The sequence below is a fragment of the Rhodanobacter sp. OR92 genome (assembly GCF_000427545.1).
GTDB lineage: Bacteria > Pseudomonadota > Gammaproteobacteria > Xanthomonadales > Rhodanobacteraceae > Rhodanobacter > Rhodanobacter denitrificans.
The window spans coordinates 1-51,847 of the sequence record NZ_ATYF01000019.1 but is presented as its reverse complement, the minus strand read 5'-3'; the positions used below and the strand labels follow the sequence as shown (position 1 = coordinate 51,847).

At 66.8% G+C, this 51,847-nt stretch carries 49 protein-coding genes; 22 read left to right on the top strand and 27 right to left on the bottom strand.

Going from position 1 to position 51,847, the window contains the following annotated elements; translation table 11 throughout:
• Nucleotides 1-724: 724 nt before the first annotated feature.
• Both RHOOR92_RS0111275 and RHOOR92_RS0111270 read right to left on the bottom strand, forming a co-directional pair.
• On the bottom strand, nucleotides 725-1,879 hold the full coding sequence (locus tag RHOOR92_RS0111275; protein WP_015448133.1) for a GGDEF domain-containing protein: 1,155 nt from the start codon (nucleotides 1,877-1,879) through the stop codon (nucleotides 725-727).
• Between the two features lie 141 nt (nucleotides 1,880-2,020).
• Entirely contained in the window at nucleotides 2,021-2,827 is an 807-nt protein-coding gene (locus RHOOR92_RS0111270) for a helix-turn-helix domain-containing protein (protein ID WP_015448134.1), read from the bottom strand.
• Between the two features lie 191 nt (nucleotides 2,828-3,018).
• Between RHOOR92_RS0111270 and RHOOR92_RS0111265 the strand changes: the two genes are divergently transcribed.
• Nucleotides 3,019-3,426 (top strand): DUF3224 domain-containing protein, encoded by a 408-nt coding sequence (locus tag RHOOR92_RS0111265; RefSeq protein WP_015448135.1) that lies wholly within the window; start codon nucleotides 3,019-3,021, stop codon nucleotides 3,424-3,426.
• A 25-nt stretch (nucleotides 3,427-3,451) separates the two neighbouring features.
• Nucleotides 3,452-4,696 carry an MFS transporter gene (locus tag RHOOR92_RS0111260; RefSeq protein ID WP_015448136.1) on the top strand — a complete coding sequence of 415 codons (1,245 nt, stop codon included), beginning with the start codon at nucleotides 3,452-3,454 and terminating at the stop codon, nucleotides 4,694-4,696.
• Between the two features lie 21 nt (nucleotides 4,697-4,717).
• Here the strand turns inward: RHOOR92_RS0111260 and RHOOR92_RS0111255 are convergent, their stop codons facing one another.
• Nucleotides 4,718-5,440 carry a glutathione S-transferase family protein gene (locus RHOOR92_RS0111255; RefSeq protein WP_015448137.1) on the bottom strand — a complete coding sequence of 241 codons (723 nt, stop codon included), beginning with the start codon at nucleotides 5,438-5,440 and terminating at the stop codon, nucleotides 4,718-4,720.
• Between the two features lie 138 nt (nucleotides 5,441-5,578).
• Here RHOOR92_RS0111255 and RHOOR92_RS0111250 point away from each other — a divergent pair, with 138 nt between their 5' ends.
• Nucleotides 5,579-6,295 (top strand): DUF899 family protein, encoded by a 717-nt coding sequence (locus RHOOR92_RS0111250; RefSeq protein WP_027490265.1) that lies wholly within the window; start codon nucleotides 5,579-5,581, stop codon nucleotides 6,293-6,295.
• Between the two features lie 87 nt (nucleotides 6,296-6,382).
• On the opposite strand, the gene RHOOR92_RS0111245 is transcribed toward RHOOR92_RS0111250, so the two are convergent.
• The 3 genes from RHOOR92_RS0111245 to RHOOR92_RS0111235 form a co-directional block, all read right to left on the bottom strand.
• The gene (locus RHOOR92_RS0111245; protein WP_015448139.1) at nucleotides 6,383-6,739 is read right to left on the bottom strand and encodes a YciI family protein; all 357 of its coding nucleotides are present in this window, start codon (nucleotides 6,737-6,739) and stop codon (nucleotides 6,383-6,385) included.
• Between the two features lie 139 nt (nucleotides 6,740-6,878).
• Nucleotides 6,879-7,454, bottom strand: a complete 576-nt coding sequence (locus RHOOR92_RS0111240) for an alkyl hydroperoxide reductase (RefSeq protein ID WP_027490264.1) — start codon at nucleotides 7,452-7,454, stop codon at nucleotides 6,879-6,881.
• Nucleotides 7,454-8,050, bottom strand: coding sequence for a protoglobin domain-containing protein (locus RHOOR92_RS0111235; RefSeq protein WP_007511802.1), 597 nt, complete (start codon nucleotides 8,048-8,050; stop codon nucleotides 7,454-7,456). Before RHOOR92_RS0111235 ends, RHOOR92_RS0111240 begins: the two co-directional genes overlap by 1 nt.
• A 118-nt stretch (nucleotides 8,051-8,168) precedes the next feature.
• On the opposite strand from RHOOR92_RS0111235, the gene RHOOR92_RS0111230 reads away from it, so the two are divergent.
• Nucleotides 8,169-8,582 (top strand): helix-turn-helix domain-containing protein, encoded by a 414-nt coding sequence (locus RHOOR92_RS0111230; protein ID WP_007511804.1) that lies wholly within the window; start codon nucleotides 8,169-8,171, stop codon nucleotides 8,580-8,582.
• A gap of 33 nt (nucleotides 8,583-8,615) precedes the next feature.
• Here RHOOR92_RS0111230 and RHOOR92_RS0111225 read toward each other — a convergent pair whose 3' ends face one another.
• The 5 genes from RHOOR92_RS0111225 to RHOOR92_RS0111205 all read right to left on the bottom strand — a co-directional run bounded on the left by RHOOR92_RS0111225 (nucleotide 8,616) and on the right by RHOOR92_RS0111205 (nucleotide 13,148).
• On the bottom strand, nucleotides 8,616-9,866 hold the full coding sequence (locus RHOOR92_RS0111225; RefSeq protein WP_027490263.1) for a DUF6596 domain-containing protein: 1,251 nt from the start codon (nucleotides 9,864-9,866) through the stop codon (nucleotides 8,616-8,618).
• Nucleotide 9,867: 1 nt separating this feature from the next.
• The gene (locus RHOOR92_RS0111220) at nucleotides 9,868-10,215 is read right to left on the bottom strand and encodes a YciI family protein (protein ID WP_027490262.1); all 348 of its coding nucleotides are present in this window, start codon (nucleotides 10,213-10,215) and stop codon (nucleotides 9,868-9,870) included.
• Between the two features lie 123 nt (nucleotides 10,216-10,338).
• Nucleotides 10,339-11,709 (bottom strand): FAD-containing oxidoreductase, encoded by a 1,371-nt coding sequence (locus RHOOR92_RS0111215; protein WP_027490261.1) that lies wholly within the window; start codon nucleotides 11,707-11,709, stop codon nucleotides 10,339-10,341.
• Nucleotides 11,710-11,868: 159 nt separating this feature from the next.
• Entirely contained in the window at nucleotides 11,869-12,540 is a 672-nt protein-coding gene (locus RHOOR92_RS0111210) for a glutathione S-transferase N-terminal domain-containing protein (RefSeq protein WP_027490260.1), read from the bottom strand.
• A 38-nt stretch (nucleotides 12,541-12,578) separates the two neighbouring features.
• Nucleotides 12,579-13,148 (bottom strand): NADPH-dependent FMN reductase, encoded by a 570-nt coding sequence (locus RHOOR92_RS0111205; protein WP_027490259.1) that lies wholly within the window; start codon nucleotides 13,146-13,148, stop codon nucleotides 12,579-12,581.
• Nucleotides 13,149-13,300: 152 nt separating this feature from the next.
• Between RHOOR92_RS0111205 and RHOOR92_RS0111200 the strand changes: the two genes are divergently transcribed.
• Nucleotides 13,301-14,143, top strand: coding sequence for an MnmC family methyltransferase (locus RHOOR92_RS0111200; protein WP_007511815.1), 843 nt, complete (start codon nucleotides 13,301-13,303; stop codon nucleotides 14,141-14,143).
• 52 nt (nucleotides 14,144-14,195) lie between these two features.
• Here the strand turns inward: RHOOR92_RS0111200 and RHOOR92_RS0111195 are convergent, their stop codons facing one another.
• On the bottom strand, nucleotides 14,196-16,148 hold the full coding sequence (locus tag RHOOR92_RS0111195; RefSeq protein WP_037115330.1) for a M61 family metallopeptidase: 1,953 nt from the start codon (nucleotides 16,146-16,148) through the stop codon (nucleotides 14,196-14,198).
• A 58-nt stretch (nucleotides 16,149-16,206) separates the two neighbouring features.
• Here RHOOR92_RS0111195 and RHOOR92_RS19990 point away from each other — a divergent pair, with 58 nt between their 5' ends.
• The 3 genes from RHOOR92_RS19990 (at nucleotide 16,207) to RHOOR92_RS0111180 (ending at nucleotide 19,218) form a co-directional block, all read left to right on the top strand.
• Nucleotides 16,207-16,758: a hypothetical protein gene (locus RHOOR92_RS19990; protein WP_007511820.1), complete on the top strand. Its 552-nt coding sequence runs from the start codon at nucleotides 16,207-16,209 to the stop codon at nucleotides 16,756-16,758.
• An 11-nt stretch (nucleotides 16,759-16,769) separates the two neighbouring features.
• Nucleotides 16,770-18,545: a GGDEF domain-containing protein gene (locus RHOOR92_RS0111185; RefSeq protein WP_007511822.1), complete on the top strand. Its 1,776-nt coding sequence runs from the start codon at nucleotides 16,770-16,772 to the stop codon at nucleotides 18,543-18,545.
• Nucleotides 18,546-18,843: 298 nt separating this feature from the next.
• Nucleotides 18,844-19,218, top strand: a complete 375-nt coding sequence (locus RHOOR92_RS0111180) for a hypothetical protein (RefSeq protein ID WP_007511824.1) — start codon at nucleotides 18,844-18,846, stop codon at nucleotides 19,216-19,218.
• A 75-nt stretch (nucleotides 19,219-19,293) separates the two neighbouring features.
• Here the strand turns inward: RHOOR92_RS0111180 and RHOOR92_RS0111175 are convergent, their stop codons facing one another.
• Nucleotides 19,294-19,716, bottom strand: a complete 423-nt coding sequence (locus tag RHOOR92_RS0111175; RefSeq protein WP_231378374.1) for a hypothetical protein — start codon at nucleotides 19,714-19,716, stop codon at nucleotides 19,294-19,296.
• A gap of 187 nt (nucleotides 19,717-19,903) precedes the next feature.
• On the opposite strand from RHOOR92_RS0111175, the gene RHOOR92_RS0111170 reads away from it, so the two are divergent.
• Entirely contained in the window at nucleotides 19,904-20,449 is a 546-nt protein-coding gene (locus RHOOR92_RS0111170) for a peroxiredoxin (RefSeq protein ID WP_007511828.1), read from the top strand.
• A 219-nt stretch (nucleotides 20,450-20,668) separates the two neighbouring features.
• Here RHOOR92_RS0111170 and RHOOR92_RS0111165 read toward each other — a convergent pair whose 3' ends face one another.
• The gene (locus tag RHOOR92_RS0111165; protein WP_027490256.1) at nucleotides 20,669-22,528 is read right to left on the bottom strand and encodes a hypothetical protein; all 1,860 of its coding nucleotides are present in this window, start codon (nucleotides 22,526-22,528) and stop codon (nucleotides 20,669-20,671) included.
• A 237-nt stretch (nucleotides 22,529-22,765) separates the two neighbouring features.
• Between RHOOR92_RS0111165 and RHOOR92_RS19985 the strand changes: the two genes are divergently transcribed.
• From RHOOR92_RS19985 to RHOOR92_RS0111140, 5 genes are all read left to right on the top strand, one after another.
• Complete coding sequence (locus tag RHOOR92_RS19985; RefSeq protein WP_037115328.1) at nucleotides 22,766-23,086, top strand: hypothetical protein; 321 nt, start codon at nucleotides 22,766-22,768, stop codon at nucleotides 23,084-23,086.
• 623 nt (nucleotides 23,087-23,709) lie between these two features.
• Entirely contained in the window at nucleotides 23,710-24,660 is a 951-nt protein-coding gene (hemH, locus tag RHOOR92_RS0111155) for a ferrochelatase (RefSeq protein ID WP_027490254.1), read from the top strand.
• Nucleotides 24,657-26,108, top strand: a complete 1,452-nt coding sequence (hemY, locus tag RHOOR92_RS0111150; RefSeq protein WP_027490253.1) for a protoporphyrinogen oxidase — start codon at nucleotides 24,657-24,659, stop codon at nucleotides 26,106-26,108. The genes hemH and hemY overlap by 4 nt, the downstream gene beginning before the upstream one ends.
• The gene (locus tag RHOOR92_RS0111145; protein WP_027490252.1) at nucleotides 26,098-26,580 is read left to right on the top strand and encodes a DinB family protein; all 483 of its coding nucleotides are present in this window, start codon (nucleotides 26,098-26,100) and stop codon (nucleotides 26,578-26,580) included. Before hemY ends, RHOOR92_RS0111145 begins: the two co-directional genes overlap by 11 nt.
• Before the next feature lie 32 nt (nucleotides 26,581-26,612).
• Nucleotides 26,613-27,281: a chlorite dismutase family protein gene (locus RHOOR92_RS0111140; protein WP_027490251.1), complete on the top strand. Its 669-nt coding sequence runs from the start codon at nucleotides 26,613-26,615 to the stop codon at nucleotides 27,279-27,281.
• 149 nt (nucleotides 27,282-27,430) lie between these two features.
• On the opposite strand, the gene RHOOR92_RS0111135 is transcribed toward RHOOR92_RS0111140, so the two are convergent.
• Nucleotides 27,431-28,234: a hypothetical protein gene (locus RHOOR92_RS0111135; protein ID WP_015448157.1), complete on the bottom strand. Its 804-nt coding sequence runs from the start codon at nucleotides 28,232-28,234 to the stop codon at nucleotides 27,431-27,433.
• A 454-nt stretch (nucleotides 28,235-28,688) separates the two neighbouring features.
• Here RHOOR92_RS0111135 and RHOOR92_RS0111130 point away from each other — a divergent pair, with 454 nt between their 5' ends.
• On the top strand, nucleotides 28,689-30,356 hold the full coding sequence (locus tag RHOOR92_RS0111130; RefSeq protein ID WP_027490250.1) for a tetratricopeptide repeat protein: 1,668 nt from the start codon (nucleotides 28,689-28,691) through the stop codon (nucleotides 30,354-30,356).
• Between the two features lie 593 nt (nucleotides 30,357-30,949).
• On the opposite strand, the gene RHOOR92_RS18710 is transcribed toward RHOOR92_RS0111130, so the two are convergent.
• On the bottom strand, nucleotides 30,950-31,882 hold the full coding sequence (locus tag RHOOR92_RS18710) for a LysR substrate-binding domain-containing protein (protein ID WP_231378373.1): 933 nt from the start codon (nucleotides 31,880-31,882) through the stop codon (nucleotides 30,950-30,952).
• Nucleotides 31,883-31,999: 117 nt separating this feature from the next.
• Between RHOOR92_RS18710 and RHOOR92_RS0111120 the strand changes: the two genes are divergently transcribed.
• Together RHOOR92_RS0111120 and RHOOR92_RS0111115 are read left to right on the top strand one after the other, a co-directional pair.
• A complete protein-coding gene (locus RHOOR92_RS0111120; protein ID WP_027490249.1) occupies nucleotides 32,000-32,521 on the top strand; it encodes a lipocalin-like domain-containing protein in 522 nt (173 codons plus the stop codon).
• Between the two features lie 186 nt (nucleotides 32,522-32,707).
• Complete coding sequence (locus tag RHOOR92_RS0111115; protein WP_231378372.1) at nucleotides 32,708-33,067, top strand: DUF6404 family protein; 360 nt, start codon at nucleotides 32,708-32,710, stop codon at nucleotides 33,065-33,067.
• A 71-nt stretch (nucleotides 33,068-33,138) separates the two neighbouring features.
• Here RHOOR92_RS0111115 and RHOOR92_RS0111110 read toward each other — a convergent pair whose 3' ends face one another.
• The 5 genes from RHOOR92_RS0111110 to RHOOR92_RS0111090 all read right to left on the bottom strand — a co-directional run bounded on the left by RHOOR92_RS0111110 (nucleotide 33,139) and on the right by RHOOR92_RS0111090 (nucleotide 40,052).
• On the bottom strand, nucleotides 33,139-33,768 hold the full coding sequence (locus RHOOR92_RS0111110; RefSeq protein WP_027490247.1) for a DUF6448 family protein: 630 nt from the start codon (nucleotides 33,766-33,768) through the stop codon (nucleotides 33,139-33,141).
• A gap of 316 nt (nucleotides 33,769-34,084) precedes the next feature.
• Nucleotides 34,085-35,260, bottom strand: a complete 1,176-nt coding sequence (locus tag RHOOR92_RS0111105) for a helix-turn-helix domain-containing protein (protein WP_027490246.1) — start codon at nucleotides 35,258-35,260, stop codon at nucleotides 34,085-34,087.
• A gap of 18 nt (nucleotides 35,261-35,278) precedes the next feature.
• Entirely contained in the window at nucleotides 35,279-36,838 is a 1,560-nt protein-coding gene (locus RHOOR92_RS0111100; protein ID WP_027490245.1) for an FGGY-family carbohydrate kinase, read from the bottom strand.
• Nucleotides 36,835-38,457, bottom strand: coding sequence for a glycerol-3-phosphate dehydrogenase/oxidase (locus tag RHOOR92_RS0111095; RefSeq protein ID WP_027490244.1), 1,623 nt, complete (start codon nucleotides 38,455-38,457; stop codon nucleotides 36,835-36,837). Before RHOOR92_RS0111095 ends, RHOOR92_RS0111100 begins: the two co-directional genes overlap by 4 nt.
• A complete protein-coding gene (locus RHOOR92_RS0111090; RefSeq protein WP_015448166.1) occupies nucleotides 38,454-40,052 on the bottom strand; it encodes an FAD-binding oxidoreductase in 1,599 nt (532 codons plus the stop codon). Before RHOOR92_RS0111090 ends, RHOOR92_RS0111095 begins: the two co-directional genes overlap by 4 nt.
• A gap of 536 nt (nucleotides 40,053-40,588) precedes the next feature.
• On the opposite strand from RHOOR92_RS0111090, the gene RHOOR92_RS0111085 reads away from it, so the two are divergent.
• The 3 genes from RHOOR92_RS0111085 to RHOOR92_RS0111075 all read left to right on the top strand — a co-directional run bounded on the left by RHOOR92_RS0111085 (nucleotide 40,589) and on the right by RHOOR92_RS0111075 (nucleotide 43,825).
• Complete coding sequence (locus tag RHOOR92_RS0111085) at nucleotides 40,589-41,296, top strand: transposase (RefSeq protein WP_015448168.1); 708 nt, start codon at nucleotides 40,589-40,591, stop codon at nucleotides 41,294-41,296.
• Between the two features lie 269 nt (nucleotides 41,297-41,565).
• The gene (locus RHOOR92_RS0111080) at nucleotides 41,566-42,954 is read left to right on the top strand and encodes an MmgE/PrpD family protein (protein ID WP_027490243.1); all 1,389 of its coding nucleotides are present in this window, start codon (nucleotides 41,566-41,568) and stop codon (nucleotides 42,952-42,954) included.
• A 37-nt stretch (nucleotides 42,955-42,991) separates the two neighbouring features.
• Nucleotides 42,992-43,825 (top strand): phosphosulfolactate synthase, encoded by an 834-nt coding sequence (locus RHOOR92_RS0111075; protein ID WP_027490242.1) that lies wholly within the window; start codon nucleotides 42,992-42,994, stop codon nucleotides 43,823-43,825.
• Between the two features lie 302 nt (nucleotides 43,826-44,127).
• Here the strand turns inward: RHOOR92_RS0111075 and RHOOR92_RS20095 are convergent, their stop codons facing one another.
• Together RHOOR92_RS20095 and RHOOR92_RS20090 are read right to left on the bottom strand one after the other, a co-directional pair.
• Complete coding sequence (locus RHOOR92_RS20095; protein WP_338053097.1) at nucleotides 44,128-44,562, bottom strand: hypothetical protein; 435 nt, start codon at nucleotides 44,560-44,562, stop codon at nucleotides 44,128-44,130.
• Entirely contained in the window at nucleotides 44,507-44,860 is a 354-nt protein-coding gene (locus tag RHOOR92_RS20090; protein WP_338053098.1) for a transposase, read from the bottom strand. The genes RHOOR92_RS20095 and RHOOR92_RS20090 overlap by 56 nt, the downstream gene beginning before the upstream one ends.
• 294 nt (nucleotides 44,861-45,154) lie before the next feature.
• Here RHOOR92_RS20090 and RHOOR92_RS0111065 point away from each other — a divergent pair, with 294 nt between their 5' ends.
• Nucleotides 45,155-47,530, top strand: a complete 2,376-nt coding sequence (locus tag RHOOR92_RS0111065; protein WP_027490241.1) for a TonB-dependent receptor — start codon at nucleotides 45,155-45,157, stop codon at nucleotides 47,528-47,530.
• 19 nt (nucleotides 47,531-47,549) lie between these two features.
• Here the strand turns inward: RHOOR92_RS0111065 and RHOOR92_RS18705 are convergent, their stop codons facing one another.
• Nucleotides 47,550-47,993: a transposase gene (locus RHOOR92_RS18705; protein ID WP_231378371.1), complete on the bottom strand. Its 444-nt coding sequence runs from the start codon at nucleotides 47,991-47,993 to the stop codon at nucleotides 47,550-47,552.
• Between RHOOR92_RS18705 and RHOOR92_RS19625 the strand changes: the two genes are divergently transcribed.
• Nucleotides 47,992-48,150, top strand: coding sequence for a hypothetical protein (locus RHOOR92_RS19625; protein ID WP_155950226.1), 159 nt, complete (start codon nucleotides 47,992-47,994; stop codon nucleotides 48,148-48,150). The two genes, RHOOR92_RS18705 and RHOOR92_RS19625, sit on opposite strands and share 2 nt — an antisense overlap.
• Nucleotides 48,151-48,376: 226 nt before the next feature.
• Here RHOOR92_RS19625 and RHOOR92_RS0111055 read toward each other — a convergent pair whose 3' ends face one another.
• From RHOOR92_RS0111055 to RHOOR92_RS0111045, 3 genes are all read right to left on the bottom strand, one after another.
• Nucleotides 48,377-49,192 carry an arginase family protein gene (locus tag RHOOR92_RS0111055; RefSeq protein WP_027484657.1) on the bottom strand — a complete coding sequence of 272 codons (816 nt, stop codon included), beginning with the start codon at nucleotides 49,190-49,192 and terminating at the stop codon, nucleotides 48,377-48,379.
• A gap of 43 nt (nucleotides 49,193-49,235) precedes the next feature.
• Entirely contained in the window at nucleotides 49,236-49,955 is a 720-nt protein-coding gene (locus RHOOR92_RS18700; protein WP_037115325.1) for a transposase, read from the bottom strand.
• A 418-nt stretch (nucleotides 49,956-50,373) separates the two neighbouring features.
• Nucleotides 50,374-51,732: an IS701 family transposase gene (locus RHOOR92_RS0111045; protein WP_155950204.1), complete on the bottom strand. Its 1,359-nt coding sequence runs from the start codon at nucleotides 51,730-51,732 to the stop codon at nucleotides 50,374-50,376.
• Nucleotides 51,733-51,847 lie beyond the last annotated feature (115 nt).

Below are 51,847 nucleotides of genomic sequence, written 5' to 3'. Positions count from 1 at the left end.
TAACGCTGGAATTGAGCGGCGGCGAAGCCGTCCGCCTCGAATGAATAGTTAGGGCGTGATCGTTGACCACGAATCTGCCAATGATTCCCGCTTCTTGGGAGGTTGCCACTGGTTTTTAGTATCAAGATACAGACGAACGGCGACAAAGGTGCCGAGTGGGAAGGCGAGAATATAGAGCGGTGCGGTAGCAAGACTCCATGGGCGAGCCCAAGGTTTTGCGGAAGATGCGCCCAACGCCAACAGTACATGGCCGCTCAGTCCTACCAAGTAAACGATGCTGAGGGCGGCCCATTCCCATCTGGACTGGCCAACGTTTGGTGAAAAAATTCTGTATATCGAGCAGAGCCAAGTTATGCCCCACAGCACAGCCAGGATTCGATGTATGACGGCGACGCGTTCGTAGTCTTTCACTAGTTTCCCCTAACGCTTAGTAGACCCCAAAAGTGGGGTGTTGCACCGAGTATGCGGCTCCGATCCTGACCGCACAAGCCGACGATTCCTAAAACGGATCAGGATCTTGCGCGGCAGCACCGTCATCGATGCGGGTACAAGCAGCCGTGTTATCCGACACTTTTGAGGCTGTATCAGTTACACAGGCAAAAGTGCGGGTGTAACGGGTGCGAAAATGCCGTGGCTGCCGGATCGGGTGCAGGCACATGGGGAGAGAGGGAGGCGGTTTTGCGTTTCCGGGGTGGGAAGCCGCCCCATCCATGCCCGGCTCTCTTTACGCCTCGGAATTCCACGCCACCTGATTGCGGCCCTGGTGCTTGGCCCGATACAGCGCGACATCGGCGGCATTCACCAATTGCTCGACGTTCGCGTCGACGGCAGTGGCCCCGCCCACACTGGTGGTGATGTCGATGCGGCTGCCTTCGAACACCGCCGGTGCCGCCGCCACGGCGGTGCGCATGCGCTCGGCGAGCGCGGCGGCACGCGCAGGCTCGATGGCGGGCAGCAACAGCATGAACTCCTCGCCTCCGTAGCGCGCGAACAGGGTGCCGCGCGGCAGTCCCACGCTGCGGATCACCGCGACGAAATGGATGAGCACCGCGTCGCCCGCGGCGTGGCCCCAGTTGTCGTTGATTGACTTGAAGTGGTCCAGGTCGAACATCAGCACGCTGCAGCCCTGCCCGCGCGCGCGACAGGCGTCCACCAGGCGGGCGCCCGCCTCGATCAGCGCGCTGCGATTGAGCAGGCCGGTGAGCCCGTCGGTACGCGCCAGCCGGCGCAGGTCCAGGGTCAGCCGCTCGGCCAGCATCAGGGTGAACCCGGTGCTCAGCAGGAACGAGGACAGGATGCCGAACAGGTAATTCCAGGTAGTGAGCAGTTCGTCGAGCGGCGAGTGCGCGAGCAGTTGCGGAAACAGCACCACCACCGAACGCAGCAGGTAGAACAGCGCGTCGATGATGAAGATCAGCGCGGTGAAGCTGCAGGTGCTGCGCATGTCCCGCGGCGAGCGCCACAGCAGCACCCAGACCATCCACGCGTCCCAGACCACGCTGTAGCCGCCGAACATCAGCGCCGAGACCGTCTGCGTCGGCGGCGACAGGTAAACGTCGACCTGGCAGGCGACGAACAGACCCACCACCGCCAGCGGCCAGCGCCAGCGCAGCGGGTAGCGCAGGTGGATGGCGATGCCCATCAGCATCAGCGCGTTGGCCAGCGCGATCAGGCCGCCGCCCACGACCGTGGAGAGCAGGCTGCCGTTTTCGTTCAGCCCCTGGGTAAGCGCGGCGGCGGTTATGACCCAGAACGCGGTGGCCCAGATGCGCAGCGCCGGCAGGCCGCGCAGCACCAGCCCGAGCAGGGTGAAACTTATCGAGATGGCGATGCCGATGGCCGCGCCGATGACGCCGAGCGTAAAGAGGTCGAAGTGCATGCCGGTTCCCGTATGCCGACCGAAAGCCGGGGTCGGCGTGCCGCTTCCGTGATGCGCACGCGGGACCTTCGGACCGCCACGCCCCGCAAGGTAGCACGGCAGGAAACCGGCATCCCCGGCCGATACCGCGTCGCGCCAGCCTCAGCCCGCCCGCCCCCGCCGTGCATATTCCGCCGGCGGACACCCCACCAGCGCCCTGAAGTCGCGGATGAAATGCGCCTGGTCGAAGTAGCCCAGCTCCAGCGCCAGCCGCAACCAGTCCACCGCGTCACCGGCATCGACACGCTGCAGCGCTTCGTGCATGCGGTAGCGGTTGATCACCCACTTCGGGCCGATGCCTACGTACTGGTTGAACCATCGCTGCAGCGTGCGCGGAGTCAGCGGCCAGCGCGAGGTCACGTCGTCGAGGGTACGGATGCTGCGATCCGTGGCGATGGCGTCCACCACTTCGCCCACGCGCAGCGCCTGCGCATCGGGCGGCGGCAGGCGGGCGGCGAGGAAGTCGCTGGCCAGCGTCACCATGCGTTCGTCGTGCGGCTGCGCGTGCAGGATCGCCTCCAGCCGCGCCGCATTCTCGCCGAACACCTGTTGCGGCGGGATCGATCGGTTGCGCAATGCGGACACCGGCTGCCGCAGGAAGCCGCGGAACCCGCCGGGACGGAACTTCACGCCGAACACGCCGCCGCGCCCTTCCAGCGTGGTGCTGAAACGGTCGGTGTGAATGCCGTGGATGCGGCTGCCGCCGGCTTCGCACACCAGGTGTACGTTCGGGTGCGGCAGGGTTTCGCGCAGCTGCGGCGGGCCGTCCTGCAGGTCCCAGCGCACGATCCAGTAGTGCTGCACCACGCCGGCCAGTGCGGGCGGTGGCGCGATACGCGCATGATGGAACACGCCCGCCACCGGCGCATGGCGCAGCACGCCGCGAGCCTCGCCGACGCCCTCGTTCATTGGCGCCACCCGCGGCAGATGGCACCGGCCTGTCGCGTTTTTACAATCATCGATGCTCCAGCCGTGCTCTCATGTCGGCACGCGACACCACGCAGGAGTTTCCCACGAAGGACACGATGCTGTTCCTGCTCGCCGTCGCGGCTTCCCTGCCTTCGGCAGCCCTTGCACGAACCCCCACGGAGCCCGTTCCCATGCACGCCGCCGGCAACTTCAACGTCAAGATACAACCGCAGACCCCCGACAACCCCCAGGCCAGGGCCTCCGGCCTCGGCCGCCTGTCGCTGGACAAGCAGTTCCATGGCGACCTCGACGCCACCAGCCAGGGCGAGATGCTGGCGGCGGGCGACGGCACCATTTCCGGCGCCTACGTGGCGCTGGAAAAAGTCAGCGGCAAGCTGCACGGCCGCAGCGGCAGTTTCGTGCTGGTGCACCGCGCGCTGATGGTCGACGGCACGCCGCAGGAGTGGAGCGTGGCGGTGGTGCCCGGCTCCGGCACGGGCGAGCTGGCCGGCCTGGACGGCGCGATGACGATCACCCTCGCCGGCGCCAAGCACAGTTACAATCTGAGCTACACCCTGCCAGGCCACTGCACGGCCTGACCGCGCCACCCCGGAAAGCGCCGCCATGAACCAGCCCACGGAAGCATCCGGCAGCGCCACGGCGAAAACGCCTTCCGTGCTGCGCCGGATCCCGGCCGGCATCTGGGCACTCGGCCTGGTCTCGATGCTGATGGACACCTCCTCGGAGATGATCCACGCGCTGCTGCCGGTGTACCTGGTCGACGTGCTCGGCGCCTCGGCGCTCGCGGTCGGCTTCATCGAAGGCATCGCCGAAGCCACCGCGGCGATCACCAAGGTGTTCTCCGGCGCGCTGTCGGACTGGCTGGGCCGACGCAAGCTGCTGGTGGCGATCGGCTACGGCCTGGCCGCATTCACCAAGCCGGTCTTTCCACTGGCGGGCACGCTCGACTGGGTGGTCGCCGCACGTTTCGTGGACCGCATCGGCAAGGGCATTCGCGGTGCGCCACGCGATGCGCTGATCGCCGACCTGGCACCGGCCGAACTGCGCGGCGCCTCGTTCGGCCTGCGCCAGTCGCTCGACACGACCGGTGCGTTCCTCGGCCCCGCGCTGGCGATCATGCTGATGTGGCTGACCGCCGACAACATTCCGCTGGTGTTCTGGTTCGCGGTGCTGCCGGGCTTCGCCGCGTTCGCGCTGGTGGTGTTCGGCGTACGCGACGCGCGGGGCGACAAGGAGGGAAAACCCGCGCGCGCGCCATGGTCGCGCGCCGAGCTGGCACGCCTGCCGCCGCTGTACTGGGGCGTGGTGGCGATCGCCGCGGTGTTCACCCTGGCCCGTTTCAGCGAGGCCTTCCTGGTGTTGCGCGCGCAGGAACTGGGGCTGGGGCTGGTGCTGATCCCGCTGGTGCTGGTGGTGATGAACGTGGTGTACGCGCTGTCGTCCTACCCGGTCGGCGTGCTGGCTGACCGCTTCGACCGCGGGGCGCTGCTCGGGCTGGGCGTGCTGGTACTGGTGGCGTCGGACCTGGCGCTGGCCTTTGTCGGCGGGCTGGCCGGGCTGGCGCTGGGCGTGACGCTGTGGGGCCTGCACATGGGCATGACCCAGGGCCTGCTGGCCGCGCTGGTCGCCGACGCCGCGCCGGCCAACCTGCGCGGCACCGCGTACGGCGTGTTCAATCTGGTGAGCGGACTGGCCCTGCTGGCGGCCAGCGTGGTGGCCGGCGAGTTGTGGGATGCGTTCGGCTCGCACGCCACCTTCCTCGCCGGCGCCTGTTTCGCAGTCGTGGCGCTGCTCGCACTGGTGCCGGTGGCGCAGCGGGTGCGCCGGAACCGGCCCGCGCCGGGCTGAGCGCCGCGCCGCAGGCCACGCTCAGCCCCAGGCATGTTCGGGGTAGAAGCGCTGCATCATCCGCGCGACATAGGCCACCAGGTTCGGCTGCGCTTCCACCGCCCGGCGCAGCGGCGTGTCGAAGAACGGCGTGGCGGTGCAGGCGAGCATGCCGAAGGCGGTGGCGTCCACGGCACTGGCCGATGCCCCCATGAAGTACGGCCTGTTGCCGAGCAGTTCGGCCAGCGCGTCGATCGAGCGCGTGCCCAGTTCGGCGATCTTTCCCGGTGCATGCCGACCCAGCCCCTGCGCGTGCAGTTCGGCGAACTTGCGTGCCTGCATGTCGCGGCGCAATGGCGCTCGCTGCGCCTCGGGCGCATCGTCGACGAAGTGCGCCGGCCCCTTGGCGAAGCTGTCCGGATCGATCCAGCGGAACCAGACCATCGCGAAGTACAGGTGATCCTCCAGCAGGCGCTCGATCGCCCAGGCCTGCGCCCGCTGCCGCGCGTCCAGCCCGGCATCCAGGTCCACGCCGTACCTGCGCTCGATGTGCGCACGGATGAAAGTGGAATCGCCGACCACCTCGCCATGGTCGTCGATGAAGGGCAGCTTGCCGTTCGGCGCCTGCGGCGGAATCGTCGAGACGCAGCCGTAGGCCAACCCGGCCATCTTCAGCTGCACCTCGGTCTTGAGCACGAACGGGCTGGTGTCGGGCAGGCCGAAGCCGGCGCGGCTGGCGTACAGGGTGAGGCCGGTGGACGACATGGCGAACTCGATGACGGAAGGTGCGCGCACTCTGGCGTGGTGCTGCTGACAGCTTTGTGTCAGCAGCGCCGCCACGCGATGTCGATGTCACCGGCGCCCGTTCGTCATCCAGGTAGTCCCGAGCCCAGGAGAACCGTGATGAGCCCTGCCCCCACCCTCGTGCCCGCCGCCGAGCTCGCTGCGCGCAACCCCATGCGCTTCCCCAACGAAGGCGATGGCTACCGCCGCGCGCGCACCGCCTTGCTGGCCGAGGAGATCGCGCTGCGCCGGCACATCGAGCGTGTCGCCGAGCTGCGCCGCGCACTGCCACCCGGCGGCGAGGTGACCGGCGACTACCGCTTCCGCGGCGAACACGGGCCGGTCGATTTCGCCGGCCTGTTCGGCGACAGGCAGACCCTGGTGGTCTACAGCTACATGTTCGGCCCGCAGCGCGCGCGGCCCTGCCCGATGTGCACCTCGCTGCTGGGCGCGTGGGACGGCGAGGCGCGCGACGTGGCCCAGCGCGTGGCGCTGGCCGTGGTGGCGCGTTCGCCGATCGAGCGCCTGGTCGCGTTCAAGAACGAACGCGGCTGGCGCGACCTGCGGCTGTACTCGGATGTCGACGGCGCCTACAGCCGCGACTACTTCGCCATCGACCCGGACGGCGGCGACGGCGACCAGGCTGCCTTCAACGTGTTTACCCGCCGTGACGGCACGATCCGCCACTTCTGGAGCGGCGAGATGGGCTTCGAGAGCGCCGACCCCGGCCAGGACCCGCGCGGCGCGCCGGACCTGATGCCGCTGTGGACCATCCTGGACTGCACGCCGGAAGGCCGCGGCACGGACTGGTACCCGAAGCTCGACTACCCGACCTGATGCTTGCGTCGGGTCGGCAGCAGATTTCTGCCGACCCGGACGCGTGACGCTTGATGTGCCGGGCAATCCGCCAGACGAGCCGCGTCTTCAACTCGAGGGATGTGTCTCCAGCTGACGTACTTCGCACGTGATGTCCCACTCGTCGCCGTGGACTTTCAGAAAGCGCTCGGTCCAGTGGATCGCCTCTTCCATCGACTTCGTCTCCATCACCGCGTAACCGCCGATCACTTCCTTCGCCTCGGTGAACGGACCATCGACTACGCTGATCTTGCCGTGCGAAAGCCGCACGCGGACGCCTTCCGAAGTCGGCCTGAGCCCAGCGGTGTCGAGCATGACCCCGGCTTGGGTCACTTCTTCCAGCAGCTTGCCCATATCGCTCATCAGCTGCTCGCTGGGCTGCAGTCCGCAGTTCTCGTTGATCCTGATCATTGAAAGGAATCGCATCGTCCTCACTCTCCTGTGGGTTTACGGCGGAGCCACGCGGCAGGGCCGCGCCGGCCCGCCCAACGTGCTCCTGCCATGGCGACGAACGGCTCCGCGCCGGATCGACACCTGCCGCCGCAGGAGCGCATCCGGCGCATTCCTACGAAAGCGGGTTCTGCCCTGGTGCCTCGGCATCCGCCTCGCGACGGCCATCGGCGCAATGCCCCGCCGCCGACGCAACGCCCGTAGCCTCGAGGCGTTGCTGCCCCGCCTCGACCAGCAGCGCGCCGATCTCCGCGCCGAGCAGCAGGTCGTCGTACTGGCCGAACACCTGGTTGCGCAGGCGTCCCTGCGCGTCGATCAGGATCGCGGTCGGCGTGCCCTGCATGGCGTAGGCGCGCATGGTGCGCGGAATCGGATCGCCGTCCGGGCCGGGCGCGTCGATGCCGACCGGGAAGCCCACGCGATACTCGTGCAGGAACGCGCGCAACGACTCCGGCCCCATCGCCGCATGATGCTCGAACACCGTGTGCAGGCCGACCACCGCCAGCGGCGCGCCCTCGAACAGCGTCGCCACGCGCTGCGCCTGCGGGATGCCGTGCGCCACGCAGCCCGGGCAGAGCATCTGGAAGGCGTGCAGCAGAACCACGCGCCCGCGAAAGTGGGCCACGCTCAGCGGCTCGGGAGTGTTCAGCCAGGCGCTGGTGCGCCACTCGGGAGCCGCTTCGGGTTTCATCAGAAATCTCCGTCCTTGACGTACGGGTAGGTCCACAGCGTCATCTGCAGCAGACACGACTTCAGCCATGCGGCGTACATCTTCTCCACTTCGTCGGCGGTGTGTCCCTTGCTGGCGAGGAACGGCCGGAGCGTGAAGGTCACCGGGTAGATCAGCGCAAACAGGTCGCGGAACGGCACGATGGCGGTGGAGGCGGCGCCGTCGGTGCGGTTCTTCTTTGCGCGGTGGTGGCGCAGGCCGATCTCGTGCTGGTAGTCGAGCCAGCGCTGGTCATACTCGGCGGCGGCCGTGTCGAGGATCCATTGGCCGAAGCGCTTGCGCACGGCGCCGAGATAATCGCCCAGCGGCTTGCCGTCGGCCCGGCCGGTGAAGGACGCCAGCAGGTGCGGCTGCGAACCGACGAAGCCGTACCAGACGTCGAGGATCGCCTCGACCTGATCCGCCACGATGCCGCGCGAAAGGCGCAGATACTTGACGTCCTCGTCGTCGAACAGGATGCTCTTCTTCATCAGCTCGAAGTCGCCGAGCGTCACCGGTGAACGCGCGATCGCACCGGTGCCGAAGGTGTATCCGGGAATGGCATGGGTTTCTTTCATGTCTTGGCTCCTCTGGTTGCGCCGGGTTCGGGGCGCGGGCCTGCGCTCCGTGGCCACGGACTCTAGCGACGGCACCGGCGCGCGTCAGGAAGGCACTTTTCGGTAAGGTGGTTACGACATGGGCGAACACGAACCCGCGACCAGCAAGCGGCCGGACACGGCGAACGCCGCTCCCCCGCCTGTTCCCGTCGCATCGATGGTCGAAAGCATCATCGGCTGCAAATGGTCGATCCGGCTGCTGCAGCTCTGCGCGGAAGGAAACCATCGCCCCAGCGCGCTGCTGCGCGCCTGCACGGGGCTCTCCGCCAAGGTGATGAACGAGCGCCTGCGCAAGATGACCCGCTTCGGCATCATGCACCGCACCGTGCACGGCGAGAAGCCGCCGGTCGAGGTGGAATACCGGCTGACGCCGTTCGGCCGCCGCTTCATGGGCATACTCGAAGAGGTGCAGCGGCTGCAGCAGGCGGTCGAGTGCGGCGCGATCGGAAAAACCGGCGAAGCCGCGGAAAAGACGCGGCGGGGAAACGCCTGACCTCCCTCGCGCTCTCTTCGCAGCGCACCAGGCTCAGCGCGGCAACGCGGCCTGGCGATCCTGCAGGAAACGGCGCACGGCGGGATCGCCGGCAAGACCGATCGCGACGTCGAAGGCGTGCCGCGCGTCGCGGTAGGCGTGCGTCCTGGCCAGCAACGCCGCCCGTGCCGCCCAGTAAGGCTGGTAATCGACGAGCCGGCCATCGGCGGCGAGCGCGTCCATGATCTCGAGCGCAGCCTCCGAACCCTTCAGCTCCGCGATGGCCAGCGCGCGGTTGAGCGCGACCACCGGCGAGTCGCACAGCGCCAGCAGCGCGTCGTAGAGCTGCACCTCCGGCGCCCAGTCGGTGCGGCCGCTGCGGCAACGCTCGACATGCGCCGACTGCAGCGCGGCTTCGAGCTGGTAGCGGCCGATACGGCCCAGCCGGCTGGCGCGCAGCAGCAGCGCCTCGGCTTCGTCGATCATCGCCGCATCCCACCGCGCGACATCCTGTTCGGCCAGCGGCACGTAGTCGCCCGCCGCCGTGCGGCGCGCGGCACGGCGCGCTTCCGCGTGCAGCATGCAGGCCAGCAGGCCCAGCGCCTCCGGCTCCTGCGGCAGCAGCTCGACCACCAGCCGGGCGAGGAACAGCGCCTCCGCGGTGAGGTCGCGGCGGATCGCATCGGTGCCGCCGGGATCGCTCCAGCCTTCGGCGAAGGCGGCGTAGACGGCTTCCAGCACGCCGTCCAGCCGCCCGGCCAGTTCGTCGCGCGTCGGCACGACAAAGGGGATGCCGGCCTGCCGGATCTTCTGCTTGGCCCGCCCCAGCCGCTTGCCCATGGCCTCGGGCGAGGCGAGGAACGCCGCGGCGATCGCCTTCGCATCCAGCCCAAGCACCACCTGCAGCATCAGCGGCGCGCGGATGCCGGTATCGATGGCCGGATGCGCACAGGCGAACAGCAGCGCGAGGCGCCGATCCGGGATGGCCGCATCGTCCCCTTCCGTCACCGCGCTCTCCTCGATCTCGGCGAGGATGCGCAACTGCACGGCCGCCACCTCGCCGTTGCGATGCTGCCGGAACCGGTCGATCCCCTTGCGCCTGGCGACGGTCAGCAGCCAGGCTTCCGGATTCGCGGGGCAGCCGGTGCGCGGCCAGTCCGCCAGAGCCGTGGCAAACGCCTCGGACAAGGCATCCTCGGCCGCCGCCACGTCGTGCATGGCGGCGGCCAGGAAGGCGACGAGCTTGCCGTAGCTGCGGCGGGCCACCGCATCCGCCGCACGGCGTGCCTGCGCGGTGCGATCCAAGCTACATGCCCCAGACCGGCCGCACTTCGACAATGCCGTGACTCGCGGCCGGACAGCGCGCCGCCCAGGCGAGCGCGGCGTCCAGGTCGGCGACGTCGATCAGGTAGTAGCCGGCCAGTTGCTCCTTGGAGTCCGCATAGGGGCCGTCCAGCACCTGCGACTTGCCGTTCGCCACGCGCACGGTGGTCGCGGTCGTCGTGCCCTGCAGGCGGTTCGAGCCGACCAGCGCGCCCGCCGTCTTCAACGCCTGCGTATAGGCCCCGTAAGCCGCGACACCTTGCTCCTGTTCGGCCGGCGACATGCGCGCCCAGCCGCCTTCCTCCGCATACAGCATCAGTAGATATTGCATCGTGATTCTCCGTTCCGGGTGATCGGCGGGCAGCATGCTCCACCTTGCCTATGACGCGTGGGGTCCCGCGATTTGGACAAGACCGATCTTGCAGGGCGATGGCGGTGCATCCGGCCCGTCGCCCTACCCGCCCGGCGCATGCACTTCCGCGATCAGCGTGGGAAGGAGTTCCGACACGGTCGGGTGGATCGGCACCGTGTGCTGCAGCTGGGTGGCGGTGGCGCCCACGCTCATCATGTCGATGATGCCGTGGATCGCCTCGTCGCCCTCGATGCCGAGGATCGCGGCGCCGAGGATCGCCTTCGTGTCGGCGTCGATGATCACCTTCATGAAACCCTGCGTCTCGTCCCTCTCAACCGCGCGGCCGACCCGGCCCATCGGCCGCTTGCCGACCAGGAACGGACGCCCGCGCTCGCGCGCCTGCGCCTCGTTGATGCCGACGCGGCCCAGCGGCGGGTCGATGTACAGCGCGTAGCCGCTGACGCGCTCGCTGAGCTTGCGGCGCTCGCCGTCGAGCAGGTTCGCCGCGACCATCTCGAAGTCGTTGTACGCGGTATGCGTGAACGCGCCGCGGCCGTTGCAGTCGCCCAGCGCCCAGATGCCGGGCACGTTGGTGCGCAGCTCGTCGTCGACGGTGATGTAGCCGCGCGCATCCGTCGCCACGCCAGCCTGGTCGAGGCCGAGGTCGTCGGTGTTCGGCACGCGCCCCACCGCCACCAGCACGTGGCTGCAGGCGAGCCGCTCGCCGTCGAGCGTCACCGCGAGCGTTTCGCCGGCGCCCGCGAACGCGAGCTCGGCGACGCCGGTGCGGATGTCGATGCCTTCGCCTTCCAGGATTCCGCGTACCGCCGTCGACACGTCGGCGTCCTCGCGCCCGATCAGCTGCGGGCCTTTTTCCAGCACGGTGACGCGGGCGCCGAAGCGCCGGTACATCTGCGCGTACTCCAGCCCGATGTAGCTGCCGCCGACGATCAGCAGGTGCGCCGGCACGCGGTCCAGGCCCAGGATCGAGGTGTTGGTGAGGTATGGGATGCCGTGCAGGCCGGGCATGTCCGGCACCGCCGCGCGGCCGCCGACATTCAGGAAGATCTGCGGCGCGGCGAGCCGTTCGTCGCCCGCGCGCAGGGTGTGCGCGTCCTCGAACTGCGCATGGCCTTCGATCACCGTGCAGCCGTCCATGCCGTCCAGCCAGGTGCGCACGCCGTGCCGCGCGTTCGCGATGACGGTATCGGCACGCGCCTTGACCCTGGCCATGTCGATGCCCACCGCGCCCGTCAGCACCACGCCGAAATCGGCCGCGCGACGGGCCATGTGCGCGGCGCGCGCGCTGGCCACCAGAGTCTTGGTCGGCATGCAGCCGGTGTTGACGCAGGTGCCGCCGAACAGCTTGCGCTCGATCAGCGCCACCGACCGGCCGGCCCGGGTCAGCCGGTTCGCCAGCGGCGGGCCGGCCTGGCCGGCGCCGACGATGATGGCGTCGAAGCGGCGGCTCATGGCGCTGTCGCCGCGAACCGCGACGCGCCTCGCGGCGGCAATCCGGAACGGTGGAGAAGCATGCCGTCACTCCCTGCACGAAAACGGTTGTTGTATCGCGAAGCACCGAACGGAGCCGGCAAATTTCCGTGAAGCAGCCGTCCATCGGAACGTGGCCGTTCACTCCCCCGCGGAGGGCGGCGCATCGAAGCGGTACGCCGTGCTGCGCGCCGACGCCCGCTGGCCGAACTCGCGGGCGAAAGCCGTGAGCTGGCCGTAAGGCGCCAGCGGGACGGTGGTGCGGAAGGCCAGATGCTCGACCAGGCAGAACAGCGACGCCTCCAGCAGGCTGAGGTCGCGCGGCGGCAGCGCCTCGATGACCGCCACCAGCCTCTCGTCGAGCCACGCCAAGGTGTTGCGCAATCCCGCGGCGGCCTTGGCGAAGTAGATGCTGTCCGCCGGCAGGTGTGCGATCTGCGTGCCGAAGCTGAGCTGCACCTGCGCCTGCATGGCGTGCCAGACGAGCTCCTGCACATTGCGCGCCTGCAGCTCGCGCACGTCCTCGGGCCAGACGACGCGCCGGCGCTCGGGCGCGGATTCCGCCAGCACGCGGCAGATGTTCTCGGCGCCGAACACCGTCACCCCATCGATGGTGAGTACCGGCAGCTTGAGCGCGGGATTCCCCGCGTAGTCGCGCGCCTCGAGCGACGCCAGGTCGTAGACCGGGGCGAACTCGCAGGCCACGCCCAGCTCCTGCGCGAACACGCGTACCAGGCGAGTGAAATGCGAACTGCTGCGGCCGGTGATCCGCGGCGCCGGACTCACACGGGTTGTGTCATTTGCATCAGACAAGGCACCACCTCCTGCGTTTGGTCAATCAACCGCGACTTTCACGGATTCCCCGCCGATCCGCCCTGCGCGAACGCGACGAAGCCTTGCATGAACTGGCGCAGCTGCTCGCCGGTACGCGCATCGGCGATGGCGCCGTCGGCATCGAACACGCTGCCCGCGCGCGACACCAGCAGGCGGCCGCCGCTCCACAGCTCCGCACCGATGGTGCGCAGCACCGGAAGCCAGGCGTTCTGCGACAGGATGGTGCCGAAGCCGCCGGGTGAGGCGCCCATCAGCGCCACCGGCTTGCCGGCGAACACGCGCGGGATGTCGGCCGGCGGCCGCGTCAGCCAGTCCAGCGCGTTCTTGGTCACGCCGGGAATGCTGTTGTTGTATTCGGGCGTGGCGATCAGCAGGCCATCGGCGGCGGCAATCGCCTCCTTGAGCGCGGCGACCTCGGCCGGAATGCCGTGCGCGGCTTCGTCGTCGGCGTTGTACAGCGGGAAGGCGGCGATCGACATGACCCGCAGCCGGCTGCCGGCCGGCATCGCCGCGACCGCGGCACGCAGCAGCGCGGCGTTGAACGAGCCTTTGCGCAGGCTGCCGGAAAAGCCGACCAGTACGGCCATGTTCCACCTCGGAGCGGCGACGGGAGCGGCAAGGGTAGCGCGGAAACGACGGCAGGCAGGGCGGCCGGACCAGCCCGCCTGCGTCACGCCGGGCAGCGGCCGGGTTACGATGCCGCTCCTTCGCTGCGCCGTCGTTTTCAGGAAAGCCCGCCGTGCCGCACTACTCCGGTCCCCTGCTCACCCGCCCCGTCGCCGCCTCGCTGCTGGCCGCGCGCGACGCCGGCGCGGATGCATGGCGCGGCTCGCTGGATCTGGGGGCATCGACCGGCGAAGCCTCGCTGCAGGCCGACGCCTGGCTGTGGCGGCAGCGGCGCTACCCGTACCCGTCCGCGCTGAAGGACCGCACGATCTACTACTGGGACGGCGACGCATTCGCGCCGGTGGCGCGCTACGCCGGCTCGCTGATCAAGCTGGTGCCCACCGAATGGGGCGCACCCACGTTCGAGATCGACGGCATCAAGATGCTGCCCACGGCGAAAGCGTCGCCGCTGGACGACGCGCGCCGCAAGGTGGCGCTGGTCGAGCCACGCGGCAAGGTGGTGCTGGATACCTGCGGCGGGCTGGGCTACTTCGCCGCCTGCTGCCTGGTGGCCGGCGCGACGCGCATCCACTCGTTCGAGAAGAACGCCGACGTGCTGTGGCTGCGCACGCTCAACCCGTGGTCGCCCGATCCCGAGTCACCTGCCAGCGGCGGCCGCCTGCAGCTCGCCCATGCCGACGTGTCGCAGGCGATCGCACAGCTCGCCGATGCCTCGGTGGACGCGCTCTTGCACGACCCGCCGCGCTTCGGCATCGCCGGCGAACTGTACGCGCAGGCGTTCTACGACCAGCTGGCCCGCGTGCTGCGCAAGGGCGGCCGGCTGTTCCACTACACCGGCAGCCCGAACAAGCTCACCAGCGGCCGCGACGTGCCGCGCGAGGTGGCCAGGCGGCTGGAGCAAGCCGGCTTCAAGGCGCAGCCGGCGCTGGATGGCGTGCTGGCGACGCGGCGCTGAGCCGGCGTCCGGACAGATACAGAGTCGGTCCCCGCGCCGTTCCGGCCCTCGCCTACTTCCGCGCCGCAATGATCTCGCCGAGGTAATCCGGCGTACCCTCGATGCGCACCAGGTGCGGGTACTGCAGGCCGTCGTGGTAATCCACCGGCAGCGTGCGATAGGCGCCCTGGTATTTCAGCAGCAGCTGGATCGGCGCCTTGCTGCCTTTCGCCGCCGTGATCGCATCTTTCAGCACATCGTCGCTGTAGTCATGGCCGTTCACCGCGACGAGGGTGGCGCCGGCGCTGACCCCGGCCTTGAACGCCGGACCCTCCCAGCGCACGTCGTTGATCTTGCCACCCTTGGCCATGGTCAGGCCAATCGACCAGGCGAAGTTGTACAGGTGGCGCGACGATTGCGGCCGGCTGTTGTACTGCTTCTCGTAGGCGCTCTCCTTGTCGGTGTAGACCAGCTTCCAGCCGGTGCCCTCGATGCCGTCCAGCAGCGGCGGCATGCGCGTATCCACGTGCGCATGCAGGAAGCTCGCCCAGTCGTACTTCGCCACGCCGTTCAACGCGGCCACCACGTCGTCGAAGGTGTAGGTTTTCGTCACGTAGCTGCCGTTGTCGACGCCGAAGAACGCGCGCGCGAAATCGTCCAGCGACTTGCGGTCGTGGGTCAGCGCGCGGAGCCTGGCGTCCACCTCCAGCCACATCATCTGCCCGGCGCTGTAGTACTCCTCGCTCATCTGCCAGCTGCGATACGGCAGGCCCGAGCGGCGTGCGGCGGTCGGGTCGTTGGTGGTGTCCTCGAGCGTGCGCCACTGGAAGCCCTCGCGGTTGCGGTCGTAGTTGGCCGCCACCATCGCCAGCGCGTCGCGGAACTGTTCGGGCGTCCACAGGCCGGCGCGCGCGGTCAGCACGTAGCCCCAGTACTGCGTCTGCCCCTCGTACACCCACAGCAGCGAATCGCCCATCGGCACGTTGAAGTTGGGCGTCCACAGGTCGGCCGGACGGCGGAACTTGCCGTTCCACGAATGGGTGTATTCATGCGCCAGCAGGTCGCGGCCGGGCGCGTTGTCGTCCCAGGCGGTGAAGTAGTCGGCACCCAGGCCGTCCTCGCTGGACTGGTGGTGCTCCGTGCCGTTGCCGCCCAGTTGGTCCGACAGCGAGAACAGGAAATCGTAGTGGTCGTAATGGTGCGAGCCGAACAGTCTGGTCGCCTGCACCGCCAGTGCGCGATGCGCCTGCACCTGTTCGGGCGTCATAGCCAGGTACTTCGGTGCGTCGGCGACGACGTCCAGGTGCACCGGCGCCCCGCCGGGCGGCGTGAGATCGACGCGCTTGAAGTACTGGCCAGCGTAGACCGGCGAGTCGACCAGGTTGTTGAAGGTCACCGGCCTGAACGTGGTGGTATCGCCCGACTGCGAGGCCGGCTCCAGTGCACTGCCGAGCTGCCAGCCGTGCGGCAGCGTCAGGCTGGGCGCGAAGGTGATGCCGCGGGTGAAATGGCCGGCCGGATACAGCGCCAGCTTGCTCCATTCCATGTCCATCATGCGGTCGGTCATCTCGAATCCGCCATCGCGGGGCGACAGGTACTGGAACTCCACGTCGATGCTGGCGACCCCCGCGGGGACGTCGAGGTGGAACGCGTACACGTCGTACTCGTCACGCTTCCACGCCAGCGGCTTGCCGTTCGCACTCAGCGCGAGGCCGGCAAGCATGGCGATCGGGCCGGTCGGCGAGTGGTCGCCGGGAATCCACTGCGGATACAGCAGGGTCAAGGCGCCGGGCTGCACCGGAATCGTCTCGTGCACGCGGAAGATGCCTCGCGCGGTGTCGCCGGCATCGACATGGATGGCGATCGTGCCGGGGTACGGCACGTCCTGCGGCGGCGGCACTCCGGCACCCGGAACTTGCCGCGCTCCCAGGGGAGCCACCGCGAGCGCAATCAATACGGCCACGACCCCGCACGCCACCCGGCGGGACACGGCAGCCGGCAACCCGGCGAAAAAGGCAACGGACATGACGACTCCAATGGGCGGGAGAAGGACTCGCGCCAACTTAGCACTGCTCGACCACGAGGTGAGCGTCTACCGCGGCGCCACCTTGCCGATCCAGCACCCGCTGGTTCGCCGCATGGCGCTGCGCAACCAGCCCGGCTCCGAACTGACCGCCGGGGAAACGGTGGTGCTACCGCTCGCCGCGCCCTTGAAGCAGAATCGGGCCATGCGCGAGCGGCTGGCGGCGCTGGACCAAGGAAGTCCTGCATCGCCCGACACGCTGTGGCCATCCGCGGCGTTTGCAGAACGCATGCCCGGGGAATCCGAAAAAGGGGGAAACATGCCGGATACGATCGAACTGCTGGAAACCATCGGCCAGAACGCGGCGCTGCGCCACGCATCCGCCGACGAACTTGAACCGATGCTCGAACAAGCGAATGCATCCGAAGCTCTCAGATCTGCCGTTGCCGCCGGCGACAGCTCGCTACTGTCCAGAGAGTTCGGGCACAAGCTGAACAAGGCACCGCAGATCTCCAATGCCCCGGGACACGAGGAAGACGAACCCGACCACGACGGCGGCGACGAACCGCGTCATCCACCCGAACCTGATCGCCACGAGCCGCGCAAACGATAGCCTCGCGCGCCATGCCCGTCGGCCGGCAAGGAAGAGGAAGGGGGACCGCCCTGGCCGCCCTGCTTCTTTGCGCCCTGGCGCTGGCAGGTCGCGCTACTGATCCCCCCCGGATTACCGACGCAAGCGCCTTCCTCGACCGGACCGAGGAGCTGCGCATCAAGGACCACCGGCAGTTCATCGAACGACTGGCGCAGATCCATCGCGAATCGCCCGCGCTGACGACGGCCGAGCAATGGCATCTGCGCTATCTCGACGCGCTCGAGTCTTCGCTGGAGGGCAGCTACGCCACAGCGGAGCAGCCGCTGCGCGATGTGGTCGGCCATTCAGGCGATCCGACGCTTGCCACCAAGGCATCGGCGCTGCTCATGAACAACCTGGCGGTCGGTCGCCGCTATGAAGACGCCTTCCAACTGGCCCAGCAGCTCACGATCGACCTGCCCCGAATCCGGGACAAAGAGGCCCGCCTCCAGGTCCTCAGCTACCTGTCCCAGACGTTGAACCTGGCCGGGCAGACCAATCTGGCGATCAAGTACGCCCACATGATGGAGGACATCGATCCTTCGAAGACGACCTCGTGCTACTCGCGTACCAAGCTGGTGGCCGCGCTCTACAACGCCAAGCGGCTCACCTCCGCGAGTCCGGAACTGCAGCAGGCCATCGAGACATGCGAAGCGGCTGGACAGCCCATCATGGCGACGACCATGCAGCTCATCCTCGGCACGCTCCACCTGGAAGAACACCAGCCGGCCAAGACCTTGGCGCTGCTCGACCGGATAGCGCCCGTCATCCGGATCAACCATTACTACCCGCACACGCTGTCCGCGCAGGTGCAACGAGCTCAGGCGTATGCACAGCTGGGTAAAGACGATGACGCCCAAAAGGCGGCACTCGCCGCCTTGGCGATGGCCGGCCCGGACGACGTCAACGACTACCTCAAAGATGCGTATGAAGTGCTCTATCTGGTCACCAAGCGGCACGGCAACACAGCCGCCGCGCTTGCCTACTACGAACGCTATGTCGCCCAGGACAAGGGCTCGCTCAATGATGCCTCCGCACAGGCATTGGCTTACCAGACGGTCCAGCAGCAGATTCTGACCCGCAAGCTGGAAACCGAAGAGCTTGGCAGGCAAAACAGTGTCCTCAAGCTGCAGCAAGCATTGGACGCCAAGGCCGCGGAGACCGACCGGCTCTACATCACGCTGCTGATCATCCTGCTGGCGGCCATCGCGCTCTGGCTGCTCCGCACCATGCGCTCGCAGAGGCGCTTCAAGCGCATGGCGATCCGCGACGGGCTCACCGGCATCCTGAACCACCAGCACTTCATCAACGAGGCCGATCGCATCTTGCGCCTGCTGGAGAAGAAGCTCGGCCACGCCTGCCTGATCTCCATCGACCTGGACCACTTCAAGCAGATCAACGACACCCACGGCCACGCCATGGGCGACGCCGTGCTGAAGCGGGCCGTGGCGATCTGCCAGCAGCACCTGCGCCCCAGCGACCTGTTCGGCCGCCTGGGCGGCGAGGAATTCGGCATCCTGCTGCACGAGTGTTCCCGCAACCAGGGCCTGGACATCGCCGAGCGCATCCGGATCGCGATCGGCACGACGCCGATCGAGAAGGACGGGCAGCACATAGCGATTTCCGCCAGCGTCGGACTGGCCTCCACCGATACCTCCGGCTACGGGCTGCAGCGGCTGTGCAAGGAGGCAGACGTCGCGCTGTACCGCGCCAAGCGCGCCGGGCGCAACCGGGTCGTCGCCGACGCCGGCAACCTGGCCGAAGCCTGAAGCCCCGCGCCGGAGCAGCGGCATCGACGTGCGTGAAAGCCTGCCGCCGGGCGGGCCGCTCGCGTTCCGGCCCCGCACCCCTTCAGGAAACCGGCGCCGTGCCGATGACCGTAGCAAACCCGAAGGATCCATCGATGCCACGCCACATCCGGATGCTCTTTAGCGCAACGACGCCACCCGCGGGAAACGGGGGCCGCCGGCCACGTCGGCCATGCCTGCCGGGCGCGTGCCAGCGGCGCACGGACGCACATGGCGAGCTCGGCCGCGCCAGCACCGCCCACCGCAGCGAATGGCCAGCATGATGGTCGACCGCAGCAACCCCACCCGCGCAGGCAATCGCGTCGACTGGAGCGATCCCCAGCTGCAGAAGCTGCTGAGCAAGATCGAGGACTGGGACCTGGACAACCGCGATAACTTCCCGCGGGAAGAAGTGCAGGTGCAGATCGGCTGGAGCGCCGGCGGCGGACGGACGGCGGTGCTGGTGTGGAAGCGCGACAAGGTCATGGTGCTGGAAGCCAGCTTCCCGATTCCCACCGCCGAATATGTACGCGTGGACCGCTTCTACGGCGACGGCATGCGCAGCGTATGGGGCGTGGTGGTCGAAGGCCGCGCCGGCAGGCGCGCGGAAGACTGCAGCAACGGCGTGAGCATCTACTGGCTGCACGAGTGCTGACCGCCGGCGCCGCTCGCGCCATGGCGCCAGACCGGGTACCGCCAGCGAGCGCGAATGGCGCGTGCCGCCCTGCCTTCAGCCGATGCGCAACTTGTTCAGGAACAGGCCGTGCTCGCGGTCCTCGATGCGGTAGCCCTCGCGTCCTTCGATAATCCAGCCCCACACGCTGCGCGTGCCACCCGCCTGCTGGTTGTCCACGCGCACATGGTCGCCCTGTGGCAGCGGAAACCGGGTCACCAGCACCATGGTCTGCTCGTCGATCGAAATCAGCTGGGCCGGCTTGCTCACGACGGAGTTGGCCGTCCACCCGGAGCTGACGTGAATCTGCACTTCCTGCGGCGGCTGGTCGCTGCGGTTGTCGACCTTCCAGCCGTCGACTTTCTGCAGCAGCGCATCCAGATGCGGATCATTCCAGTCGACCGCGCCGACTGAAACGCTCGATCGTGACTTGTCGTGGCCCATGTGGCTGACCTCCGCCGGGTGAGTGCGAATGGACATGCAGACCGGTTCCCCGCAGCCAACATACCAGAACTCCGGCCCGGCGACGGGCTGCGGAGAAAGCAGCCATGGCCATGATCCGTGCCACCGAGGCAACGAGGCGAAGCCCGCGCCGCGAGCAGCCGCGGCATCCGCCCGGGCGCTTCTGGCGTATAAGCTGTCTGACCCCTTGGCCCGAGGAATCGCCATGAACGCCTTGTTGAAATTCGCCGCGCTCGCCCTCGTCGGCAGCGCCACCCTCGCCGCACCGGCCCTGGCGGCACTGAAGGAAGGCGCCAGGGCGCCCGACTTTTCTGCGCCGGCCTATCTTGCCGGCCAGCCGTTCACGTTCAAGCTCGCCGATGCCCTGAAGAAGGGGCCGGTGGTGGTGTATTTCTTCCCCGCCGCGCACACCCCGGGCTGCAACCTGGAAGCGCACCTGTTCTCAGAGGCCATCGACCAGTTCAAGGCGCAGCACGCCACCGTGATCGGCGTCACCGCCGGCAATACCGCGGAACTGGCGGCGTTCTCGCAGGAAACCGAGCATTGCGGCGGCAAGTTCGCGGTCGCCGCCGACAACGGCGCGAAGATCGCCAGGGAATACGATGCACTGCTGCCGCTGCGGCCCGGCTGGTCGGACCGCACATCCTACGTGATCGCCCCGTCCGGGCAGATCGTGCACGTCTATTCGAACCTGAGCCCGAAGAAGCATGTGCAGGAGACGCTGGACGCGGTGAAGGCGCTCGGCAAATAGCGCGGCGCGAAGGCCGGCTCGCCCCGGGGCGAGCCGGCCGGTCCTGCCTGTCCGGCAGGTGGTCGAAAAGAGCGACCCTGCCCTCTCCAGCGCACCCGCCCGGTTGTCCGTCGCTGGCTGCGCCGGATCAGGTGCCTGGCGTGCCTGACTGGCGGCACGCCTTGTGTGGCCCGCCCCCGCCCACGCGCTTTTCGACGCCGCGGCGGGGACGCAGCCGGCTCACGGACCGATCGCCGAGATGCGGGTGGCCCAGTTGCCCAGCGCACCGCGCGTACCGCCGCACTGGAACCGCGGGGCAGTCAGGTACTGGCTGAGGGTGCAGGTCTGGGCGATGTATTCGGAGGCAGTCCAGATCGTGTTGCCGTCGGCCGCCGCCGCGCCGTAATCGCCCCAGCGCGGACGATCGCCGGCGAGGTAGGGGATGCCGGTGAAGCCGTCCCACGGCCCCGCACCCGCCGCGGCGATATGCACCTCGCCGGCGCCGAGCTTCGCGTCCAGCCCGGCATAGCCGGCGCCCGGATGATCGTTCGGGCCGACCACGGTGAACGCGATGACGCCGCGCCCGCTTTGCGTGACGGCCGCCGCACCGTAGGTCAGGTTCGCGTCAGGCAAGGCCAGCGTACCGTTGGCGGAGAGACCGCCGGACGCCGGATTGATGACGAAGTAGTTGATGCCCGAGCCGTGGCTGCCATCGGCCAGCAGCACGTCGGTATCCAGCGTGCCCCAGAGCTTGCCGTTGGCGTAGCTCACCTGCTGCATGCGCGAGTCGTTCACCGCCATCGGGCGCGGCGCCGGATAGACGATGTTCGGGTAGCCGAGATAGGTCGGCGCGCAGCCGGTCAGGGCAAAGCAGTCGCGCAGCGGCGCACTGCCCGGCTTCTGCCGCGCCAGGCTGCTCGGCACGGCATAGGTCTGCACGGTCAGCGGCGACACGTTCAGCGTCAGCGCCGCCGGCGCGCTGTCGATGGCCTGCGTGTTCGACACCGACCACAGCCACAGCGTGTTCGAGACGCCCGAGTCGTAGAACACCGCGTCCGAGCTCAGCAGGTACTCGGTGCCGCCGCGCGTGTCGACATACTGCCCGCCGGAGGAGATGGCCGGCCAGACCGTGAATGCGGGCGCGGGGATGCTCGGGTCGCCAGCGTTGAACAGCGCCACGTTCGGCGCAGCGGCACCGGTTGCCAGCGCCTGCTTGGAGATGGCGTAGATCTGCGCGCCGTAGAAGCCGTTGTCGAACAGCGCGAACTCGTTGGTGGTCAGGAAGATCGCATGGGCATCGGCGCCGATGTGCGGGTAATCGCCCAGGCAGAAGCCGCCCGCGCAGCTGTGGTCCGGCGTGCCGTCGGTGCCGTTGTTCTGCACCGGCAGCCGGTAGATGGTCCAGGCCCCAGTGGGGTCGGCACTCTGGCTGACGGCGATGTCCAGATGGTTGGTGCCGGCCAGCGACGAGGTGGTGCCGACGCGGTCCAGCGTGAGCACGACCTGGAACCAGCGCTGCGTGCCGGCATCGTAGTAACAGGACGGGTCGGTGATGCTCGGCCCGTACGCCCCGGTCGTGCGGTTGATCGCCGCGGGGTAGCCGTAGAAGGTGTTGAGATCGACCGGACCGACGAGCTCGTTGCCGGCCTTGTCATAGATCGCCAGCACGTCGTTGACGCTTTCCATGACGAAGCCGTTGCCGGCGCACAGGCCCTGGTCGGGCGGCTCCACCGAGAACTGGTTGCCGCCGTTGGCATAACGCTGGTCATGGAAATCGAGGCCATCGAAACCGCCCAGCAACTGCGGGTTCGCCTTCGCGCGGCGGGCCGTTCCCATCCGGTTGCTGCCGGCGTGACCGCGGGCAATGCTGCGGTTCACCACTGGCTGCGGCCCGAGTTCGCCGCCGGCGCCCGAATCGGCCTCTCCCGCGGTCATGGCCGGATCCAGTTCCAGGTTCGTCAGCGCCTGCCCGCCCACGGGCGTGGTCGTGGGCGTGGTGGTACCTGCCTTGTGCAGCTTGAGGGTGGTTGGCGTCGCCGCCAGCGCGCCGGTGGCAAACGCCACGGCCGCCACTGCGACGAGCAGTCGAGTCTTCATCATGTCGGTCTCCCGTTCGTGAGTAGGTGACCGCGTCCCCTGGGACGCCGGGGTCGGTCGTGCCGACGGGCGTCCACGCAAGTACGCATATTGGACATATGCGCCCGGCCACGATACGCGCGCCCGAGGGAAGTCACCATCCCCCTCTGGAACCAGCCGGTTCGCGCCGGCATGCCGGCGCCGAAGCCGCCGATCCGCGGGCGCGGGGTTGCTGCACACCGCGTGCAGACGGAAGGCCGGATGGGTTTGCGCCAGCGCCGCCAGCCGCTGGCCGAACACCTGTTCCCGCGCACTGCGCACACCGTAGTAGAGGTATACGCGACGCCCGGGCTGCGCGGCGAGACACCCGCGCAGCATGCACAGCGGGGGCGTGATCCCGATGCCGCCGGCGATCAGCACCACCGGCACGTCGGGGTCGGGATCGAGCACGAAGCGGCCGGTCGGCGCCTTCACCTTGAGCACGTCGCCGACGTGCACCGCGTCATGGAAATGGTTCGCGACCTTTCCCGCCGGAAGCTCCGGCCAGCCGGTGCCGGCGTGCGCTTGACCGTGATGCGATAGTGCGTCGGATCGGGCGGCGCGGACAGCGAACAGCAGCGGACGAGCGGGCTGGCCTGGTCGTCCCCGGCGACGGCGGCGAAGGTCAGGAACTGGCCGGGCAGGAACGCGGGCAACGCCGCGCCATCCAGCGGGGCCAGGTAGAACGAACAACGGATGGAAGCTTGGGCATGGGCCGAAATCGCCCGTCAGGACGAGCTCAAGCTACGCCACGCGCCGATACCCATATTGACCATGATGAAAAGAGCCCGAAGGCGCTGCGGACCCTGCGAGCGGCGGCGCGGCGGCGCGCCGACTTCCGCCTCTCGCGCCAAGCCGAGGGGCACCGCACGAAAATCACCGGCTGATCTGTATCAGTGCGGCCCACAGGGCCGGGTCGTATAAAAGCGACAACTCTCCGGGAAGGAGAGTATCGATGCGATTTCGAGCTGCCATCGCATTCACGCTGCACGGCATCCCGCCATGCATCGAGTGCATGGCCACAAGAGTGCATCCCATACGCGACCGGGCTTTTGCGACAACGGTCGTACCACTCGACCTCGACCCGCCAGGACAGACCCCGGGAAGGATTATTTCCGGGATTACCCATGAATGTCGGAAGACCCATACAGAGGGAACGCGACGCCATGTCGCAACAAACCACCGGGCTGCTGCTCATGGCGTACGGCACGCCGCACGGTCCCGACTCCATCGATTCCTTCTACACCCACATCCGTCACGGACAGCGTCCATCCGACGCGCTATTGCAGGAGCTCAGGAACCGCTACCAGGCCATTGGCGGCACCTCGCCGCTCGCCCGCATCACGAAAGCGCAGGCAGACGCGCTGGCGATACGGCTGAATGCCCGCCATGCCGATCAGCGATTCAAGCTGTACATCGGTCTGAAACACGCGGAGCCGTTCATTGAAGATGCCGTCGAAGCCATGCACCACGATGGCATCACGCAGGCCGTTGCCCTGGCGCTGGCACCTTACGATGCCAACGCCAGCGTCCACGGTTACGGCGAGCGCGCACAGGGTGCAGCTGCGTGGCTGGGCGGACCTGCGATAACGGTCGTGTCCGACTGGTGCCGGCAAGGAAAATTCGTACGTTACTGGGCCGAGCAGATCCGGACTGCCCTCGCGGTCATCCCCGAGGATGACCTGCGCACGACCGTCGTCATTTTCTCCGCGCACAGCTTGCCCGCGGCGATGCTGGGTCCCCCCGACCGCTACCCGCGCCAGCTGGAAGAAAGCGCACGATCAATTGCCCAGGCGGCACACCTGAAACACTACGCAACCGGATGGCAGAGCGCAGGAAGAACCGCCGATTCGTGGCTGGGCCCGGACATCCGCGAGTTGACCCGTGATCTGTGGAGCAGCGGCGGCTACCGCACCTTCGTCTACTGTGCGACCGGATTCGTCGCCGACCATCTCGAGGTTCTCTACGACCTGGACGTCGAATGCCGGGCGGTCGTAACGGCCCTGGGAGGGCGTTATATCCGCCCCGCCATGCCAAACACCGCCCCCCTGTTCATTGACTGCCTGGCCGATGCGGCAAGCGACGCTTTGGCGCACCAGGCGGGGGTGCCCGCATGACCGGGCAGCCGCTGCACGCCGCCATTATCGGTGGCGGCATCACCGGGCTCACCGCGGCCTTCTATCTGCAACGCCGACTGGAGGACATGGGCTCGGCGCCGAGGCTTGCGTTACTGGAGTCGGAGCCTCGGCTCGGCGGGAAGATCAGGACGACGATCCGCGACGGCTTCCTGATGGAACACGGCCCCGACTCCTTCGTGGCGAGCAAGAAGAGCGCCTACCAGCTCGTGCAGGACATCGGCCTGGAAAACGAGCTGGTACGCAACCACACGGGGCAGGCCTTCATCGCGCGAGGCGATCGGCTCTATCCGATCCCTGCCGGCACGATGATGGGCATTCCCGTCAGGCTGTGGCCGCTCCTGAGGTCGCCGCTGCTCTCCCCGCTAGGCAAGATGCGGGTAGTCCAGGATCTGTTCTGGCCGCGGAAGGAAACCGGCGGCGACCAGCCGGTCGGCGATTTTTTCCGAAGGCATCTGGGGAATCACATCGTCGATCGCCTGATCGAGCCGCTGCTGTCGGGCATCTACGCCGGCGACATCGACCACTACAGCCTGCAGGCCCTGTTCCCGCAGATCCATCAACTGAGCAAAAACCGCCGCAGCCTGATCCGCGCGATGAGCGGAGCATACGCCCATGTCAGGCAGGCGCCCGCCGGCAAAGCCCAGGGGCAATTCCTCAGCTTCAAGACGGGGCTGCAGTCACTGACCGCGCGGATCGAAAGTCGCCTGAAGTCGTGCACGATCATGAAAGGCAGCCCCGCAAGAGCCATCCGCAGGCAGGGCGGGCACTATCGCGTGGAGTTGGACGATGGGCGCACGCTGGACGCCTGCTCGATCATCCTGGCCGTACCGGGCTCTGCCGCCGTGAAGCTGTTTCCTGCCGCAGGAAATGCCATCTCGCCCGTGCTGCTGACTCCGCCGACGTCCGTCGCCAATGTCGTGATGGCGTTCCCGCAGGGAACCGCAGGCATGTCGCTGAACGGCACCGGCTTCGTAGTGCCACGCGGGTCGGGGCATGCGATCACGGCGTGCACCTGGGCGCACCTCAAATGGCCTCACGTGGCCCCGAACGGCGCGGCGTTACTGCGCTGCTACATCGGTGGCCCGCATGATGCGCAACTTGTCGACGAGTCCGACGCCACCATCGTCGACACCGTCATGGCCGATTTGCGGCACCTCATGGCGCTTCGCGAAACACCGGCCTTTTACCAGGTGACCCGCTGGAAGCACGCGATGCCGCAGTACTCGGTAGGCCATCTCGAGCGCCTCGGGGACACCCGCAAGACCATCGCCACGCAGTTCCCTGGCGTCTTCCTGGCCGGCGCCACCTACGGAGGCGTGGGCCTGCCGGACTGCATTCGACAGGGGGAGCAGGTCGCGCACGACCTGGTCGACCATCTGGCGCAAAGAAACCTGTTGAACTCACGAGAGGCATCACATGTTGATTGAAAACCTTGGCACGACTCGCGAGAAGCTCCTGGACAGCCTCGAAGGCCTGACGGAAGAGCAGTTGAATGCGAAGCCGCATACCGGCGGGCCCTCGATCGGCCAGATCGTTCACCACCTTTACGCGAGCGAGCGGGAAACCGCGGCCATGGTGCTCGATGCACTGCAGTCCCGCAGCGGGAAGGTCGAGGAAAAGGACGCGTCGTTTCTGGCGGCCGGCCTGCAGCAAGGCTGCGACGAGGAGCAGGCAACCGCCGAGCGATTCACCAAGGCGCAGCTGATCCGCTTGCTGGAGGAATCGCGCTTCAGGGACCTGCAGTCGGTATTCAACGAAACGCACGAATGCGTCCTGGCCGAGCGGTCACTGGAGCATCCCGCCTTCGGCAGGGTCAGCCTGAAGAACCTGCTCGACACCATCTGGATCCACGACGAGCTTCACGGCAAGCAGATTGCGGCGATCAGGCAGTCGCTTTGACACTCCCAACATAGTCACGGAAAGCAACCAACATGCGAACTCAGTACACCGCACAGCTGGCGATAAAGTACACGTCGGCATGGCACGAATCGGAGAAGGGCGACAGGATCGCCGCCATCAAGGAAGTGGTCGACATCTTCCGGAAATACGAAGACCGGGTGGGATTGCGTGGAACCTACGCGGTCCAGGGCTTCCAGGCCCATACGGACATCCTCTTCTGGATGTTCGCCGATCATTTCAACGACATCCAGGATCTGCAGCTGGAGATCAGGCGCTCGTCCTTTGGCCGGTATATAACCACGCCCCACGCCTTTACCGGAGTCACCAAGCCGTTCGAATTCTCCGAACACCCGACATCCTTCGCGATCGGCATGCGGCCGAGGGAATACCTGTGCTTTTACCCCTTCATTCGCAAGCCGGAATATTATCTGTTGCCGAAATGGGAGCGCAAAGCACTCATAGGGGATCATGGCGATATCGGCCACGAATTCACGCCCGACATCCTCACCAATGGCGTTTATGGCTTCGGGCTCGGCGATTACGAGTGGCTGTTGACCTTCGAAACCAACGATCTGCAGCGGCTCGTCGACTGCGTGCGAAAGCTGCGGGAGTCCAAGTCGAGACTGTATATGCAGGACGAGCACCCCTTTATCGTGGGGCGGTATTTCGAACTGGAAGCCGGCCTGTCGCAATATGGCTGACAACGAGGGGTAACACCGGGAGGTGGCCACTCCGACCTACGCCCAGTTCGCGGGCCTTCAGGCCGACGGCTTCGGCCACCGTCACGGCGCAGCGTGGCAGCAGTCACCCGGCGGAGAGCGCCGCCGGTGCCGCCCCGTCGCCACACCCTTCACGGCCCCAGGATCCGCGGCACGAGCGCGTGCCATCCCGGCGTGTCCCACAGCAGGTGGACGGCGACGGCGAAAGGCAGGTACAGGCCGAGCCATACCAGGTAGGCCCGGTGCACCGTCCGATGCCGGGCCACGTCCCACACGAACAGCGGTGATACCGCCAGCAGCGTGTAGAGATCGGTCGAGAGCGGGCTGACCGGGGCGGTGGTCGGCAGCCAGGCGATCCGGTCCATCGCCGCCTGCAGCGGCGTGGCGACGGCCAGGAACATCATCCGCTTGTGAAAGCCGGGATCGGCGTGCCGTGCCCGCAGCGCCAGCACGATGCAGAGCGGAAAGAAGATGCCGATGCGCGTCTGCAGCAACGCGATGTTGTCGAGGAAATGAAGCGTCTGCCGCAACTGTTCCCGCACCGGCGGCGGTGCTGCCTGGGCGCCGTTCCAGACCTGCTGGTAGATCGTCGGGACGAGGATGAAGCCGACCACGACGATGGCCGGAACGAGCACGAAGGCCGCGCGCCCCAGCAGCATGTGTCGATCGCGCCGGCCGGTCGCCATCAGCCAGGCCTGGGTGAGCAGCAACAGCAGGAAGGCGCCCATCAGGACCGCGTGCACGTGCAGGATCGGCGGGAACGGCGGCCTTGCCCCGGCCCGCACCATGGCAAGTTTGCCGAGCGAGTCCGGAATGAAGCCGGCCAGCGTAATGGCGATGAAGAAAGCCGCCATGAAAACCCAGATCCAGCGGTCGATCGCCAGGGCAAACGGCCTGGCAGGCACATAGAGCGCTTGCGCGTGGTTCGTGGTCATGACGCCCCCGATTAGCTCTTTCCACAGCGGACGGCTCGGCCCGGATTGGCCACCGTGTCGATCACGGTGCCGGGAGCACGGCTGAGCCCGATGGCACATCGCGCCGCCATTTCCCCGGGGAAACCCAGGAGCGCGATGGCGTTCGTGCCTGCCCCGAAACGTTGTGTCTCCCCTCGCCACTTCATCGCACATGGCGCGCGATCGAACACGGCGAAGCATTCTCGCACGTCGCCCATGGTGAGCCTTCCGGAGTGGAGCCGCAACAGCCGGCTGGATGGCCAAAAACTGCCACGGACAATGTGGACGTGGAAGGTGTTGCCGCCCGGTTCCGGACCGGATCGCGGCGAACCGGCCCGTGCGCGGAAAGCGGAAATCGCGCGCCCTTTTCCCGCCGACTCGGGCTAGGCTATCCGCCGCGTCCCCCTGTGCCCGAACCGACCATGGGAGAACCACGATGATCCGTCGACCCTTGCTCCTGCCGCTGCTGGCGGTCCTGCTGGTGGGCTGCGATCCGGCGCCGAAGGCGACCCGCGACGCAGCATCCGCCGCCGAAGCCACCCCGCCGCTGTTCGATACCTTCGGCGACCTGCACCACGACGTGGCCACCCGCGTGCCCGCCGCGCAGCGCTATGTCGACCAGGGCCTGCGCATGGCCTACGGCTTCAACCACGAGGCGGCCGGGCGCGCCTTTGCCGAGGCGGCGCGGCTGGACCCGCAATGCGCGATGTGCGTGTGGGGCCAGGCCCTGGTGCTGGGGCCGAACATCAACCTGCCGATGGACCCGGCGCACGCGAAAGACGCCACTGCCCTCGCCGCGCGCGCCGCGCGCCTGGCCGCCACCGCACGCCCGGTCGACCGCGCGCTGATCCAGGCGCTGCAGTTGCGCTATGCCGACCCGGCGCCGGCGGATCGCGCACCGCTGGACCGTGCCTATGCCGACGCGATGGCGCGCGTGGTCGAGCAGTTCCCCGAAGACGACGACGCAGCGACGCTGTATGCGGAAGCGCTGATGGACCTCTCGCCCTGGGCGTACTGGGAAAAGGACGGCAGCCCGGCCGAGTTCACCCCGCGCCTGCTCGGCGAACTGGAACGCGTGCTGGCGCGCAACCCGCGCCACATTGGCGCGATGCACTACTACATCCACGCCACCGAGTCCTCGCCCGAACCACGGCGCGCCGAACCCTGGGCGGATGCGCTGGCGGCGCTGGCGCCCGGCTCAGGCCATCTGGTGCACATGCCCGCGCACACCTACATCCGCGTCGGCCGCTACCACGACGCCACCCTGACCAACCTCGCCGCCACCACCGCGGACACGGCTTTCCTGGCGATGTGCCGCGGCAGCAACGGCGTCTACCCGCTGGGCTACGTGCCGCACAACTGGCACTTCGCCACCATGACCACCGGCCTGACCGGCTCGCGCACGCTTGCGCTGCAGGCGGCCGAGCAGACCGCCCGGCGCGCCGACCGTGCCGCGATGGGCGCGGCGCCGATGGAGTTCATGCAGCAGTTCGTGGTCACGCCGCTGCTCACCCGGGTCCGCTTCGGCGATTGGGACGCGATCCTCGCCGATACCGCCGCGCCGCCGGCACTGCCGTACCCGGCCGCGATCCACCACTTCGCCCGCGGCATGGCCCAGGCGCGCAAGGGCGCCCTGGCCGAGGCCGCGCGCGAGGCCGCTGCGCTGCACGCGATCGCCATCGACCCGGCTATGGCCAAGGTGAGCTTCTTCGACATCAACCACGCCGACGGCGTGCTGCGCGTCGCCGATGCCCTGCTGCGCGGCGAACTGCTGCGTGCGCGGGGCAAGCACGCGCAGGCCATCACTGTGCTGCGCGAAGCGGCGGCCGCCGAAGATGCCCTGGCCTACAACGAACCGGCCGACTGGCCGCTGCCGGTCCGCCCCTACCTGGGTGCCGCGCTGCTCGAAGCGGGCGACGCCAAGGGCGCGGCGGAAGCCTTCGAGCAGGATCTGAAGACCTACCCGCTCAACGGCTGGTCGCTGTTCGGCCTGGCGCAGGCGCAGCAGGAACTCGGTCAGGCGGATGCCGCGCGCGAAACGTCAGCGCGGCAGGTGGCCGCGTGGCAGTGGGCTGATGCGCCGCTGACGGCGGCGCGGTACTGAGCGCTGCTGCAAAGGGAAACGGGGCGTCCCAAAGGGGCGGAGAGAATCCGGCAACCAGGCCTTCCGGCGCGGCCTGGCGCCATCGCTCCGGCCTCCCGACGGCGCGGGTGAGCCATCGACAGCAAGCCTGCGGCATGCCATGTCGTGCGCGCCTCCAGCTTCCCGGGGCGCCCCTTCATGTCGCCCGGCGTGGCGTCAATCGTTGCGCGATCTTCGTCGACGACCTCGACCGCAACCACGTCCACGACCTGCTGCGCGAAGCCATGGCCGAGCAGCTCCCGGACGCGCATGCCTACGTTTTCGTGGGCAACCACGGGCACCGGCTGCCGGCGCCGCCGGACCGCAAACCGCCATCGACGTGCCGGCATACCCTGGCGGGGGCGGTTCAAGTCCTGCCTGGTCGACACCGACCGTTGCCTGATGATCGCCCACCCTTACCTCGAGCTCAGTCCCGTGCGCGGCCATGGTGGCGCTGCCCGAGCGGTACCGCCGGTCAAGCGTGCACGTGCGTCCCGGCTTGCGGAAAGACAAGCTGAGCGCGCCTCGCCCCGCCTTCCTTGCGCAAGACCACGATCCCGGATGCGCGCGGCAGCCTAGCGGGCCTGGCGGCGTGAAGGTCCCGGCGAGGACGAGCTGCCGAGCATCGTCCCCTTGTTGCGCAGATGCGTCCGTGCCTGCTCCATCACCGCTTGCCGCAGGTGGCTCAGCGCCGCCGACGGCGAGCCGGGGGCGACATGCAGGCACAGCTCCACGCCCGGCAGCGACGGCAGGCCGTGACGTTCATCCAGGCGCATCAGCGTGGGCGGCAGGTCGGCACCCGTGCGCACGGTGATGCCCAGGCCCGCGGCCACGCCGGCCCACAGGCTGTGCAGGCTGGCGGTGACGAAAGCCGGCCGCCAGGCGATGCCGGCCCGATCCAGCGCCGCCGTACCCGCCTGACGGAAGAAACACGGCGGCTGGTAGAGCGCCAGATCCAGCACCGTATCCGGCCGTACGACCTCGCCCGTTCCTGCCGGTCCGATCCAGATCATCGGCAGCGTGGCCAGACGCTCGGCGTCCGCGCGCCCGCCCTGGTTCATCGCAAGCACCAGGTCGAGCTCGCCGCGGTCGAGCCGTTCGAGCAGCAGCCCGTTGCGTTCGACCAGCACATCCACCCGCACCGCCGGGTAGGCCTTCCGGAACTGCCCCAACGCCATCGGCAACCAGGACTCGGCGAAATCGCCCGGCAGGCCGAAGCGCACCGTGCCGTCGATCGCCGCACCGCGCACCGCGTGGACCGCTTCGTCATTGAGTTCCAGGATGCGCCGCGCGTAGGCGAGAACGCGGTCGCCCGCCTCGGTCAGCACCACGCGGCGGCCCTGCCTGCGGAACAGCGGCTGGCCCAGCTGCAACTCCAGCTTGCGCATCTGCTGGCTGATCGCCGAGGGCGAGCGCCCGACCCGCTCCGCGGCACGCGCCAGTCCGCCCAGGTGCAGGATCGCCACCAGGCTGCGCAAAGCATCCATGTCGAGATTGGGGAGCGGCATCGGTAAGCAATTCGAAAGTATTACCCTCGAATTATTCGGTTTTCCCGCGTTTCGGCAAGTCCTACGATCGGCGCCTCACCCACGCGTGCGCCACCCGATTCGAAAGAGGAAAGCCCCATGAGCCTGTACCGTACCTTCTCCCGCCTTGCCGCCCTCGCCTGTCTGCTGCCCGGCCTGGCCTGGGCCTCAGGCATCGGGGCGGCCGACACCCGCGGCGATGTCTCGCTGGCCGGCACCTGGACGCTGGTGGCGGCCGACGTGCTGCATCCGGACGGCACGCGCTCGCACGACTACGGCGATGCGCCGAAGGGGCTGCTGCTGATCGACCGCGCGGGTCACTACTCGCTGCAGATTTTCCGTGCCGACCGCCCGCGCTTCGCCAACCCGGACAAGGCCAAGGCCAGCGCGCAGGAATATCGGGCAGCCGTGATGGGCGCAAGCACCCACTACGGCATGCTTGCGGTCGATCCGGGCCGGCACCAGCTGGTGTTCCATATCGAAGGCGCCTCCTTCCCCAATTGGGAGGGACAGCAGCAAAGCCGCGCCTTCGAGTTGCGCGGCGACACGCTCAGCTACCGGGTACCGCCGCGTCCGGACGGCAACGTGCCGATGTCGGTCTGGCGGCGCATCGGCGACTGAGCCGCCCGTAAAACCGGGGCAGAGGCGACGCTGCCGAGAAAGTGCACTCTGCCTGCCTTGTTCCGGCAAGGGCTGGCGCTAACCGCCTGTCCGACAGCGAGGCCTGCCGATATCCTGCAGACGGGTCAGGTTGCGCGCAAGCCAGCCACCGCGATCGAGAGAGCGCCCCTGTTCGGAATCCACGACATGCAGCCCAGGCAACGTATCGAGGCGTACTTGCGGCATATGGAGGGCGGCGGAATTGCTCGGAGCAACTTCGCACCGCCGATCCGGACCGGCTTGTGCTCCGTCGGCATATTCCTGCCGCCTCCACCGTTTCTGAAATTACCGGCGATGATCGCGATATCGGCCGTTTCGGGCGTGTTGCTGGTTCTCGTCCTGTGGGTTGTCTTCGGACTCATGGCGCTGCTCCGCCCCATCACGGGACATCCGCCCACCCTTTCGATGTTCTTGTGGACGGCCCCGATCAGCGCGGCTCTCATGGCGATCGGCAACCCGATCTACTATCGACGCATGGCGCGCCGACACGGTCTCGCAACCTGGTAGAACCCGCCGGTCCGGCTGGCGTCGGGAGGACGCCAACCGGACCGGCCAATCCGAGGTACCGCCAGCCGTACTCAGTGCGCGTCTTGCCCCACGGCCACGCTGTGCTCCCCCGCGCCATGGGCGGTGCCTGCCCCCACCCGATCCACATTCTCGACGTAGTGGATGTACTGCACGTAGTCGTTCACGTAGGCCCGGCCGTTCGCGACACTGGTATCGGCGCTGGCCCGTGCCGCCCGTGCCGCCGCGTAGCGCGCACGGATGCCGTGCTCGATCTTGCCGGTGATTTCGGTGACGAGTGCGTCGACGTTGCCGCCCTTCAGGGCGGCATCGGCGGCGGCCACGCTTGGCTCGATCCCTCCGGCGGGCTTGATGACGCCGTCGAAGGCCACGCCCTCCGAAGCGCGATGGACTCGAACCAGCGTTTCGAAGAAGTGCATGTCGGCCAGCTGGCGGGCTTCCGGGCCCAGCTGACGCAGCTTGCGGGCCTGCGCATAGGCGCGCTTGACGGTCGCCTCCTCGCTTTCCGGCACCCACTTCAACAGCGGGGTGATGTCGCCGGTATTGAGGGCGACGGTAGCCTGGGTGATGACCGGGCCGTCTGCCGCATCGCAGTGGGCGGAGGCGGTTCCGACCATGCCGAGGCCGAGTGCGGCGGCGACGCCGACCGCGATCACGCGTTGGCGCAAGATGGAAAAGTTCATGGAGTGCTCCTGTTGAATGGTTCGGGACGAAGCGCCGAGCCGGTACCGACAGTTCGCGGCCCGATCCCTTCGCTGGGAACCATGATGGGGTCCGCCAGTGGCGGCGTCGTTCGCACGCACGCACTCGAACGCCCCCAAGGTCAAGGCGTTATTTGCCTGATAAACAAAGAGTTGCTGGTTCGACCTTGAGCACAACCGAAAGTCGATCCGAATGCCGCCGCTGCCTTGCCATGGCGGACCGGACTACCCGCAGGTTTCGTCGTGCCTGCCGGACACCGCCGTTCGCCGGGATCGCGCCACCGGGTGGTTCGGCCCGTCAGTCGAGCGGCGCCACCGGCGGCAACTGAACGTGGGCAGCGCGGTACTGGCTGGGGGTCATGCCGGTCGATTTGCGGAACGCCGTGTTGAAGACGGATTTCGAATTGAAGCCCGCGTCGTACATCACCTGCAGGATCGTGTCCGTGCAGGTGCGATCCGCCAGCCGGGCCTTCGCCTCTTCCACTCGGTAGCCACTGATGAACTCGAAAAAATTCTGGTCGAAGCCCTGGTTCAGCAGGCGCGACAGCTCGCGCGGCGCCACGGCCAGCGCGCGGGCGAGCTGCGCCACGGTCAGGTTGGAGCCCAGATGGGGGCGCTGTTCGCGCATGTACTGCTGCAGTCGCTGCCTGAGCGCCTGATCGTCGTTGGCCGCCGTCGCAGGCGGCGGCGATGCGGCTGCCGCCACGTCCTCCAGCAGCGCCGCTTCCTCGGCATCCAGTCCGCGGAAGATCACCGGTTGGCGCAATGCATTGAGCAGCAGGTAATTGACGAACACGAACCCGGTCACACCGGCAAAGCCCACCACCCAATCCGCCTCGCCGGGACGCTTGAAGATGTGTGCGGAAAGGCAGTACAGCAAGCTCACCAGCCATACCGCGAAATAACCCAGCAGCAGCGAGCGCAGCCACGACAGCTGCTTGTTCTCGAGGTCGGAAAAAACCCGCCGCAGGCCCGCGCCGAAACGCGAAATGGCACGGATGGTTGCGTACAGGTAGCCAAGCACCACGGCGTGGATGGCCACCGCCAGCAGCGGCGAGGTCAGCACACCCGGATAATCGCGCCGCTGCAGGATTTGCAGCTTGATCGCGCTCGGCTGCTGGTAGTACTCGACGATCAACACTCCTGCGACCACCCAGAACAGCAGCGTATGCACCAGATGCTCCTTGCGCAGACGGAAATCGCGGAACATCAGCGCCCTGGCATACAGATACAGCGCGCCCGCCTGCAGCAACCCGAGCAGCGTGCCGAGATAGGCCAGCCCTGGATGGCGCAGCGTGAGCCCGGTGCCGTAAAACAGGATTTCCGTCAGACCGCCGGCAAAACTGATCAGCGTGACCACCAGCAGCCGATTGCTGGTCGTGCGGATGTTTTCGGGCAGCAGCAGGAACGCGGCCAGTGCCAGCGCCTGGATGATGCTGGTCACCAGCAGGATGTCGATCAGCGAAAACTGCATGGCGCGCGCCTCGTCGATTCAGGCCGGATAGCCGGTGATCTGGCGGATCTTCCGGTACAGCGGCCGCAGCTGGCGGTACATGCGCAGATACACCTCGGCATACAGCTGCTGGTAGATGCGTTGCGCCTGCGGGTCGGGCTGGAACACCTGGCCGACCCGGGTCATCGCCCTGATCGCGGTCGGGAAATCCGGATGCAGGCCGAGCCCCACCGCACAGCAGATCGCCGCGCCCAGGCCGGAGGTTTCGTAGACCTGCGGGCGTTCGGCCGGCAGGCCGAAGACGTCGGCGGTGAGCTGCATCGCCGCCTCGCTTTGCGAGCCGCCACCGGAAACACGCAGCCGGGTGATCCGGGTGCCCGAGCGCCGCTCGATCTTCTCCTTGCCCTGGCGCAACGCGTAGGCGAGGCCTTCCAGAATCGCCCGGTAGACATGCGCGCGGGTGTGCACATCGCCGAAGCCGATGATCGCGCCCTTGGCCTCCAGCCCCGGATCGCGGATCCCGGGCGACCAGTACGGCTGCAGCATCAACCCCATCGAACCGGGCGGTACCGCGTTGACCAGCTCGTCGAACAACGCCTCCGGCTCGACGCCCAACGCCTGCGCGCGCTGCATCTCGCGCAGGCCGAACTCCTGCTTGAACCAGCTGACCATCCAGAAGCCGCGGTAAATCATCACCTCGGTATTGAAGTGATCGGGCACCGCGGCCGGATACGGTGGAATCATCGGCACCGTTTCCAGGTAGCTGCGCCGGGTGGTGTTGATGGTGGCGGTGGTGGCATAGGACAGGCAGGCCGTGTCCGGCTCGACGCCGCCAGCGCCAAGCACCTCGCAGGCCTTGTCGGCGCCGGCAGCAATCAGCGGCAGGCCTTCCGGAATGCCGGTGTGGCGGCTGGCTTCGGCACTGATGCGGCCAAGCTGCTCGCCCGGCTTGTAGAGCTTCGGCAACTGCGCACGACGCACCGGCATCGCCTGCCATTTCCAGTCGCGCGGCGCCGCCCAGCGCAGGCGCTTGTAATCGAACGGCAGGTAGGCCACGCAACAGGCCACCGAATCGACATACTGCCCGCACAGGCGCTGACTGAGAAAGCCCGACAGCAACAGCACCTTGTGGGTCTTCGCCCAGATTTCCGGCTGCTGCTGGGCAACCCAGTTGACCTCGGCCTGAGCGCGGAAATAATCCACCGTCGCCTGCGCGCCGGCCAGCTTGAACAGCCAGCCCCACGGCCCCTTGATCCGGCCACGCACCTCGGCGCGGCGCTGATCCAGCCACAGGATCGCCGGGCGCAGCGGCCGGCCGTGTTCGTCGACGTTGATCACGGTGCCGCGCTGGGTGGTCAGCGACACGCCCCTGATCAGGCTGCGGTCGATATCCAACTGCGCCCACAAGCGTCGACAGGCCTCGCCCACGCTGGCCCAGTAATACTCCGGATCCTGTTCGGCCCAGCCCGGCTGGGTGGAGTAGTACGCCTGCAGCTCGACCTTGCCCTTGCTGATCAAATGACCGTCCAGATCGAACAGCAACGCGCGCACGCTCTGGGTGCCATTGTCGATCGCCAGCAGGTAGCCTTGCTCGCTCATGGCTCCGCGCCCTCCGCTGGTTGCCGCACTGCCACGGGCTCGGGCAGGCTGTAGCAACGCCGCCAGAGTGCCAGATAATCCTGCTGCTCACGCTCCCAGCGCTGGTCGCTCCAGCCCAGCCGCGGCTGGCACAACGCGCGGATACGCGGCAGCTCGGCCAGCGCACCGCCGGCCAGCAGCAGGCCCAGCCGGGTTCGCCGCAGCAGCAGGTCGTCGAGGTGCAGCACCAGTTCGTTGTCCGCCGCCCACGCCAACTCCGCCCACAGCGTTTCGGTCGCGCCGACCCGTTCGCTGCCGACGCTCGCCAGCAGCGCCAGCAATCCTGGCAACGCTCGCCCGTGACGCCCGCGCAGGCGTCGCTGCCGGGCCGGGCTGAGCATCGGCAACGGTAGCGGCTGGCACGGGCCGAACACCGCCGCCGGCGGGTCACCCAGCGCGCGGCCGACGAATCCGGCACAAGCGCGCAGCACTTCCAACGCGAGCGGGCGGAAGGTGGTCAGCTTGCCGCCGGCCAGCGTCACGCAGCCCGGTTCGATCCACAGTGCGTGCTCGCGGTTTTCGTCGGAGGGTTTGCGGGCTGGCGCGCCGGCGCTGACCACCGGCCGCACGCCGGCCCAGGTGGACAGCACGTCGCCGGCGCGGACCCGCGCGCCGGGGAACATCTGCGCGATCGCGGCGAGCAGGTAATCCAGCTCCTCGGTACTGATGCGCGCCTCCCTGTCCAGCGGGTCGTGATGATCGAGATCGGTGGTGCCCACCACGGTGGCACCTTCCCACGGAAACACGAACACCGGCCGCCGGTCGGCGGCGTGCATGAAGCTGATGGCGTGCGCCACCGGCAGCCGCCACGCCGGCAGCAGCAGATGGCTGCCGCGCAGCGGGCGGATATGCCCGGGGTGGCTCGGATGGCGCAACTGATCCGCCCACGCCCCGGTCGCCTGGGCCACCGCCAAGCTGTGGAAGCGGTAGCGCCGGCCACTTTCGACATCCTCAGCGAGCACGCCGACGACCCGGCCGTCCACGCGCAACAGCTCTACCACCCGCATGCCGTTCAGCGCCTCGCCACCGTCGGCGCGCGCCTCGCCGAGCACGCGCAATACCAAGCGTGCATCATCGGTCACCGCGTCAAGGAAGCGCGTGCCGCCGAGCAGACCTTGCTGTTTCAGACCCGGTGCCAGATAGCGCAGCGGCGGCGGCGGGTAATAGCGATGGCGGCGCTGGCCGGCCAGCGCGTCGTACACCGTCAGCAGGCCGCCGAAAACTTTCGGCCCAGGGAAGTCGCCGCGGTAATGCGGCAGCACGAAGCTCAATGGATCGACCAGCCCGGGGGCCTCGTGCAGCAGGCGCTGGCGTTCATGCACCGAAGCACGGGTCAGCCCGAACTGGCCCTTGGCGATGTAGCGCAGGCCGCCGTGCACCATCTTCGACGAGCGGCTGGACGTGCCCCAGGCGAAATCGCGTTGCTCCAGCAGCAGGCAGCGCCAGCCGCGCCGCGCCGCCTCGCGCAGGATGCCGGCGCCGCAGATGCCGCCACCGACCACCAGCAGATCCCACTCCTGCGCCGCCAGCCCGGGCAGCGCATGTTCACGCCAGGCAGCGTTCCAGGCGGTGTTGCTCACGACTGCTCGATCAGCACGCCGGGCACCAGCTGCTGCTGCGGATCGAAATGTGCGGACAACGCCCGCAGCGTGGCCATGCCCAGCGCCCCCTTCTCCACCGGCAGGTATGCGGCGTGGTCGCGCCCCACCCCGTGCTGATGGCTGATGGTGCCGCGCTGGCCAACGATGGTCAGGCTGGCCGCGTGCTTGAGGCGCTGCCAGCGCGCCAGCGCTTCGGCATAACTGGCACCTGGGCGGAACACGTAGGTGGTGTACAGACTCGAACCCTCGCCGTAGGCGTGCGACAAATGGGTGAACACGTGCACCCGTTCGCCTTCGGCGGCCAGGCCCTCGCGCAGACTCGCTTCGACCTGCTGCAGCAGGTTGTCGACGTTGCTCCAGTCGGTGGCGGTTTCCAGCGTGTCCACCACGTAACCGGCGCTCCACAGGCTGTGCCGCAGATACGGGAACCCAAAGCGGTGCTCCGCCCACTTGCGGCCCAGCACCCGGCCGGTGAACACGCCGCCGAAACCCTTCAGCAGCTTTCTGGCCTGCCGCAGCGAGGCTGCGTTCTGCACGCGGTTGCCGGTGACGCCGAAGGTGAGCATGCACTTGCCGTCACCGGCACCGCGCAGCGCCAGATACTTTTCCAGCCAGGCCATCGGCCGCGGCTGGCCGGCCAGCACCAGCTGGGTCTGTGTCTCGACCGCGCCGGACAGGCGCAACATGGACAGCGGCACGCGCGCCTGCACCAGCTGGCGGACCGCCTGCATCGCCTGGTTCCAGTCGGGCAGGAATACCGCGTAGAAATGCTCCTGCGCGGCCAGCCGGGTGATCCGCACCTTGACCTCGGAGAGGATGCCGAAGCGACCTTCCGAGCCCAGTACCAGCTCGCGCAGATCCGGCCCGGCGGCGGACGCCGGGAAGGCCGGAATCACCAACGGGCCGGCGAAGGTTTCCAGCGTGCCGCCGGCAAACAGCTGCTCGATGCGGCCATAGCGCAGCGACTGCTGGCCACTGGAACGGCTGGCCACCCAGCCACCCAGCGTGGACAGCTCCCACGATTGGGGAAAATGGCCCAGCGTGTAGCCGTGTGCGCGCAACTGGCTTTCCACTTGCGGCCCGTTGGCGCCCGGGCCGAAGGTGGCGAGCAGGCTGTCCTCGTCGATCTCGAACAGCTGGTTCAGGCGTTCCAGCGACACCGTCAGCACCGGCCGCGCGGACGCTGGCGGGTTGATGTGGCCAACCACCGAGGTGCCGCCGCCGTAGGGAATCACGACCACGTCGTGCGTCCTGGCCCAGTCCAGCAGCTCGCGGACCTGCGCGGCGGTTTCCGGACAGGCGACGCCGTCGGGAAATATGCCGAACTCGCCGGAGCGCATCGCCAACCAGTCCGGCAGGCTCTGCCCGCGGGCATGCCGCACGCGCTCCTCGGCAGCCACGCTGACCAACGGATGCGCCGGCAGTCGCGAAACCGGCACCGTGCCCAGCACCTGCGCCAAGCTGGCATCGGCCAGCCGTTGGCCGGGGCCCACCCGCGCGGCGAGAAACGCCTCGCCGGCGGCCGGCAAGGCCATGACGGTCGTCTCTTCGCCCCAGCCGTTCCAACGCCGCATTGCCCACTCCGAGTGCTGTCGCCGACACTCCATACTATCGCGCATGTCGCCCGGTTTTCTGCACCCCTTCGGTCCCTCGCCGTCACCCATGGCGGCTCCGGTGAACAACGATCGGAGCACACGCAATTTCCTGAAACCGAGCGGCGCGGTATTGGCCATGGGCGCGGCCGGTGCCGCCACCGGCGGATTGCAAAATCCCTGCCGACGTTCCCATAGTTGCGACCGCATCCCCACCGTAGGACACCCAGCACAAGAAGACTGCCGCTCTGGGCTCGGCGCTTGTTTCGCTTGCCTGCCTCTTTTCCATCACCGCATTCGCGGCGCCTCCGACGAGCCGGGATGCGGCGAAGATCACGCCCGACATGATCCAGACCGCGTCGGGAAACCGGGACGGAGGAAGTTAAAGGGGGAAACCGGGACGGAGGAAGTTAAACGACCCTGAAACCCGGCTTGCACTTACCCACACCATCTGGTCTTGCCGATGCCATCCGCTGCTGTGCACGCAGACACTGGGGTACCAATCCACGGTCCCTCACATGCCTCGCCAAGCTCGCCTGGAAATTCCCGGGGTACCGCTCCACATCACCCAACGTGGGGTCAATCGATGCGCCATCTTTCTGGATGACGAAGACCGGCGCCACTATCTCCGTCTGCTGGGCGAGAGCGCCGCGAGCCACGGTCTGCGCATTCACGCCTACGTTTTGATGGGCAATCACGTGCACCTGCTCGTCAGTTCCGACGAGTCCGGCCAGGTATCGCTGGGCATGCGCCAACTGGGTCAGGCCTATGTCACCGCTTTCAACCGTCGCCATGGGCGCACCGGAACGCTGTGGGAAGGGCGCTTCAAATCCAGTCTGGTCGACTCGGACCGCTACCTGCTCGCCGCCTATCGGTATATCGAGCTCAACCCGGTTCGTGCCGCGATGGTCGAGAGGCCCGAACATCACCACTGGTCCAGCGTGCACGCCAACCTGGCACTTTGCGAAGACTCATTGGTGACACCCCACGCCTGTTTCATCGAGATGGGGACTACGCCACAGGTGCGCGCCGAAGCCTATCGGACATGGCTCAAACAAGGCGTCAGCGACGACGAGCTGATCGCCATTCGCCAGCACCTGCAGCAGGAACGCGCCTTTGGAAGCAAACGCTTTCAGGCCATGGCGGAAAGAACCTTGGGGCGTCCGGTGAATGTGCGGCGACCTGGGCGGCCGGGGCGAGACCAAGACAAACCCAAAGGCATTTAACTTCCTCCGTCCCGGTTTCCCGCCCAGCAGAACCACACGATAAGGGGCAACCCGCCGCCTTTCGTCGCTGTTCCAGCTGCTGCCTGGACGGTTACGTCAAAGCCTTTTTACTGGGGATTGATGCAGATCACCACGACCCGTCTGCGATCAGTCCATCATCATGTAACGCGAATCATTCGTATCGGCACCCGGACGAGCTGTGCCCTTTCGCGTGTATGAAATTGCGCTTGCGTGTCGATACGCCTCTTGACCAGGGAGAGTCTCTGACCATGACTGAAGTCCAGCAATTGGCGGCCTTTGTCCACGGTGCCCAGTACGTACAAATCAGTGCGCAGGCAGTGGAACAAATCAAGATCCGCATCCTCGACACGCTCGGCGTTGCCATCGGCGCACTCGATGCGCCACCTCTGCGGGCGATCCGCAAGCTCACCGAATCACTCGGCGGCAACAGCGCTTCCACGTTGATTGGCGGTGGCAGCTCGGCGCCCGACCGGGCGGCGTTCTACAACATCGGTCTCAGCCGCTATCTCGATTTCATGGACAGTTACCTCGCCCCGGGCGAGACCTGCCATCCATCGGACAACATCGGTGCGGTGTTGGCGGCGGGCGAAAGCGTCAACGCCAGCGGCAAGGATTTGCTCACCGCGGTGGCAGTGGCGTACCAGGTGCATACGCGGCTGTCCGATGTGGCGCCGGTACGAGCCAAAGGTTTTGATCACACCGTGCAAGGCGCATACGCCGTAGCTGCCGCGGTCGCCAAGGTAATGAAACTCGACGTGGCCAAGACGGCCAACGCGATCGCCATTTCCGGCACCGCCAACAACGCCCTGCGCGTCACCCGCACCGGCAATCTGTCGAACTGGAAAGGCCTGGCCTACCCGCAAGTCGGCAAGGAAGGTACGCACGCGGCGCTGCTGGCCAGCGTGGGCATCAGCGGCCCCGAGCAGGTGTTTGAAGGCAACAAGGGGTTGAAGGAAACCATCACCGGCCCGTTTGATATCGACTGGTCGCGCGAAGATCTGGAAAGCGTCCTGCGCACCATCATCAAGAAGCACAACGCGGAGATCCATTCGCAGTCGTCGATCGATGCAGCCATCGAGATCACCGCTCGGCCCGGTTTTCGCGCTGATGCAATTCGGGCGGTGCACATCACCACGTTCCAGGTCGCCTACGACATCATCGGCGGTGGCGAGGAAGGCGACAAATGGCATATTCGCAGCAAGGAAGAGGCGGATCACTCGCTGCCGTACATGGTGGCCGTGGCGTTGCTGGATGGCGAGGTACAACCGGCCCAGTACGCTGCCGAACGCATCGTCGGCGCAGACGTGCAGGCGCTGCTGCAAAAAACCACGGTGACACCGGACGCCGCATTTTCCGCCCGCTTCCCGAAGGAAATGCCCAGCAAGGTGGAAGTGGAATTGAACGACGGGAAAATATTCTCTGCCACCGCGGCGGCCTACAAGGGGTTCACTTCGCAGCCGCTGGATTGGGCCAGTGCCTGTGAAAAATTCGATCGGTTGGTGACGGCTTTTGCGGGCGCTGAACTGGCCGACAAGATCGCGCGCACCGTGCATGGGCTGGATACCCACAGCGTGCGCGACTTGACCGCATTACTGGCAAAGGTTCCGTCGCAGCGCCACATCTCGGCTGCCGCCTGATCCCTGCACTACCCCCTGCAACGAAAGGAGAAATACCATGGCTACCACCAGTTTCGACTTCGTCCCGCGCGCGTATCGCCCCGACAAACCCCGCTCGTTCGGTCTGACCGAAATCCGTGGTCCGTATTACGCCACCTATGGCACGCGGCATCTGGAAGACGTGCTGGACGTCGCCGGCCAGTGGGTCGATGGCGTCAAATGGGCCGGCGGCTCGTTCGCCCTGCTGCCGCGCGAACAGGTACGTGCCTTCAGTGATCTGGCACACAAGCACAACGCCTACATTTCCTCGGGCGGCTGGATCGAAACGGTATTGCGCTACGGCCCGGATGCCGTGGACAAATACCTGAAAGAAGCCAAGGAAGTCGGCTTCGATGTGATCGAAATTTCCACCGGCTTCATCACCATCCCCACCTCCGGCCTGCTGCGCCTGATCGAGCAGGTCAAGAAGGCCGGGCTCAAGGCCAAACCGGAATTGGGCATCCAGTTCGGCTCCGGCGGCGATTCCACCGAGACCGAGTTGGCGGCCGAAGGCAAGAAGGATGTGGGCGATCTGATCAATCGCGCCAAGAGCGCGCTGGATGCCGGCGCCGACATCATCATGATCGAGTCCGAAGGCATCACCGAGAACGTGGTGACATGGAATACCGCGGCGGCGGCTTCGATCATCAACGGCGTGGGCCTGGAGCACGTCATGTTCGAGTCGGCCGACCCGTTGGTGTTCGAGTGGTACATCAAGAACTACGGCAACGAGGTCAACCTGTTTGTCGACCACTCGCAGATCCTGCAGCTGGAAGGCCTGCGCCAGAACATCTGGGGCAACAAATCCACCTGGGGCCGCATTGCCAATCCGGCACCCGCAAGGGCTAAGTAACCCGAGGTGAGGACCTGCAACACGGCGTTCTGGCAGGTTGCCGGTGACAACCGCTGTTGTATGTTCCGTTGAAAATCACCGGCCGGCGTTCCTTGGCAAAAGGTGTCAGGGACAATTTGAACATCCCTGCGGCGAGACCGGGACCGGGACGGAGGAAGTTAAATCCCGTTCCGGTGCCCTTCAAAGCTTGAGCTTGTATTCTTGCACCAGCTGCCGCTCCCTCGCCGACCACACCGGGCAGAACGCCTCCACCGCCTCCATCAACTCCCCCCAATCCGACAGATCGCCCCTGCCCGCCGGAACTAAAGCGGGTCAGAGCCCGTTCCATCAGATTCACTGCTGCGTCTCGGGCGGTGCGCAGGGCGGACGCTGGCGCAACGGCCCATCATCGCCTCTATCCCGCGCTGGAATCGCGGCAAACCAAGCATGCGTTGCTGTTGGACATAGACATAGGCACGAATCTCGGCCAGACGATCCGCGCTCAATGCATCCTTGAATAATGCTCGATAGGCGACGCAACGTTCCGCCGCATCAGCGCCAAAACGCAGGTATTCCGCGTGTGGGACCACCACCGCGTCTGGCAGCAATTGCGCATTAGCGTGATAGCTCGACCACGCATGGTTCCCCGGGTCAGCCACCATGGCGGCACGGACCGGGTTCAACTCGATATAGCGATAACAGCTAAGCAGGTAGCGCTCGGTATCGACCAGACAAGACTTGCAGCGGCCTTCCCACAACGCACAACGTGCCGGTTCGTCGATACCGCCCGTTGATGTAACCCACGTATTGCCGACCGAGCCACTGCATCATCCGCGACACCGCACCAGCCGATGAGGGTGTCACCAGCACATGCACGTGATTGGTCATCAACACATACGCGTGCACCACACAGCCGTAACGGATGGCGGATTCCCGCAACCCGGCGAGGTAACGACGATAGTCGTCCTCCACGTAGAAACACGGCTGTCGATCGTTCCCTCGCTGTACGACATGCTGCGGCACGTCCGCAAGACCTGGCCTGGGTTGGCGGGGCATCCGGCTTCTCCGTGGCAAACACCACGTCAGCCTGGCAACCCATCGCCGCCCCGCCTATCAGGCTTCCCTCGTCCCCACGTCGGCCCGGCCAAACCTTCTTGGTAAGGGGCTCTGACCCGGTTAGCTTCACCCGGTTAGCTTCTCGTACGGGTTTGCGGGGGGCAGCGCGGGATGCGTGCTGACTTGCATCATGTGCGTTTGGATGGCTGAGCGTTACTATGCCGCGGTTTTGCGCAGACGATGGCCGGGCAACGATGCCCGGTCAGCGCGCGTGGTCAACAAGGAAATTCGCTCATGTTTCTTCGAATCAGTACTCTGGCGCTCGCCGTCGCTGGTGCGCTCGGTGCCAGCTCGGTCGCGTGCGCGCAGGACACCGGCGCCGTACCACCAGCTACCAACCTGCAGACGGTGGTGGTCACCGGTACGCGTACGCTCGACCGCACCATGGCCGACTCGCTCGCCCCCGTCGATGTGTTGACGACGGCCGATATCACGGCGACCGGCGCCACGGATCTGCCCAGCGCGTTGAACGTGTTGCTGCCGTCGTTCAATTTCCCGCAGGCCACTTTGTCGGACGCCACCGATGCCAACCTGCCGGCGCAATTGCGCGGGCTGTCGCCGGATCAGACCCTGGTGTTGATCAACGGCAAGCGGCAACATCCCACGGCCACGCTCAACAACGTTGAAGTGATGGGGCGTGGGTCGTCGCCGGTTGATCTGTCGGCGATTCCGCTCAATGCCATCGAACGGATCGAGGTGCTGCGCGATGGCGCCGCCGCGCAGTACGGTTCGGACGCGATTGCCGGCGTCATCAACATCATCCTGAAGCAGGGGCCCGGGCACGGCTCGGTCGACGTGGGGCGAGGCATGTGGGCGGGCAGGCAGGGCGGTACGTCGACGGCGGGCGCTGACGCCGGCTTCCGCGTTGGCGACGGCTGGCTGCGCGTTGCGGCCAACTACCAGAACCAGGACCCGACCAATCATGCCGCTGTCGATCGCCTGTTTCCCGGCGATTCCAGTTACGGCCGCGTCACCTTCCACTACGGCATGCCCGAGAAGATCGCCAGGCAGGCCGCCATCAACGGCGAATATCCGCTCGGTGAGCACGCGACGCTGTATGTGGCGAGCCTGTTCAACAAGCGCGATGTGAGTTCGCCGGGTTTCTTTCGCTGGCTGCCCATGTACGAGGGTGCGAGCCCCGCGGCCGCAGCGGTTTACCCGAACGGCTTTTTGCCGGTGGGGAACAGCGCGATCCGCGATGACACCTCGCAACTCGGTGTGCGCGGTGAAGTGGCCGGCTGGCATTACGACGTGGGCGCGGCGACCGGTGGCAACCACTGGAAACTCGACACCTCGAATACCTTCAACTATTCGCTTGGTGCCGACTCGCCCACCGCGTTCTACATCGGCACACTGACGCTGCGGCAGAACCAGCTCAGTGCGGACTTCAACCGCGATTTCGACATGCCGTGGCAACACGCACTCGGCGTGGCGTGGGGCTTGATCACGCGCGAGGAGACTTTCGCGATCAAACCCGGTGATTCGGCCTCCTATGCCGGTGCTGGCGCGCAGGTGTTTCCCGGCTATCAACCCACCGATGCCGGCTCGCACAGCCGTCACAACCAAGCCGCTTACGTCGATCTGGAAACCGATTTCACCGACAAGTTCTCGGCTGGGCTTGCCGCACGGCAGGAGCATTACAGCGACTTCGGCAACACCACGTCGTGGAAGCTTTCGGGTCGCTACACGATCACACCGGTGGTCGCGCTGCGCGCCTCCGCGTCGACCGGCTTCCGTGCACCGTCGCTGCAGCAGGAGTACTACTCCGATACCGCCATCGACATCATCAACGCCGGCTCGGGTCACCAGAGCTTGACCACGGTGCGTACTTTCCCGGTTGCTGATCCGGCCGCCATCGCGTTGGGCGCCCAGCCGCTCAAGCCTGAGCGCTCGCGCGATTACAGCGCCGGGCTGGTGCTGACGCCGGGGTTCGGCCCTTACGCCACGCTGGATTTCTACCAGGTGGATATCAGTGACCGCATCATCCTCAGCGAAGATCTGACCGGTCCGGTGGTTGAGGATTACCTCACCTCGGTGGGCATCCCGTTCGTCAGCGGTGGTCGCTTCTTCACCAATGCGGTCAATACGCGTACGCGCGGCGTGGATCTCGTCGGCACGTGGCCGCTCACCTTTGGCGCGAACGATCTCAAGTTCACGGGCGGCTACAGCCACAACCAGACGACGATTCGCCACATTCGCGCCAACCCGCCGCAACTCGGCCTCGCCGGGCTTGAGTTGCCGGTGATCGGGCGCGAGGAGGCGGGCATCATCACCGAGGGTAGCCCGCACAATAAAGCGTTTGTCGGCGCGAACTGGCGTCGTGATAAGTGGACGCTGCACGCGCAGCTGACCCGCTACGGTGCGTTCACCTTTGTGGTACCGGTGCTGCCGGGCGATCAGACCTACGCCGCGCGCACGCTCACCGATCTCTCCGCCAGCTACCGCGTGGGCAACTGGACGGCGACGTTGGGTGCGAACAACCTGTTCAATGTCTACCCGCAGCACAGCAGCCCGACCAACGATTTCTACGGTCTGCTGCCGTACCCGGAAGGCTCGCCGTTCGGCTTTAGTGGTCGCTACGTGCACGTCAACCTTGGCTATCGCTGGTAAGCGATGCCGGCAAAAGGTATCAGGGACAATTTGAACGATAGCTCGACCACGAGTACTCGTTCGGCTGGGCCACCATCCACGCGCGAACCGGATTGAGCTCGATGTAGCGACTGCAGGCCAGAAAGTAGCGCCCCGAGTCCACCAGGCACGCCTTGAAGCGCCCTTCCCACAGCGTCCCCGTACGCCCGTGCCGACCATTGAACGAGCCGACGTAGTTGCGCGCAAAAGTGTGCATCAGCCGCGACATCCCACCCGCCTCGTCAGGCGTCAGCAGCAAGTGCACGTGGTTATTCATCAGCACATAGGCATGCAGCCTGCAGCCGAACCGCAACAGCGCCTGCCGCAGGCACTGCAGATAAAGCTGGCGATCCTCATCGTCCAGAAAACATGGCAGACGATTGTTGCCCCGCTGCACCACGTGCTGCGGAACGCCGGCGAGTTCGAAGCGTGGAAGTCGCGCCATGCCGGACAGGATCACTCAGCGCCCGCCCCGCTACGATCAGTGCGAGCCGCGCCAGACCCTCATCCCACCAGCCCGGCTGCTGTCAGAAATTGTCCCTGACACCTTTTTGCAGGAAAAGCACGCCGGTACGCTGATCAAGCCGGCGGCAACCGAGTGAGTTCGCTGCGCGGGCCTGCCCTGGCGGTGCCCGCGTGAGCGCGCCGCCAACCAAGGCAGGTCAGAACCGAATGACACTTGCTTAAGGGCAGTCCACTGACCCGGCCGGCTTCCTGCCGCCCACGCGGGCGACCAAGGCCGGCCAGCGCCAAGGGTAGGGTTTAACTAGCCACGCCCCCTTTATTCCCTCTGACCTTAGGTATCCGAACAGCTACAAGTGAACCCGATCACTGCCTTGTTGCGGCGGCCTTGCATAGCCGTTCGACGAAGCCACTGCCGTGCCGCGCAGCGCGTTCGTCCGAAGGTGCAAACTCGGTGATCGTCAGACCGACCAGATCGGCGGCAACGCTGCGCACCAAGGCAAGCCCGGCGTCGAACGGCAGCTTGCCATCGGGATAGGCAACGTGCGGGAATTCAGCAGGATCGAGCGCGTCCAGATCGAAATGAATGTGGATGGGCCCCGAACCGACCTGTTCGGCGATGCGTTGCCCGGGTTCCAGCCACCTCAGGTCACGAGCTCGCTGGAACGCCCAATCGCCCTCATCGCCAACATGTGCCGAGAAATAACGGAATTGTGTCGGTGACAGCGGTGTCGAAAGCAACGCCTGCAGCTCGACTGGAGCGGAACCCAGGATCGCGGCCACCGGCATGCCGTGGAAATTGCCGCTGGGCGTCGTGTTCACCGTGTTCGCGTCGAGATGCGCGTCCACCCAGATCACGGTCAGGTCCGGATATCGTCGACGAAGGTAGTCGATGACCGCAATATCGCAGGCGCAATCCCCGCCGGCGGTCAGGATGCGCCTGGGCTGCCTCGCATCAAGGATCGCCTGGGCCGAACGGAATTGCTCGGCGATCGCTGTCCAGCGCCGGACACCGCCGCTGGCCTCGCCCCCGCCAGCCTCCGGGACACGCTCGAGTGGCCCGTAGTTGCGGCAGACATCGGCCGCGGCCTGCGCGCCCCGACGCAGGTGTTCCGGGCGTCCTGAGCCTTGCCATTGCGGATAGGACAGCACCAGATCGAATGGATGATCGACAGCTTGCACGATTTCGCCCCCCGGGAACGTCGGATCAGTAAATCAAGGCGAATCAAAGCGGGTCAGAGCCCGTTCCGAAAGCATCTTTGTTCCGTCGCGGGCGGTGGGCGGCACGGACGCTGGCACAACGGCCGATCATCGCCTCGATCTCGCGCTGGAATCGCGGCGTGCCAAGCGCGCGCTGCTGCTGCACGTACGCACGAATCTGGGCCAGGCGATCATCGTCCAATACTTCCTTGAACAGTTGCCGGTAGGCAACGCAGCGTTCCGACACATCGGTACCAAGACGCAGATATTCGACGTGCGGCACTACCACTTTGTCCGGCAACGCCTGCGCGTTGGCACGGTAGCTTGACCACGCATAATCGGCCGGATCGGCCACCATGGCTGCCCGCACAGGGTTCAGTTCGATATAGCGATAGCAGGTGAGCAGGTAGCGCTCGGTATCGACCAGGCAAGACTTGTAACGGCCTTCCCACAACGTGCCGGTACGCCGATACCGTCCGTTGATGTAGCCCACATACTGGCGACCCAGCCACTGCATCATCCGCGACACCGCGCCAGCCGATGACGGTGTCACCAGCAAGTGCACGTGGTTGGTCATCAGCACGTACGCATGTACCGAACAGCCATAGCGGATGGCTGATTCGCGCAATCCGGCAAGATAACGTCGGTAGTCGTCAGTCACGTAAAAGCATGGCTGACGATCATTGCCCCGCTGAACCACATGCTGCGGAACATCGGCAAGATCAGGTCTGGGTTGGCGCGGCATCCGGAGTCTCCCTCGGCACTACTCCAGCCTGCCAAGCCGATCACGTCCTGCCCATCAGCCTCCACCCCTCACCACGTCAGCCGCCACGAACCGTGCTTGTAAGGGGCTCTGACCCGGTTAGTTGGACTTAAACCAAACAGCCTCCACGGAACCCGAGGCGATTCACTGGTGCGATCTTGGCACCGCATCGAACACGACAGCTGGTGGTCAGCGGGAAGACGGGTACATACTCTTCGCCAGCGCCGTGGAGGGGCACGTGTGCCCTTTCACTTCAGCGGCGAAATGGTGACTCCTTTATTCTCTGGGGCTACTCATGGCAAACAAACGATCTAAGGATCAGAGCTGGTGGACTACCCTTCCCGGGGTGTTAACAGGTTTGGCCGCACTGCTTGGTGCGATTACGGCGATGTATCTAGTTCTACTGTGTCACTAAAGACGTTTGATGCTCGGATGCGCCATGCCGCAGCAAGGACATCGCGCCAACTGTCGTGCGATCAGGCGGGCGAGACGAAAGTGTACGGTCGCGATCGAGAGCGGTTGATGGCGCTGCATCGGCCCCAGCCCCACGCGGGCGGAAGCCTTCGGGTACGGCAGGCGCCTTGAATCGTGCACGGTTTTTTTTACTGCCACGCAAGCGCTCCAACGTCAGGAAGCCGTAGGCCGCGATACACAGGCTGGCGTGATGATGAAAGCCGCGCCAGTTGCGCCCCTCGTAGTGACCCAAGCCGAGTTCTTGCTTGAGTTCCAGGTAGTCCCGCTCGATGCGCCAACGGCCCTTGATGGTGCCGACAAGGGCCTTGAAGGTCGTCGCTTTCGGCAACGTCGACAACCAGTAGCGTAGCGGTTCGGCGTCGCCGCCAGGCCATTCGATGACCAGCCATTCGGGCGCGCGATCGCGGTCGTCGTGGGCGGCGACCACGCGTACGCGGGCGAAGCGGCCGGACAAGGGTTCGGCGGAGCCCTGCCGCCAGGTAATGGTGCGGTACGCCCGCGCCGGCAACGCCTGCGCCAGCGCACGCACACTGATCGGCCGGTGCGCCGCATCGCGGCATACCCGCACGCGGGGGCGTCCACCACCCGTCGCAGGCGGTGGTGGCGTGGCTGGTTGATGCTTGCCCCACCACACCGCCGTGAGCGGCCTGACGCCCAGCGCGTAGATCAGGTCTTGCGTGCTCAGCGCATCGCGAAGCGTGCTGTCATCGCCGTAGGCGGCATCGCCCAACACGACGCCTCGCGGCACGCCCGCCGCGACGGCGGCGCGGATCTGCGCCACCGCAATCTGGTTCTTGGTCAGAAAGCCGACTGATGCGGGCACCCCAACAGCGGCACATCGCTGCGGGTCGTCGGTCCATTCGGCCGGCAGGTATAGCTGATACGCCAACGGCAGGCTGTTGGAGTCCGTCGCCAGCGACAAGCTCACCGCCACCCGACAGTTGTCGGTCTTGCCGGTCTGCCCGCAGTACTGCCGGGCTACGCCCACCGAGTGCCTACCCTTCTTCGGAAAGCCGGTGTCATCAATGATCCAGAAGCACGGTGTGGTTCCGCCGTGCGTCAGCACGGGCAGCACCTGTTCGGCTACGGCGGCCAGCAAGGCATCGTCGTTCCATGCCGACGTCGACACCAGGTGATGCATCGACTGGTGGGTCGCCCGTACATCTTGCGGCCGCACCCGTGCCGCCATCGGCTCCACGCTCTTGCGGCCGCCAGGCAGCATCAAACCCTGCAGATACCAGCGCGTGGGCGCCACCCGATCCGCGTGCCCCATGGCGATGACCATCGCTTCGCCATACCGCTCAAAGCGGCCTTCCAGACCGATGCCCATGACCCACCTCCTCGCAGGTTGCTAGAAGATGCCGTGATCATGCCATATATTTATTGACACAGTAGAACTA

Bases quoted from the DNA above. Each gene is read 5' to 3' on its own strand.
- RHOOR92_RS0111130 (WP_027490250.1), top strand. From the start codon at position 28,689: ATGATCCGTCGACCCTTGCTCCTGCCGCTGCTGGCGGTCCTGCTGGTG.
- RHOOR92_RS0111090 (WP_015448166.1), bottom strand. From the start codon at position 40,052: ATGCGGCGTTGGAACGGCTGGGGCGAAGAGACGACCGTCATGGCCTTG.
- RHOOR92_RS0111075 (WP_027490242.1), top strand. From the start codon at position 42,992: ATGGCTACCACCAGTTTCGACTTCGTCCCGCGCGCGTATCGCCCCGAC.
- RHOOR92_RS0111135 (WP_015448157.1), bottom strand. From the start codon at position 28,234: ATGACCACGAACCACGCGCAAGCGCTCTATGTGCCTGCCAGGCCGTTT.
- RHOOR92_RS0111170 (WP_007511828.1), top strand. From the start codon at position 19,904: ATGAACGCCTTGTTGAAATTCGCCGCGCTCGCCCTCGTCGGCAGCGCC.
- RHOOR92_RS0111110 (WP_027490247.1), bottom strand. From the start codon at position 33,768: ATGAACTTTTCCATCTTGCGCCAACGCGTGATCGCGGTCGGCGTCGCC.
- RHOOR92_RS0111230 (WP_007511804.1), top strand. From the start codon at position 8,169: ATGGGCGAACACGAACCCGCGACCAGCAAGCGGCCGGACACGGCGAAC.
- RHOOR92_RS0111220 (WP_027490262.1), bottom strand. From the start codon at position 10,215: ATGCAATATCTACTGATGCTGTATGCGGAGGAAGGCGGCTGGGCGCGC.
- RHOOR92_RS0111215 (WP_027490261.1), bottom strand. From the start codon at position 11,709: ATGAGCCGCCGCTTCGACGCCATCATCGTCGGCGCCGGCCAGGCCGGC.
- RHOOR92_RS0111255 (WP_015448137.1), bottom strand. From the start codon at position 5,440: ATGTCGTCCACCGGCCTCACCCTGTACGCCAGCCGCGCCGGCTTCGGC.
- RHOOR92_RS0111185 (WP_007511822.1), top strand. From the start codon at position 16,770: ATGCCCGTCGGCCGGCAAGGAAGAGGAAGGGGGACCGCCCTGGCCGCC.
- RHOOR92_RS0111085 (WP_015448168.1), top strand. From the start codon at position 40,589: ATGCCTCGCCAAGCTCGCCTGGAAATTCCCGGGGTACCGCTCCACATC.
- RHOOR92_RS0111100 (WP_027490245.1), bottom strand. From the start codon at position 36,838: ATGAGCGAGCAAGGCTACCTGCTGGCGATCGACAATGGCACCCAGAGC.
- RHOOR92_RS0111205 (WP_027490259.1), bottom strand. From the start codon at position 13,148: ATGGCCGTACTGGTCGGCTTTTCCGGCAGCCTGCGCAAAGGCTCGTTC.
- RHOOR92_RS0111260 (WP_015448136.1), top strand. From the start codon at position 3,452: ATGAACCAGCCCACGGAAGCATCCGGCAGCGCCACGGCGAAAACGCCT.
- RHOOR92_RS18700 (WP_037115325.1), bottom strand. From the start codon at position 49,955: ATGCCGCGCCAACCCAGACCTGATCTTGCCGATGTTCCGCAGCATGTG.
- RHOOR92_RS19985 (WP_037115328.1), top strand. From the start codon at position 22,766: ATGGGTTTGCGCCAGCGCCGCCAGCCGCTGGCCGAACACCTGTTCCCG.
- RHOOR92_RS0111245 (WP_015448139.1), bottom strand. From the start codon at position 6,739: ATGCGATTCCTTTCAATGATCAGGATCAACGAGAACTGCGGACTGCAG.
- RHOOR92_RS0111080 (WP_027490243.1), top strand. From the start codon at position 41,566: ATGACTGAAGTCCAGCAATTGGCGGCCTTTGTCCACGGTGCCCAGTAC.
- RHOOR92_RS0111145 (WP_027490252.1), top strand. From the start codon at position 26,098: ATGTTGATTGAAAACCTTGGCACGACTCGCGAGAAGCTCCTGGACAGC.
- RHOOR92_RS0111165 (WP_027490256.1), bottom strand. From the start codon at position 22,528: ATGATGAAGACTCGACTGCTCGTCGCAGTGGCGGCCGTGGCGTTTGCC.
- RHOOR92_RS0111275 (WP_015448133.1), bottom strand. From the start codon at position 1,879: ATGCACTTCGACCTCTTTACGCTCGGCGTCATCGGCGCGGCCATCGGC.
- RHOOR92_RS0111105 (WP_027490246.1), bottom strand. From the start codon at position 35,260: ATGCAGTTTTCGCTGATCGACATCCTGCTGGTGACCAGCATCATCCAG.
- RHOOR92_RS0111195 (WP_037115330.1), bottom strand. From the start codon at position 16,148: ATGTCCGTTGCCTTTTTCGCCGGGTTGCCGGCTGCCGTGTCCCGCCGG.
- RHOOR92_RS0111250 (WP_027490265.1), top strand. From the start codon at position 5,579: ATGAGCCCTGCCCCCACCCTCGTGCCCGCCGCCGAGCTCGCTGCGCGC.
- RHOOR92_RS18710 (WP_231378373.1), bottom strand. From the start codon at position 31,882: ATGCCGCTCCCCAATCTCGACATGGATGCTTTGCGCAGCCTGGTGGCG.
- RHOOR92_RS0111270 (WP_015448134.1), bottom strand. From the start codon at position 2,827: ATGAACGAGGGCGTCGGCGAGGCTCGCGGCGTGCTGCGCCATGCGCCG.
- hemY (WP_027490253.1), top strand. From the start codon at position 24,657: ATGACCGGGCAGCCGCTGCACGCCGCCATTATCGGTGGCGGCATCACC.
- RHOOR92_RS18705 (WP_231378371.1), bottom strand. From the start codon at position 47,993: ATGGCGCGACTTCCACGCTTCGAACTCGCCGGCGTTCCGCAGCACGTG.
- RHOOR92_RS0111240 (WP_027490264.1), bottom strand. From the start codon at position 7,454: ATGAAACCCGAAGCGGCTCCCGAGTGGCGCACCAGCGCCTGGCTGAAC.
- hemH (WP_027490254.1), top strand. From the start codon at position 23,710: ATGTCGCAACAAACCACCGGGCTGCTGCTCATGGCGTACGGCACGCCG.
- RHOOR92_RS0111065 (WP_027490241.1), top strand. From the start codon at position 45,155: ATGTTTCTTCGAATCAGTACTCTGGCGCTCGCCGTCGCTGGTGCGCTC.
- RHOOR92_RS0111045 (WP_155950204.1), bottom strand. From the start codon at position 51,732: ATGGTCATCGCCATGGGGCACGCGGATCGGGTGGCGCCCACGCGCTGG.
- RHOOR92_RS0111175 (WP_231378374.1), bottom strand. From the start codon at position 19,716: ATGTCCATTCGCACTCACCCGGCGGAGGTCAGCCACATGGGCCACGAC.
- RHOOR92_RS0111140 (WP_027490251.1), top strand. From the start codon at position 26,613: ATGCGAACTCAGTACACCGCACAGCTGGCGATAAAGTACACGTCGGCA.
- RHOOR92_RS0111115 (WP_231378372.1), top strand. From the start codon at position 32,708: ATGCAGCCCAGGCAACGTATCGAGGCGTACTTGCGGCATATGGAGGGC.
- RHOOR92_RS0111235 (WP_007511802.1), bottom strand. From the start codon at position 8,050: ATGAAAGAAACCCATGCCATTCCCGGATACACCTTCGGCACCGGTGCG.
- RHOOR92_RS0111265 (WP_015448135.1), top strand. From the start codon at position 3,019: ATGCACGCCGCCGGCAACTTCAACGTCAAGATACAACCGCAGACCCCC.
- RHOOR92_RS0111180 (WP_007511824.1), top strand. From the start codon at position 18,844: ATGATGGTCGACCGCAGCAACCCCACCCGCGCAGGCAATCGCGTCGAC.
- RHOOR92_RS19625 (WP_155950226.1), top strand. From the start codon at position 47,992: ATGCCGGACAGGATCACTCAGCGCCCGCCCCGCTACGATCAGTGCGAG.
- RHOOR92_RS0111120 (WP_027490249.1), top strand. From the start codon at position 32,000: ATGAGCCTGTACCGTACCTTCTCCCGCCTTGCCGCCCTCGCCTGTCTG.
- RHOOR92_RS20090 (WP_338053098.1), bottom strand. From the start codon at position 44,860: ATGCCCCGCCAACCCAGGCCAGGTCTTGCGGACGTGCCGCAGCATGTC.